The sequence below is a fragment of the Billgrantia endophytica genome (genome assembly GCF_002879615.1).
GTDB classification, from domain to species: Bacteria; Pseudomonadota; Gammaproteobacteria; order Pseudomonadales; family Halomonadaceae; genus Halomonas; species Halomonas endophytica.
In genome coordinates, this window is the sequence record NZ_PNRF01000027.1 from 1 (window position 1) to 56,780 (window position 56,780).

General features: G+C 61.8%; 55 protein-coding genes and 1 pseudogene (1 of these 56 running past the window's edge). 26 read left to right on the forward strand and 30 right to left on the reverse strand.

Annotation, left to right across the window (positions count from 1 at the left end):
* Window positions 1-62: 62 nt before the first annotated feature.
* The 10 genes from cdd to hemN form a co-directional block, all read right to left on the reverse strand.
* Complete coding sequence (gene cdd, locus C1H69_RS12040) at window positions 63-479, reverse strand: cytidine deaminase (RefSeq protein WP_102653656.1); 417 nt, start codon at window positions 477-479, stop codon at window positions 63-65.
* Entirely contained in the window at window positions 476-1,204 is a 729-nt protein-coding gene (gene deoD / locus C1H69_RS12045) for a purine-nucleoside phosphorylase (RefSeq protein ID WP_102653657.1), read from the reverse strand. The genes cdd and deoD overlap by 4 nt, the downstream gene beginning before the upstream one ends.
* A gap of 168 nt (window positions 1,205-1,372) precedes the next feature.
* Entirely contained in the window at window positions 1,373-2,713 is a 1,341-nt protein-coding gene (deoA, locus tag C1H69_RS12050) for a thymidine phosphorylase (RefSeq protein ID WP_102653658.1), read from the reverse strand.
* On the reverse strand, window positions 2,713-3,486 hold the full coding sequence (deoC, locus tag C1H69_RS12055) for a deoxyribose-phosphate aldolase (protein ID WP_102653659.1): 774 nt from the start codon (window positions 3,484-3,486) through the stop codon (window positions 2,713-2,715). Before deoC ends, deoA begins: the two co-directional genes overlap by 1 nt.
* A 49-nt stretch (window positions 3,487-3,535) precedes the next feature.
* Complete coding sequence (locus C1H69_RS12060; protein WP_102653660.1) at window positions 3,536-4,810, reverse strand: NupC/NupG family nucleoside CNT transporter; 1,275 nt, start codon at window positions 4,808-4,810, stop codon at window positions 3,536-3,538.
* A 219-nt stretch (window positions 4,811-5,029) separates the two neighbouring features.
* On the reverse strand, window positions 5,030-5,776 hold the full coding sequence (locus C1H69_RS12065) for a ribonucleoside-diphosphate reductase (protein ID WP_102653661.1): 747 nt from the start codon (window positions 5,774-5,776) through the stop codon (window positions 5,030-5,032).
* Window positions 5,777-5,950: 174 nt separating this feature from the next.
* Window positions 5,951-8,062, reverse strand: a complete 2,112-nt coding sequence (locus tag C1H69_RS12070; protein ID WP_102653662.1) for an adenosylcobalamin-dependent ribonucleoside-diphosphate reductase — start codon at window positions 8,060-8,062, stop codon at window positions 5,951-5,953.
* A gap of 56 nt (window positions 8,063-8,118) precedes the next feature.
* Entirely contained in the window at window positions 8,119-8,598 is a 480-nt protein-coding gene (ubiT, locus tag C1H69_RS12075) for a ubiquinone anaerobic biosynthesis accessory factor UbiT (protein ID WP_102653663.1), read from the reverse strand.
* Window positions 8,599-8,812: 214 nt separating this feature from the next.
* Complete coding sequence (locus C1H69_RS12080; RefSeq protein ID WP_102653664.1) at window positions 8,813-9,154, reverse strand: helix-turn-helix domain-containing protein; 342 nt, start codon at window positions 9,152-9,154, stop codon at window positions 8,813-8,815.
* Window positions 9,155-9,177: 23 nt separating this feature from the next.
* The gene (hemN, locus tag C1H69_RS12085) at window positions 9,178-10,563 is read right to left on the reverse strand and encodes an oxygen-independent coproporphyrinogen III oxidase (RefSeq protein WP_102653665.1); all 1,386 of its coding nucleotides are present in this window, start codon (window positions 10,561-10,563) and stop codon (window positions 9,178-9,180) included.
* 332 nt (window positions 10,564-10,895) lie between these two features.
* On the opposite strand from hemN, the gene C1H69_RS12090 reads away from it, so the two are divergent.
* The 11 genes from C1H69_RS12090 to C1H69_RS12140 all read left to right on the forward strand — a co-directional run bounded on the left by C1H69_RS12090 (window position 10,896) and on the right by C1H69_RS12140 (window position 21,564).
* A complete protein-coding gene (locus tag C1H69_RS12090) occupies window positions 10,896-11,303 on the forward strand; it encodes a YbaN family protein (protein ID WP_102653666.1) in 408 nt (135 codons plus the stop codon).
* A 63-nt stretch (window positions 11,304-11,366) separates the two neighbouring features.
* Window positions 11,367-11,813, forward strand: coding sequence for an Rrf2 family transcriptional regulator (locus C1H69_RS12095; protein ID WP_102653667.1), 447 nt, complete (start codon window positions 11,367-11,369; stop codon window positions 11,811-11,813).
* A 104-nt stretch (window positions 11,814-11,917) separates the two neighbouring features.
* Window positions 11,918-12,229, forward strand: a complete 312-nt coding sequence (locus C1H69_RS12100; RefSeq protein WP_102653668.1) for a c-type cytochrome — start codon at window positions 11,918-11,920, stop codon at window positions 12,227-12,229.
* 461 nt (window positions 12,230-12,690) lie between these two features.
* Window positions 12,691-14,841: a transcriptional regulator NosR gene (gene nosR, locus C1H69_RS12105; protein ID WP_102653669.1), complete on the forward strand. Its 2,151-nt coding sequence runs from the start codon at window positions 12,691-12,693 to the stop codon at window positions 14,839-14,841.
* A 3-nt stretch (window positions 14,842-14,844) separates the two neighbouring features.
* The gene (gene nosZ / locus C1H69_RS12110; protein WP_102653670.1) at window positions 14,845-16,737 is read left to right on the forward strand and encodes a TAT-dependent nitrous-oxide reductase; all 1,893 of its coding nucleotides are present in this window, start codon (window positions 14,845-14,847) and stop codon (window positions 16,735-16,737) included.
* A 50-nt stretch (window positions 16,738-16,787) separates the two neighbouring features.
* Complete coding sequence (locus C1H69_RS12115) at window positions 16,788-18,092, forward strand: nitrous oxide reductase family maturation protein NosD (protein ID WP_240609925.1); 1,305 nt, start codon at window positions 16,788-16,790, stop codon at window positions 18,090-18,092.
* Complete coding sequence (locus C1H69_RS12120; RefSeq protein ID WP_102653671.1) at window positions 18,089-19,024, forward strand: ABC transporter ATP-binding protein; 936 nt, start codon at window positions 18,089-18,091, stop codon at window positions 19,022-19,024. Before C1H69_RS12115 ends, C1H69_RS12120 begins: the two co-directional genes overlap by 4 nt.
* Window positions 19,021-19,845, forward strand: coding sequence for an ABC transporter permease (locus C1H69_RS12125; RefSeq protein ID WP_102653672.1), 825 nt, complete (start codon window positions 19,021-19,023; stop codon window positions 19,843-19,845). The genes C1H69_RS12120 and C1H69_RS12125 overlap by 4 nt, the downstream gene beginning before the upstream one ends.
* A 28-nt stretch (window positions 19,846-19,873) precedes the next feature.
* A complete protein-coding gene (locus C1H69_RS12130) occupies window positions 19,874-20,446 on the forward strand; it encodes a nitrous oxide reductase accessory protein NosL (protein WP_102653673.1) in 573 nt (190 codons plus the stop codon).
* 80 nt (window positions 20,447-20,526) lie between these two features.
* Entirely contained in the window at window positions 20,527-21,120 is a 594-nt protein-coding gene (locus C1H69_RS12135) for a hypothetical protein (protein WP_240609926.1), read from the forward strand.
* 60 nt (window positions 21,121-21,180) lie between these two features.
* Entirely contained in the window at window positions 21,181-21,564 is a 384-nt protein-coding gene (locus C1H69_RS12140) for a DUF6164 family protein (protein WP_102653674.1), read from the forward strand.
* A gap of 191 nt (window positions 21,565-21,755) precedes the next feature.
* Here C1H69_RS12140 and C1H69_RS12145 read toward each other — a convergent pair whose 3' ends face one another.
* The 8 genes from C1H69_RS12145 to C1H69_RS12180 form a co-directional block, all read right to left on the reverse strand.
* Complete coding sequence (locus C1H69_RS12145) at window positions 21,756-22,322, reverse strand: hypothetical protein (protein WP_102653675.1); 567 nt, start codon at window positions 22,320-22,322, stop codon at window positions 21,756-21,758.
* Window positions 22,323-22,529: 207 nt separating this feature from the next.
* The gene (locus C1H69_RS12150; protein ID WP_240609927.1) at window positions 22,530-24,212 is read right to left on the reverse strand and encodes a NapC/NirT family cytochrome c; all 1,683 of its coding nucleotides are present in this window, start codon (window positions 24,210-24,212) and stop codon (window positions 22,530-22,532) included.
* Between the two features lie 170 nt (window positions 24,213-24,382).
* Window positions 24,383-25,993, reverse strand: a complete 1,611-nt coding sequence (locus C1H69_RS12155) for a nitrite reductase (protein WP_102653676.1) — start codon at window positions 25,991-25,993, stop codon at window positions 24,383-24,385.
* Window positions 25,994-26,207: 214 nt separating this feature from the next.
* Entirely contained in the window at window positions 26,208-26,978 is a 771-nt protein-coding gene (locus tag C1H69_RS12160) for a Crp/Fnr family transcriptional regulator (RefSeq protein WP_102653677.1), read from the reverse strand.
* A 28-nt stretch (window positions 26,979-27,006) separates the two neighbouring features.
* Window positions 27,007-27,918: a c-type cytochrome biogenesis protein CcmI gene (ccmI, locus tag C1H69_RS12165; RefSeq protein ID WP_102653678.1), complete on the reverse strand. Its 912-nt coding sequence runs from the start codon at window positions 27,916-27,918 to the stop codon at window positions 27,007-27,009.
* Between the two features lie 18 nt (window positions 27,919-27,936).
* Entirely contained in the window at window positions 27,937-28,425 is a 489-nt protein-coding gene (locus C1H69_RS12170) for a cytochrome c-type biogenesis protein (protein WP_102653679.1), read from the reverse strand.
* Entirely contained in the window at window positions 28,422-29,000 is a 579-nt protein-coding gene (locus C1H69_RS12175) for a DsbE family thiol:disulfide interchange protein (protein WP_102653680.1), read from the reverse strand. Before C1H69_RS12175 ends, C1H69_RS12170 begins: the two co-directional genes overlap by 4 nt.
* Entirely contained in the window at window positions 29,000-30,997 is a 1,998-nt protein-coding gene (locus tag C1H69_RS12180; RefSeq protein WP_102653681.1) for a heme lyase CcmF/NrfE family subunit, read from the reverse strand. Before C1H69_RS12180 ends, C1H69_RS12175 begins: the two co-directional genes overlap by 1 nt.
* A 363-nt stretch (window positions 30,998-31,360) precedes the next feature.
* Between C1H69_RS12180 and C1H69_RS12185 the strand changes: the two genes are divergently transcribed.
* A complete protein-coding gene (locus C1H69_RS12185) occupies window positions 31,361-31,933 on the forward strand; it encodes a peptidylprolyl isomerase (protein WP_240609928.1) in 573 nt (190 codons plus the stop codon).
* Between the two features lie 105 nt (window positions 31,934-32,038).
* Here C1H69_RS12185 and C1H69_RS12190 read toward each other — a convergent pair whose 3' ends face one another.
* Window positions 32,039-32,425 (reverse strand): VanZ family protein, encoded by a 387-nt coding sequence (locus tag C1H69_RS12190; RefSeq protein ID WP_102653682.1) that lies wholly within the window; start codon window positions 32,423-32,425, stop codon window positions 32,039-32,041.
* A complete protein-coding gene (gene hemE, locus C1H69_RS12195) occupies window positions 32,418-33,500 on the reverse strand; it encodes a uroporphyrinogen decarboxylase (protein ID WP_102653683.1) in 1,083 nt (360 codons plus the stop codon). The genes C1H69_RS12190 and hemE overlap by 8 nt, the downstream gene beginning before the upstream one ends.
* 172 nt (window positions 33,501-33,672) lie before the next feature.
* On the opposite strand from hemE, the gene ribA reads away from it, so the two are divergent.
* From ribA to C1H69_RS23575, 3 genes are all read left to right on the forward strand, one after another.
* The gene (gene ribA, locus C1H69_RS12200) at window positions 33,673-34,308 is read left to right on the forward strand and encodes a GTP cyclohydrolase II (RefSeq protein ID WP_102653684.1); all 636 of its coding nucleotides are present in this window, start codon (window positions 33,673-33,675) and stop codon (window positions 34,306-34,308) included.
* 46 nt (window positions 34,309-34,354) lie between these two features.
* Complete coding sequence (trhA, locus tag C1H69_RS12205) at window positions 34,355-35,026, forward strand: PAQR family membrane homeostasis protein TrhA (RefSeq protein ID WP_102653685.1); 672 nt, start codon at window positions 34,355-34,357, stop codon at window positions 35,024-35,026.
* A 222-nt stretch (window positions 35,027-35,248) separates the two neighbouring features.
* On the forward strand, window positions 35,249-35,416 hold the full coding sequence (locus tag C1H69_RS23575) for a hypothetical protein (protein WP_165789469.1): 168 nt from the start codon (window positions 35,249-35,251) through the stop codon (window positions 35,414-35,416).
* A 126-nt stretch (window positions 35,417-35,542) separates the two neighbouring features.
* Here C1H69_RS23575 and C1H69_RS24410 read toward each other — a convergent pair whose 3' ends face one another.
* Window positions 35,543-36,268, reverse strand: a complete 726-nt coding sequence (locus C1H69_RS24410; protein ID WP_205738476.1) for a reverse transcriptase domain-containing protein — start codon at window positions 36,266-36,268, stop codon at window positions 35,543-35,545.
* A complete protein-coding gene (locus C1H69_RS24415; RefSeq protein WP_205738477.1) occupies window positions 36,246-36,812 on the reverse strand; it encodes a reverse transcriptase domain-containing protein in 567 nt (188 codons plus the stop codon). Before C1H69_RS24415 ends, C1H69_RS24410 begins: the two co-directional genes overlap by 23 nt.
* Before the next feature lie 876 nt (window positions 36,813-37,688).
* On the opposite strand from C1H69_RS24415, the gene C1H69_RS12215 reads away from it, so the two are divergent.
* From C1H69_RS12215 to C1H69_RS12240, 6 genes are read left to right on the forward strand one after another with little or no spacing between them, the layout of a single operon-like run.
* Window positions 37,689-39,023, forward strand: a complete 1,335-nt coding sequence (locus C1H69_RS12215; RefSeq protein WP_102653686.1) for an FAD/NAD(P)-binding protein — start codon at window positions 37,689-37,691, stop codon at window positions 39,021-39,023.
* Window positions 38,989-39,774, forward strand: coding sequence for an HpcH/HpaI aldolase family protein (locus C1H69_RS12220; RefSeq protein ID WP_165789470.1), 786 nt, complete (start codon window positions 38,989-38,991; stop codon window positions 39,772-39,774). The genes C1H69_RS12215 and C1H69_RS12220 overlap by 35 nt, the downstream gene beginning before the upstream one ends.
* 47 nt (window positions 39,775-39,821) lie before the next feature.
* Window positions 39,822-40,838 carry an aminotransferase class I/II-fold pyridoxal phosphate-dependent enzyme gene (locus tag C1H69_RS12225; RefSeq protein ID WP_102653688.1) on the forward strand — a complete coding sequence of 339 codons (1,017 nt, stop codon included), beginning with the start codon at window positions 39,822-39,824 and terminating at the stop codon, window positions 40,836-40,838.
* Window positions 40,825-41,190: a cupin domain-containing protein gene (locus C1H69_RS12230; protein ID WP_102653689.1), complete on the forward strand. Its 366-nt coding sequence runs from the start codon at window positions 40,825-40,827 to the stop codon at window positions 41,188-41,190. The genes C1H69_RS12225 and C1H69_RS12230 overlap by 14 nt, the downstream gene beginning before the upstream one ends.
* The gene (locus tag C1H69_RS12235; protein WP_102653690.1) at window positions 41,187-42,437 is read left to right on the forward strand and encodes a hypothetical protein; all 1,251 of its coding nucleotides are present in this window, start codon (window positions 41,187-41,189) and stop codon (window positions 42,435-42,437) included. The genes C1H69_RS12230 and C1H69_RS12235 overlap by 4 nt, the downstream gene beginning before the upstream one ends.
* Before the next feature lie 10 nt (window positions 42,438-42,447).
* On the forward strand, window positions 42,448-43,083 hold the full coding sequence (locus C1H69_RS12240; RefSeq protein WP_102653691.1) for a LysE family translocator: 636 nt from the start codon (window positions 42,448-42,450) through the stop codon (window positions 43,081-43,083).
* Window positions 43,084-43,221: 138 nt separating this feature from the next.
* On the opposite strand, the gene C1H69_RS12245 is transcribed toward C1H69_RS12240, so the two are convergent.
* From C1H69_RS12245 to xseB, 5 genes and pseudogenes are all read right to left on the reverse strand, one after another.
* Window positions 43,222-43,980 carry a DNA -binding domain-containing protein gene (locus tag C1H69_RS12245; protein WP_102653692.1) on the reverse strand — a complete coding sequence of 253 codons (759 nt, stop codon included), beginning with the start codon at window positions 43,978-43,980 and terminating at the stop codon, window positions 43,222-43,224.
* A gap of 369 nt (window positions 43,981-44,349) precedes the next feature.
* Window positions 44,350-44,691, reverse strand: a pseudogene (locus C1H69_RS24145) (IS30 family transposase); the annotation flags it as partial.
* Window positions 44,692-45,215: 524 nt separating this feature from the next.
* On the reverse strand, window positions 45,216-47,174 hold the full coding sequence (gene dxs / locus C1H69_RS12255; protein ID WP_102653693.1) for a 1-deoxy-D-xylulose-5-phosphate synthase: 1,959 nt from the start codon (window positions 47,172-47,174) through the stop codon (window positions 45,216-45,218).
* A 57-nt stretch (window positions 47,175-47,231) separates the two neighbouring features.
* Window positions 47,232-48,116, reverse strand: coding sequence for a farnesyl diphosphate synthase (locus C1H69_RS12260; protein WP_240609929.1), 885 nt, complete (start codon window positions 48,114-48,116; stop codon window positions 47,232-47,234).
* Window positions 48,106-48,399 carry an exodeoxyribonuclease VII small subunit gene (gene xseB / locus C1H69_RS12265; protein ID WP_102653695.1) on the reverse strand — a complete coding sequence of 98 codons (294 nt, stop codon included), beginning with the start codon at window positions 48,397-48,399 and terminating at the stop codon, window positions 48,106-48,108. The genes C1H69_RS12260 and xseB overlap by 11 nt, the downstream gene beginning before the upstream one ends.
* A gap of 265 nt (window positions 48,400-48,664) precedes the next feature.
* Between xseB and serA the strand changes: the two genes are divergently transcribed.
* The 5 genes from serA to C1H69_RS12290 all read left to right on the forward strand — a co-directional run bounded on the left by serA (window position 48,665) and on the right by C1H69_RS12290 (window position 54,575).
* On the forward strand, window positions 48,665-49,915 hold the full coding sequence (gene serA, locus C1H69_RS12270; protein ID WP_102653696.1) for a phosphoglycerate dehydrogenase: 1,251 nt from the start codon (window positions 48,665-48,667) through the stop codon (window positions 49,913-49,915).
* A gap of 334 nt (window positions 49,916-50,249) precedes the next feature.
* A complete protein-coding gene (locus C1H69_RS12275; protein WP_102653697.1) occupies window positions 50,250-51,527 on the forward strand; it encodes a Zn-dependent hydrolase in 1,278 nt (425 codons plus the stop codon).
* A gap of 238 nt (window positions 51,528-51,765) precedes the next feature.
* Entirely contained in the window at window positions 51,766-52,686 is a 921-nt protein-coding gene (locus tag C1H69_RS12280; RefSeq protein WP_102653698.1) for a DMT family transporter, read from the forward strand.
* Window positions 52,687-52,772: 86 nt separating this feature from the next.
* Window positions 52,773-53,564 (forward strand): enoyl-CoA hydratase, encoded by a 792-nt coding sequence (locus tag C1H69_RS12285; RefSeq protein ID WP_102653699.1) that lies wholly within the window; start codon window positions 52,773-52,775, stop codon window positions 53,562-53,564.
* 168 nt (window positions 53,565-53,732) lie between these two features.
* The gene (locus C1H69_RS12290) at window positions 53,733-54,575 is read left to right on the forward strand and encodes an IclR family transcriptional regulator (protein WP_102653700.1); all 843 of its coding nucleotides are present in this window, start codon (window positions 53,733-53,735) and stop codon (window positions 54,573-54,575) included.
* A gap of 107 nt (window positions 54,576-54,682) precedes the next feature.
* On the opposite strand, the gene C1H69_RS12295 is transcribed toward C1H69_RS12290, so the two are convergent.
* The 3 genes in view from C1H69_RS12295 to C1H69_RS12305 are tightly spaced (at most 34 nt apart) and all read right to left on the reverse strand, a layout consistent with a single transcriptional unit that may run on beyond the window.
* Complete coding sequence (locus tag C1H69_RS12295; RefSeq protein WP_102653701.1) at window positions 54,683-55,192, reverse strand: MarR family winged helix-turn-helix transcriptional regulator; 510 nt, start codon at window positions 55,190-55,192, stop codon at window positions 54,683-54,685.
* 34 nt (window positions 55,193-55,226) lie between these two features.
* Window positions 55,227-56,522, reverse strand: coding sequence for a TRAP transporter large permease (locus tag C1H69_RS12300; protein ID WP_102653702.1), 1,296 nt, complete (start codon window positions 56,520-56,522; stop codon window positions 55,227-55,229).
* A protein-coding gene (locus C1H69_RS12305; RefSeq protein WP_102653703.1) for a TRAP transporter small permease crosses the window boundary here: on the reverse strand, window positions 56,515-56,780 show its 3' portion. 277 nt of this gene lie beyond the right edge of the window; 266 of the gene's 543 nt are visible here — the last part of the coding sequence; its start codon lies off the right edge, out of view; the stop codon is at window positions 56,515-56,517. Before C1H69_RS12305 ends, C1H69_RS12300 begins: the two co-directional genes overlap by 8 nt.

The following is a 56,780-nucleotide window of genomic DNA, read 5'->3' on the forward strand; positions in this document are numbered from 1 at the left end:
TGAGTACTTTGAGCCGATTTTTAACGCTGTATGGGCGAGCGCAGACAGTTTTCGTACAGAACCTAGTGGCTGAGGTTCTCCGGACCGAAGGCATCCGGCAGCAACTCTTCCATGCTGTAGCGCTTGAGCAGCCGCCCCCGGGCATCGACTACGTGGATGCGGGTCTCGGCGTCGGCAAACTCGCGAATGCGCTGACGACAGTCGCCGCAGGGCGTGCAGGGGTGTTCGCCGGGGCCGATCACGTAGACGTGACGCAGGCGCCGCTCGCCGGCGCTGACCATGGCGGCGATGGCCGAGGCCTCGGCGCACAGGCCCTTGTAGTGGGCCACCTCGACGTTGGCGCCGAAGTAGCGCGCACCGCTGTCGCTCTCCACCATGGCGCCCACCGGATGATTCGAGTAGGGGGAGTAGGCGCGCGCACGCACCGCCACCAGTGCGCTGACGATCTCCGCTGCAACGGTTTCACCCGCGGCGCTCATCGCGCAGCCTCCGCATCGTCACGCAGTACGGTTTCCAGCGAGATCTCCATCATCTCGTCGAAGGTGCGCTCGCGGTCTTTGCTGCCGAGCGAATCCCCCTTGAGGATATGGTCCGACACCGTGCAGATCGTCATGGCCCGGGCGCCGAACTCCGCGGCCACTCCGTAGAGCCCCGCCGCCTCCATCTCGACGCCGACGATGCCATAGCGTTTCATCAGCTCGAACAACTCTCCCTGTGGGTTGTAGAAGAGATCCGCCGAGAAGATATTGCCCACCCTCACCGTCACTCCCTTGCCGTGGGCGGCATCCACCGCGTGGCGGACCAGGTCGAAGTCGGCAATGGCGGCGAAATCATGGCCCATGAAACGGGTGCGGTTGACCCCGGAGTCGGTGCTGGCCCCGAGGCCGATCACCACGTCGCGCACCGCCACGTCGTCGCGCACCGCACCGCAGGAGCCGACGCGGATCAGCCGCTCGACGCCGTAGTCGGTGATCAGCTCCTTGGCGTAGATCGACACCGAGGGAATCCCCATGCCGTGGCCCATCACCGAGACCTCACGGCCCTTGTAGCGGCCGGTGTAACCGAGCATGTTGCGCACGCTGTTCACTTCGCGGGCCCCGTCGAGAAAGGTCTCGGCGATGTATTTCGCCCGCAGCGGGTCGCCGGGCATCAGTACGGTATCGGCGAAGATGCCGCGCTCGCCCTGGATATGGGGGGTCGCCATCAGTGGGCTCCTGTATCGGCAAGGGAGTGGGAAAGGAAACTCGGGCGGGAAGCTGTCCTCCTTATCGAGGAAGTAGCTCCGGTCGATCCGATCAGGCATCTCGACGCCTTACGGCATTCGCGGCGGCACCGGTGCCGAAGGCGTCGAGTACCAGCACGATGGCGCGCGTCATGAAGCCTCCCGACGAATCACATCCTGAATCAGTGTAGGCACAGTCACGCTCTCCATGCCCACGCGTATGGCAGCCAGCAGCCGAGCGGCGGCGCGATCGGCGTCCATCTCGCTCCTGGCGTGAATCCATGCCAGGGGGCGCTCGGCATCTACGCTGTCGCCGATGGCGGCAATCTGCGCGAGCCCCACGGCGGGGTCGATGGCGTCGTCGGGCGTGCGGCGTCCGCCCAGCGTCACCACCGCCAGCCCCAGGGCCCGGGTATCCATGCGCTGCACGCGACCGGCTCTCTCGGGATACACCGCCCGCACCACGGGCGCCTGCGCCAGATGGCGGTCGGGATACTCGAGCAGATCCGCCGGGCCGCCCAGCCCGGCCACCATGCGTGCGAAGCGCTCGGCAGCCGCACCCGAAGCAAGCGTCTCGTCGAGCCTGGCCATGGCCGCTTCACGGGAGTCGGCCAACCGGCCGGCCAGCAGCAGCTCAGCGGCCAGTTCGCGGGTCACCTGGAGCAGCCGGCCGCTCTTCGTCTCTCCGGTCAGCAGGCGCAGGGTCTCGCGAATCTCTATGGCGTTGCCGGCACAGGGGGCCAGCGGCTGGCTCATGTCGGTGAGCAGGGCGGTGGTGCGCGTGCCGGCCCGGCTCGCCACCTTGGCGATGGTGGCGGCGAGCTCGACGGAGGCCTCGTAGGTGGGCATGAAGGCACCGCTGCCGGTCTTCACGTCCATCACCAGGGCATCGAGGCCGCAGGCGAGCTTCTTGCCGAGAATCGAGCTGACGATCAGCGGCAGTGACTCCACCGTGGCGGTGACGTCGCGGATCGCATAGAGCCGCTTGTCGGCCGGCGCCAGGTCGGTGGTCTGGCCGATGATGGCCACGCCCGCCGCCTTCACCAGTTGGCGAAAGCGCGGCCTGGAGGGCGCGATGTCGTAGCCGGGGATCGACTCCAGCTTGTCCAGGGTGCCGCCGGTATGGCCCAGGCCGCGCCCGGAAACCATCGGCACGAAGCCACCGCAGGCGGCGACCCAGGGGCCCAGCACCAGCGAGACCAGATCGCCCACGCCACCGGTGGAGTGCTTGTCGAGGATCGGTCCCGGCAGGTCGAGATCGCGCCAGGCGAGCACCTGGCCGGAGTCGCGGATCGCCTCGGTCAGCGCCACGGTCTCGGCGTCGGTCATGCCGTTTAGGAACACCGCCATGGCGAAGGCGCCGACCTGGGCGTCGCTCAGGCCGCCGTCGCTGATGCCGTCGACCAGCTGGCGGATGGCGGCGACCTCCAGCACCCCGCCATCGCGCTTTTCACGGATCAGCTCCTGGGGAAGGCGCTGCGAGGCAGTCATCAGTAGCCTCCCGCCGGCCCTCCGGCATCGGCACCCAGGGTTTCGAGCAGGGCACCGAGCAGGCCCGAGGCGCCGAAGCGGAAGCGCTCCGGGGTCAGCCACGCCGCGCCCATGATGCCGGTGGCCAGATTCAGGTAGGCGCTGGCGTCCTCGGCGGTTCGCACCCCGCCGGCGGCCTTGAAGCCGAGATCGCCCCGGCCGCTGTCACGGATGGCGGTGAGCATGATCTCTGCTGCCTCGAGGGTGGCGTTGACCTTCACCTTGCCGGTGGACGTCTTGAGGAAGTCGGCGCCGCCCTCGATGGCCAGTTCGCTGGCACGGCGAATGAGAGCCGGGGCGGCCAGCTCACCGGTCTCGAGGATCACCTTGAGCGCGGCGCGACCGCACTCGCGCTTGCAGGCGGCAACCAGCTCGCGTCCGACGTCCTCGTCACCGGCCATCAGCGCACGGTAGGGGAAGACCACGTCGACCTCGTCGGCTCCGGCGGCAATCGCCTCGCGGGTTTCCGCAGCGGCGATTGCCACGTCGGCGTTGCCGTGGGGAAAGTTGGTCACCGTGGCCACCTTCACGCGACCGGCGAGGTTCTGCTCGGCCAGGGCCTGCCGGGCGGTGGCGATGAACGCCGGCAGGACGCACACTGCGGCCGGATGCCCGATTGGCGTGGCCGCACGTTCGCAGAGCGCACGAACACGGGCGTCGGTGTCGTCGTCGTTGAGGCTGGTCAGGTCCATCAATGTCAGGGCCTGGCATGCGGCCTGTTCGAGTTCTGTCATGGCATTACCTGTCGAATCGTGTTCATCGGCAAAGACAAAACGGGCGGCATCAGGTCAGCGCCCCCAGTGAGAGGAAAAAGCCGGCGATGGCGGCCGACATCAGGTTGGAGAGCGTACCGGCCAGCACCGCCTTGAGGCCGAAGCGGGCGATGTCGTGACGACGGCCGGGGGCGATGCTGCCCAGCCCGCCAAGCAGGATGGCGATGGAAGAGAAATTGGCAAAGCCGCACAGGGCGAAGGAGAGCACCGCCATGGTGTAGGGTGTCATCGCCTGTCCGGTGGCGGCTACCACCTGTTCGCCGTCAAGGTAGGGGGCCAGGTTGATATAGGCCACGAACTCGTTGACCACCAGTTTCTGGCCAATGAAGGAGCCGGCAAGGGTGGCTTCCTCCCAGGGCACACCGAGCAGAAAGGCCAGCGGCGCGAACAGCCAGCCGAGGATCATTTCCAGGCTGAGCTGCTCCATACCGAACCAGCCCCCCACGCCACCCAGCATACCGTTTATCAGGGCGATCAGACCGATGAAGGCGAGCAGCATGGCACCGACATTGGCGGCCAGCCTGAGGCCCGAGCTGGCACCGGCGGCGGCGGCGTCGAGCACGTTGGCCGAGCGATCCTCGTCTTCCTTCAGGCGCTCCTCAGCCTCGGATACGCTGTCTTCGGGTTCCTGGGTCTCGGGCATGATCAGCTTGGCGAACAACAGCCCGCCCGGTGCGGCCATGAAGGATGCCGCCACCAGATATTCCATGGGGATGCCCAACGCCGCATAGCCGGCCAGCACGGAGCCGGCCACCGATGCCAGCCCCCCGCACATCACCGCGAACAGCTGCGACGGCGTCATGCGGGCGATGAAGGGGCGCACCACCAGCGGCGCTTCCGTCTGGCCAACGAAGATATTGGCCGTGGCCGACAGCGACTCGGTGCGTGACGTGCCGAGCGTCTTCTGCAGAGCACCACCAAGGATGCGGATCACCCACTGCATGATGCCCAGGTAGTAGAGCACGGCGATCAGCGAGGAGAAGAAGATGATCACCGGCAGTACCTTGATGGCGAATACGAAACCGACATTGTCCGTATCGGCCAGGCCACCGAACAGGAAATCGATCCCGTCGTTGGAATAGAACACCACCTGGCTGACGCCAGCCGAGATCGTATGCAAGACCGTTTGGCCAAAGGGAACGTAGAGCACGAAAGCACCGATACCCGCCTGAATGGCGAAAGCGCCCCCGACGGTTCTCAGGCGGATAGCGCGGCGGTCGGAAGAGAACGCAAGGGCGATCAGAATGAGAGTCGTCATCCCGATCAGGCTCATAAGGAGTGTCATAGGGAATCCTTCGAGTCGGGCTAGCGGAAGCTCACTGACAGAAGGTTGAGCTCGGTGGAGTAGTTCACGGCGGCAAGAGAAGAAGTCTAATAAGGGTTCCTCGTCGTGTCATATGGATTTGGTCTCCGCCGAGGCGCCTGGCAGACTCCCTGCATGACGAAGCCGGGCAATGCCCGGCTTCTTGGGGTCAAGCTCCGTATGGTCGAGCGCAGCCGGCTTTTACCCGCACTTGGACCAGCCGCAGCCTGCATAGCACGTCGGACAGCCGTCCATCATGATCAGTTCACCGCGGCACTCGGGACAATGCCCCACCACGGTTGGGCCGTCTCCCTTGTCGGCGGCGTGGGTCAGCTGCTCGGCCTTCGCCTCCTCTTCGGGAGTCGGCGGCTGCCAGGGGTGGCCGTGAGCCAGGCGATGGGCATAACGGCTGACCAGTTCCTCCACCGGCACCTGATGGCCGTCAGCATCGAGGAAACCGCGGCGGTAGAGAATCTGCTGGATCGACCAGGCGATGGCCGCGACCTCGGAGTCGTGGAACATCGGCTTGCCCCAGCGGTTCATGCCGCAGCGGACCAGGCCCTTGTCCCAGGCCACCTTGCGCAGATCGGCCACCGCCTGGGTGACATAGCCGCCCCGGGCGGCCAGCGACAGGCTGCGCATGGTGGCGGTGATCCACTGATGCTCGCTGGAGAGCTGGCCGGAGGGAAAGAAAAACTCCACCGGCCGCTCGACCACCACCCGCCTGCCGTCGAGCACGCCTTCCACCGGCATGAAGGAGACAAGCAGGTAAACCTTCTTGCGGCCTTCGGCGCCGACATAGGAAATCTTCTCGGATACGGCCTCCAGCGTTCCCTCGGGGCGCGAGGGGATGCGAACCGTCAGCGGATTCTCGTCGGCCAGAGGCACCTCTTGCACCGCCTTCTTGACGCTGTAGGAAACGATCTTGGACTTGATTTCGACGGCCATCACGGGGCTCCTGCGGAAGGTTGTGCGTTGACGCTGGGGTGGCGGCCGCTCACGACCGTCACGAGCGAAGGCGAGGCAAGGCGCAGGATTTCGAGGAAGCGGAGTTTACGAGCCGTAAATGAGCATTCCGAGAAAGACTGCAACGCCGCCTCGGCGAGCGCAGTAGGTCGTGAGTTACCACTTTCCATAGGTGCCTTCCTTCAACGCGTCATACAGGTTTGCCGCGTTGTGTTCCTCGCCGTCGTAGATCACCTTCTCGTCGCCGCGCAGCTCCAGGGTCTCGCCGTCCTCCAGCTCGAAGATATAGGTGGTGTTCTTGAGGTCGTCCTCGCGTACCAGCACACCCTGGAAGGCTTCCGGATTGAAGCGGAAGGTGGTGCAGCCCTTGAGCTTGCTTTCGTAGGCGTCCAGGTAAAGGTCCTGGAAGTCCTCGAAGGCGAAGTCGGTAGGGACGTTGACCGTCTTGGAGATCGCCGAGTCGACCCAGGCCTGGGCCGCCGCCTGAACCGCCACGTGCTGCTTCGGCGATACCGCATCGGCGGTGATGAAGTAGTCGGGCAGGTCGCTTTCCACCGCGTCGGCGGCAATGAAGTGACGGTAGGCGGCCAGTTCGAAGGAGACCACTTCCACCTGCTCCTTGGTCTTCTTGCCCGACTGAATGACGTTACGGAAGTATCGGTGCGAGAACGAGGGCTCGATTCCGTTGGAGGCATTGTTGCCCAACGACAGGCTGATGGTGCCGGTCGGCGCGATGGACGAATGGTGCGTGAAGCGCGCGCCGTGCTCGGCCAGCGCCGCCACCAGCTCCGGCTCCACCTCGGCGATCTTCTGCATGTAGCGGCTGTAGCGGGCGTGGAGGATCCGGCCGGGAACCTTGTCGCCAACCTCATAGCCATCCTTCGCCAGCTCCGGACGTTCGCGCAGCATCTTGGGAGTGATCTCGATGACCTCGGCCAGTATCGGCGCCATGCCCTTCTCTCGGGAAAGCTCCAGGGCCTGCTTCCAACCTTCGAGGGCCAGGCCGCGGCTCACCTCTTCGGTGAAGGCCAGCGATTCCGGTGAGCCATAGGGAATCTTGAGCATGGTCAGCGTCGAGCCCAGCCCCAGGAAACCCATGCCGTGGCGGCGCTTGGCCTCGATCTCGCGGCGCTGGCCTTCCAGCGGCAGGCTGCTGATCTCCACCACGTTATCGAGCATGCGGGTGAAGATCGCCACCACCTTGCGATAGCGCTCCCAGTCGAAGCGCGGCTTCCTGCCGAAGGGGTCGATGACGAAGCGCGTCAGGTTCACCGAGCCCAGCAGGCAGGCACCTTCCGGCGGCAGGGGCTGCTCGCCGCATGGGTTGGTGGCGCGGATCTCCTCGCAGAACCAGTTATTGTTCATGCGGTTGACCTGGTCGATCAGGATGAACCCCGGCTCGGCGAAGTCATAGGTCGACTTCATGATGGTGTCCCACAGCTCGCGGGCCTTGATCACCTCGACGATGCGGCAGGCCACTCGGCCCTCTTCGTCGGTGGTATAGCCATCCTCGACTACCGGCCAGTCGCGGTAGATCAGTTCATCGGGGCCCACGTCGTCCTTCTCGCCGGCGTGCAGCGGAAAGGCCAACGGCCAGTCGGTGTCCTGCTTCACCGCCTCGATGAACTCATCGGTGATCAACAGGCTCAAGTTGAACTGGCGCAGCCTGCCGGCTTCACGCTTTGCCTCGATGAAGCTGCGCACATCCGGATGGCCCACGTCGAAGGTGCCCATCTGGGCGCCGCGGCGGCCTCCAGCGGACGCCACGGTGAAACACATCTTGTCGTAGATATCCATGAACGCCAGGGGGCCGTTGGTGCCGGCACCGGCGCCGAACACGAAGGCGCCCTTGTGGCGCAGGGTGGAGAACTCGTAGCCGATACCGCAGCCCGCCTTGAGCGTCATGCCGGCATCCACGACGCTGTCGAGAATGTCGTGCATGGAGTCGTGGATGGTACGCGACACGGTACAGTTGATCAGGCTCACCGCCGGCTTGTAGTCCTCGGCACCCGCATTGGACATGATCCTGCCGGCCGGAATGGCACCGTTCTCCAGCGCCCAGCGAAACTTGGGCAGCCACTCCTCGGCGCGCTCGCCTTCCACCACGGCAAGTGCCCGGGCCACGCGGTCCCAGGTCTCGGTTACGTCCTTGTCGACCGCCCGTCCATGACGATCCTTGAGGCGATATTTGGAATCCCAGATATCACGGGAGGGCATCTGCAGCGGCACCTCGTTGGATGTCTTGACGGCCTTGGTGGAAGTACTCATGTAAGAAAATCTCCGCAAGCGTCTCGGCTGTTCACGTTACGTTAATAAAAGGAAATTCAATCGTCGCGGCGCGCCATGCGTTCCATGCGCACCAACCACTCGCCCAAGCGGCCCTGGGCGAGCCCCTCTTCGCGGCTATCCAACAGGTTCTTGACCATCAGACCCAGCTCGGTGTCACCCTCGATCAGCAGGCGACGCTGGAAGAACAGGGCGTCGGGGTCCTCGCGGCGCGTCGCCAGGCACAGGAACTCGCGCCAGCCGCCGCGGATGGTGGCCTCACCGGCTTCACGGCACAGCACCAGGCGCTGATTCTCCAGCGTCAGCGTCAGCATCACCCCCAGGTCCTCCACGTACAGGGTGATACGCCGCCCTTCCAGCGCATCGAACTCTCCCTCTGCGAGGGGCTCGGCAAAGGTGCGGTTGAGCACCGGCTCGACCACGTGGCGCTTCAGCGTCAGGGGCACACGAGGATCGACGACGCGAATCAGGCGAGCCGGGGCGGGCAGACGCGGCAGAAATGACAAGGGCAAGGACATTGCTACTCTCCAGTGGGATCGAGCCTGTGGAATCGCAGCGGCCACGACGGCCGACGAACCGTCCATCCTAGGCACGATACCCCACACCTGCACTGATGTGTGTCAAGCTCATGCCATAGCCCTACCAAGGAACCTGTATACCATATATAGACCACTTTTCCAGTTCAATCACCATATCTGGGATTTTTTTAACGGTAGCGATCTGCTTTCGCAACTATTTGACCCCCAGGCGGCTGGCGAGTTTATGCAGGTTGCTGGGGTCGACCGCCAGGCGCCTGGCGGCACTTGCCCAGTTGCCGCCACAGGCGGCCAGGGCTCGCCGAATCGCCCGGCGTTGAATGGCGGCGACCTGGACACGCAGCGGTTCATCGACAGGAGATTCCTCCTGCTCGGCTGACGTTTCCAGAACCGCCAAAATCTGGCCATGGGGCAGATCGAGCCACCCGGGCTTCAGAGTGATGATGTCGTCCCGCCGCGCGCCATGGCCCAGGGCCTTGATCGCCGCGCACCAGAGGCTGCTGGTCGCGACGGGAGTGCCCAAGGGCGCCGCATTCATGGCCCATGCGATGCTCGCACGATCTATACCGTGCGTGAAAACCGCCCTTCGTTCGGCGTGAGATAGGCATCGAAGGCCATGGCCATGTTGCGCATCATCAGTCGCCCCCCCGGCAACACTTCGATTTCATCCTCGTGGATGGCAACCAGGCCGTCTTGCTGCATCTCGCCCAGCTGTGCCAGCGCGTCGGCAAAATAGTCCCGAAAGACGATATCGTGCCTCGCCTCGATGTTGGCGAAACCGATGCGTCCGTGGCACATCAGCGCGTTGATGACGTCACGGCGCAGCCGGTCGTCGTCATTGAGACGATAGCCGCGCATGACCGGCAGCCGGCCGGCCTCGAGCCGGTGCTGGTACCGGGCGGTCTCCTTGACGTTCTGGCTGTAGCTGTCGCCCACCTTGCCGATGGAGGTGATGCCGAGCCCGATCATGTCGCAGTCGGCATGGGTGGAGTAGCCCTGGAAGTTGCGCTGCAGGGTGCCGTTCTCACGTGCCAGGCTCAGTTCGTCGTCGGGCAGGGCGAAGTGGTCCATCCCGATGTAGACGTATCCGGCCCCGGTCAGGCGCCGAATGGTGAGCTCCAGCAACTCCATCTTGCGCTCTGGCGGCGGCATGTCCTCGGGGCGAATCAGCCGCTGGGCCTTGAACAGGTCCGGCAGGTGGGCGTAGCTGTAGGCGGCAATACGATCCGGACGCAGCGCAATGATCTTGTCCAGGGTGGTATCGAAGCTCGCCACAGTCTGCAGCGGCAGGCCGTAGATCAGATCGACGCTGACCGACTCGAAGCCGGCATCGCGGGCCGCCTTGACCAGCGAAACCACCTGCTCCTCGCTCTGCACGCGATTGACGGCTTCCTGTACGTCGGGGTCGAAGTCCTGGACACCGAAGCTCAGGCGGTTGAAGCCCAGATCGTGCAGTTCATGAATCTGCTCTGGCGTGACCGTGCGCGGGTCCACCTCCAGGGAGAACTCCCGCGCTTGGGCTGGAGCGAAGTGAAACGCCTCGTCCAGTGATGCCATCAGTTCACCCAGCTGGGCATTGGTCAGGTAGGTGGGGGTACCACCGCCCAGGTGCAGTTGGGTCATACGCCGCGACTCGTCGAACAGCACCCCCTGCGCCTGGATCTCCTGCTTCAGAAAGGCCAGGTATTCAGCCGCGCGATCGGCATTGTGGGTGATGATCTTGTTGCAGGCACAGTAGTAGCAGAGGCTCTTGCAGAACGGGATATGCACGTAGACCGACAGCGGCTTCGGGGAGGCGACCCGGTTGCTGCGCTCGGCGGCGGCACGATAGTCATCCTCGGCGAAGGCCGCATGGAACTGGGGCGCCGTCGGATAGGAGGTGTAGCGCGGCCCCGGGCGGTCATACTTTTCCACCAGGGGGCGGTTGAACAGCAGGTCGTCTTGCATGATCGAAACAGCCTCTCGACTCTTTATAAGGGGCACGTGACAGGGGGCACGGAACCGGCCATTGCCGCCAGTATGACATTGGCGGCACATGTCGTCTGCGCATGCCCGCTCCTCTCTTGCCCGTGATCAATTTCAGCCGGGATGTCTGGCCGGCAACCGGCTCAGCCAGTGGCATAGGCGCCGCCAGGGGAAAAAGCCAGCGCCAGGCGGGTATCGGAGCGACGGCTGGAGTCATTCGGCTGTTGGCTACCTTGCCAGCGAGCTTTGCATTACCCATAAACATGTATATAAAATGCTCTTTAACAAGCCCACTGCCAATCCGCGAGGTCCCGATGACCAACATGGTGTCACGACTGGCTTGGCGAATCCTGGCCTATGGTTGTATCGGCCTGGGTGCCGCCGGCCTGGTGGTCCCGCTGCTGCCCACCACGCCTTTCCTGCTGGTAGCCGCCTGGGCGGCCCCCAAGGGCTCGCCTCGACTGGCCCGCTGGCTGTGGGGCCATCCTCGTATCGGCCCAATCCTGCATGCCTGGAAGAGTCAGCGTGCCATACCACGCAGGGCGAAGCGGGCAGCAGTGGCGCTATTGGTGATGAGCTGGCTGGTGCTGTGGTTGGGCGGCGCGCTCCCGGCGGTACTGGGGCTGACGGCGCTGATGTTCTGCTGCGTGGCCGCCTTCGTGCTGTCGCGACCCGATGCCGCACCTTCATTTGCCAATAGCACACCCGACAGACAATGCTAGGATAGAGGCATTTTAAGGCATTTCACTTGACTCTTATCAAGAACCCTGCACACGGGATTTATCATGCACCTGACCCGCTACACCGACTATGCGTTGCGCGTACTGACCTATCTCGCCGTGAAGGGCGAAGAGCGCGCCACCATTCATGAGATCGCGGAAAGCTTCCAGATATCGCGCAACCACTTGATGAAGGTGGTCCAGGACCTCAGCAACCGGGGCTACATCACGACGATCCGAGGCAAGAACGGAGGTATTTTGCTGAATCGCCCTCCCGAAGAGGTCACCTTGGGTGGCCTGGTGCGCGATACCGAGCACGAACTCGGCCTGGTGGAGTGCTTCCGTGATTCCAATGAATGCATCATCACTCCCGCCTGCAGGCTCAAGCCGATTCTCAACGAGGCCCTGGAGGCCTTCATGGGCGTACTGGATGGCTACACCCTGGCCGACATGCTGGGACAACGCCAACCGCAGCTGGCCCGCCTGATGCAGATTCCGGCGGAAATACAATAGATTTGCCAGTCCTCCCTTTTGGCATAGTATCGAAGCCAGCCAGGAACAGGGCCCGGCCCATGTAACGGCTGTCTTCACCGTGATCAGCACTATCGGAGAAACCCATGAGACCATTGACTGTCGCCCTGTTGGCCGGCGGCGCCACCCTCGTCTTCACTGTCTCGGCCCAGGCCGAGCCAGACGGCGAGGCCATCTACAACCAGGCCTGCATGGCCTGCCACATGACCGGCGCCGCCGGTGCCCCCATCAAGGGCGACGAAGCCGCCTGGGCCCCGCGCCTGGAACAGGGCATGGATACCCTGTACGCGCACTCCATCGACGGCTTCCAGGCGATGCCGCCGAAAGGCGGCCACATGGGCCTGAGCGATGAGGATGTCAAAGCCGCCGTCGACTTCATGCTCGAGCCGGTGTTGTAACGATCGTCATGTCATATCGCTAAGCCGAGCCAGGCTCGGCTGCCCTTCAGGAAGCGTCGCCGTCGGCGCTGGCCGGCCGGCGATGCTTCCTTGTCTTTGAGACGTTGAGGCAGATCACACTCTTCCGGCATTCCGCTTCGCCTCCCCCATCCCACGCTGAACGGCTCTCTCCATTCCCCCCTTTCCTTTCCTCTCCGCCCGTCTCACCTCGCCAGCTCTGGCAACAGCCAACACGACTGCAGCCTTTCCCTTGGCCTTCGTCACGTTAGGTCATGACCCACGTCAATTCGACCCGGGGGTGCAACTGGCATCATGGTGCCATAGTCGCCCTGGTCAGACGTTGTCACCGGGCTTTTCAAGGACCTAAAAGATTCATTTCATCTACTTGTTGCTGTGCGTTGCCAGACCTCACCGGCCCGGCTGTCGCAGTGCCACAGGTTCCGAGCCTCAAGGACAGCTCCATGTCGATACGGCGCTCCGCTCTCCTGACCTTCGCACATCCCTGGCTACTGGGCCTGATGCTGCTGGCCGTCATGCTGCCTGCCCAGGCGATCGAGCTTGGCCAGGTGACGTCGGTGTTTCCGGAAGCGACGCACCTGGAACGTGCCGAAGGCGAGCACCCGGCCAAAGGCGTTTACGCCGGCGACGAGTTGCTCGGCTACGTCTTCGAGACAGTGGACATCGCCCCGATCCCGGCCTACTCCGGCAAGCCGGTCAACCTGCTGGTCGGCTTCGACCTGGAGGGGCACATCACCCTCTCGACCATCCTGGACCATGAAGAGCCGATCATGCTGGTGGGTATTCCCGAGCAGCGGCTGGAAGACTTTGCCGGTGCCCATATCCCCCATCACGTCAGCGAGCGGCTCAGGGTCGGCGAAGCCCTGGACTCGATCTCCGGCGCCACGGTAACGGTGATCGTGGTCACCGAGACGGTGATGCGTGCCGCCCGCCGCGTCGCCGCCGAGCAGGGGCTGATCCCCGACCCGGCCGCCACGCTGCCGGCCCGCGTGCGCCAGGACGTGTTCGAGCCGGCCGACTGGGAAACCCTGGTAGGCGACGGCACCATCCGGCGCCTGCACCTGTCACATGGCGAGATCGATGAGGCCTTCGTCGGCACGCCGGCCGAGCATGCGCCGGAAGCGGGTCGCAATGCACCCGACGAAACCTTCATCGACCTATACATTACCTACCTCAACGCCCCCACCGCTGGCCGCAACCTGCTCGGGGACCGGGTCTATGAGCAGGTCATGGAGCGGCTCGGCGACAACGAGCATGCCATCGCGGTGATGGGCCGAGGCGACTACTCCTTCAAGGGCTCGGGCTATGTGCGCGGCGGCATCTTCGACCGCATCGATGTCTCCCAGGGCAACACCACCGTCACCTTCCAGGACAGCGATCATAGCCGCATCGTGCGCCTGGGTATCGACGGGGCACCCAGCCTCGCCGAGCGCGATATCTTCGTGATTCGCGAGGACGCCGAATTCGACCCGGGCGAGCCCTGGCAGCTTGGCCTGCTGGTAAGGCGCGCCACCGGGGCGCTGGATACCGAGTTCGTGCGCTTCAATGCCGACTACAGCATTCCGGATGCCTACGTCGAGCGCTTCGAAGCGCCGGTGGAAGAGGCGCTGTGGGTACAGGTATGGCGCGACAAGACGTTCCAGATCGTGGTTCTCGGCCTCGGCCTGGGCGTTCTCACCGCCATCATGCTGTTTCAGGACGTGCTGGTGCGCCACCCCCGGCTCTTCGTCCCGCTGCGCATCGGCTTTCTGATCTACACCCTGGTCTTCATCGGCTGGTACTCCCTGGCCCAGCTCTCGGTGGTCAATATCCTGACCTTCGTACACTCGCTGATGAGCGGCTTCAGTTGGGAGTCGTTCCTGATCGACCCGATGATGTTCATCCTCTGGTCGTTCGTGGCGGTCACGCTCCTGCTCTGGGGTCGCGGCGTCTTCTGCGGCTGGCTGTGCCCCTTCGGTGCGCTCCAGGACCTGGTCAACAAGGCCGCACGCAAGCTGCGCGTACGCCAGTTCGAGGTGCCCTTCGCCCTGCATGAGCGACTGTGGGCGATCAAGTACATCCTCCTGCTGGGGCTCTTTGCCGTCTCGCTGCATTCGCTGGGCACCGCCGAGCGTTACGCCGAGGTGGAACCCTTCAAGTCCGCCATCACCATGCGCTTCCAGCGCGAGTGGGGCTTCCTGCTCTATGCGCTCGCCCTGGTGGCCGTTTCCGCCTTCACCCACAAGGCCTACTGCCGCTATGTCTGCCCGCTGGGCGCCGGCCTGGCGATTCCCGCCCGCCTGCGTCTGTTCGACTGGCTCAAGCGCCATCGCGGCAGCTGCGGCACCCCGTGTCAGATCTGTGCCAACGAGTGCGAGGTCGCCGCGATTCATCCCGACGGCCGTATCAATGCCAACGAGTGCCACTACTGTCTCGATTGCCAGGTGACCTACCACGACGACCAGCGGTGCCCGCCGATGGTCAAGCGCCGCAAGCGCTTCGAAAAGGCCGCCAGGGCCTCTTCGAAAACGGGTGGCATCGAAACGTTCCCGGCCGATGCTGCGCAGGGCAGCCAGGCCAATCTGCAGCGCATTCCCACTCTCGAGGAGAAGTGAACCATGAGTGACAAGAATGAGAACATCAAAGACCTCAGCCGCCGGCACTTCCTGCGCAACAGCGCAGTAACCGGCGTCGCCGGGGCCGGCTTGGCCGGCGGTTTCGGCGCCGGCACCCTGATGGGCAGCCGCCCCGCCGAGGCAGCCGCAGGCAGCGAGCATGACGTCGCGCCAGGTGAACTGGATGAATACTACGGTTTCTGGAGCGGCGGTCACTCCGGCGAAGTGCGTATTCTCGGCATCCCTTCCATGCGTGAGCTGCTGCGCATTCCCGTGTTCAATGTCGACAGCGCCACCGGCTGGGGTATCACCAACGAATCCAAGCGAGTGCTGGGACCGAACGCACCGCTCAACGGCGACACCCACCACCCCAAGGTGAGCTACACCGATGCCCGCTATGATGGCCGTTACTGCTTCATCAACGACAAGGCCAACACCCGGGTCGCACGCATTCGCCTGGACATCATGCGTGCCGACAAGATCATCGACATCCCCAACGTCCAGGCCATCCATGGCCTGACCCTGCAGCGCGTGCCGAAGACCGAAGACGTCTTTGCGGTTGGCGAGATGATCATTCCACAGCCCAACAACGGCCAGAACATGGACAACCCGTCCGAGTACTGGACCATGATGACCTGTATCGACGCCGACACCATGGAGATCAAGTGGCAGGCCCTCGTCGATGGCAACCTCGACAACTGCGACACCGACTATACCGGCCGCTTCGTTGCGGCTTCGTGCTACAACTCGGCCCGCGGCATGACCCTGCCGGAGATGATGGGCCCCGAGCGGGACTGGACGGTGATCTTCGACGTGCCGGCCATCGACCAGGCGGTCGCCAACGGCGACTACACCACCATCGGCGACTCGAATGTCCCAGTGGTCGACGCTCGCGAGCAGGCGCATCAGGGCCGCAACCCCTATGCCCTCTACGTGCCGACTCCCCGCAGCCCGCACGGCGTCAACACCATGCCGCCGGAAGGCAAGTACTGCGTGGTCAGCGGCAAGCTGTCGCCGACCTGTACCGTCATCGAGTGGTCGCGGGTAGGCGAGTGGTTCGACGGTGGCCTGGACGACCCGCGCGATACCGTTGTCGCCGAGCCGGAAGTGGGCCTCGGTCCGCTTCATACCACGTTCGACAACCGTGGCAACGCCTACACCTCGCTGTTCCTCGACAGCCAGGTGGTGAAGTGGAACGTGGAGGACGCCATTCGCGCCTACGACGGCGAGGAGGTGAACTACATCCGCGACCGCATCGACGTGCACTACAACATCGGCCACCTCAAGGCCACCCTGGCCTGTAGCCGCGACGTCGACGGCAAATACCTCACCGCGCTGAGCAAGTTCTCCAAGGACCGCTTCCTGCCGGTGGGACCGATGCACGCCGAGAACGATCAGCTGATCGACATTTCCGGCGAGCGGATGCAGCTCATCCACGATGGCCCGACCTACGCCGAGCCCCACGATGCGCTGATGATCCGCGCCGACCAGCTCAACCCGGCACGCATCTACAGTCGCGACGACCCCTACTTCGCCGAGACCGTGGCCATGGCCCAGGCCGACGGCGTCAACCTGGAAACCGAGAACAAGGTCATTCGCGACGGCAACAAGGTACGCGTCTACATGACCTCCGTGGCGCCGAACTTCGGCATGACCGAGTTCCGGGTCAAGCAGGGTGATGAAGTCACGGTCGTGGTGACCAATCTCGATAACATCGAGGATGTCAGCCATGGCTTTGCCATGGTCAACCACGGGGTCAACTTCGAGGTCCACCCGCAGCAGACCTCCTCGGCGACCTTCATCGCCGACAAGCCTGGCGTGCATTGGTACTACTGCAGCTGGTTCTGCCATGCCCTGCACATGGAAATGTCAGGACGGATGCTGGTCGAGGCATGATGTCCCCGGCCGGCCCTTCGGGGCCGGCCCCTTCAGAGCAAGAGGTTGCCGTGTTGCTACGTATCCTTGTCAGCTGCTGCTTGCTGTTGCTGGCGCCTCTCGCGCACTCGGCACAGCGCATCGAGCCTGATCATGGCTCCCTGCAGTCCCATATCGACGACGCCTCTCCCGGCAGCGAGCTATTGCTCGGTGAAGGGGTTCATCGCGGCAATATCATCATCGACAAACCCTTGACCCTTCGCGGCGACCCCGGCGCCATCCTCGACGCCGAGGGACACGGCGACGTGATTCGGGTCACGGCTGCCGATGTGCGCATCGAAGGCCTGACCTTGCGCAACTCCGGATACAACCTGACCGACATGAACGCCGGTATCCATGGCGAGAGAGGCGCCCATCGCCTGCATGTCGAAGACATCACCATGGACAACGTGGCCTTCGGTATCTGGCTCTGGCATGCGGAGGCACCGACCCTGATCGGCAACCGCATCACCGGCAATACCGAGGTTCGCTCCCAGGATCGCGGCGACGCCATTCGCCTCTACAATATCGACGGTGGCCTGATCGCCGGCAACGACATCCGCGATGCCCGCGACGCCATCTACGTCGATACCAGCCGCGACCTGGAATTCCGCGGCAACCGCCTGCGCGATTCCCGTTTCGGCATTCACTACATGTTCACCCATGGCAGCCTTCTCATCGACAACCACACCAGCGGCACCCGGGCCGGCTATGCGCTGATGATGTCCCGGGACCTCGAAGTGCTGAACAACCGTTCCGAGAACGACCGGAACTACGGCATCCTGATGAACTACGTCAACTACAGCACCATTGCCGGCAACGACATCAGCGGTATCACCGCCTGGCACGGCATGGCCGGTGAAGGAGACGAGCATGGCGTAACGCTCGGTGCCGAGGGCAAGGCGCTATTCATCTACAACTCCCAGGCCAACGAGATCCACAACAACCGGGTGGCCGACAGCGAGCTGGGCATTCACCTCACCGCCGGGTCCGAAAACAATCGCCTGTACCACAACGCCTTCATCAACAATCGCCAGCAGGTCATGTACGTATCCACCCGGACCCAGGAGTGGTCGGTGGACGGCAAGGGCAACTACTGGAGCGACTACCTGGGCTGGGACCTCGCGGGCGATGGTGTCGGCGACACGGCCTACGAACCCAACGATGCCGTGGACCGGCTGCTGTGGCGCTACCCCAGCGCACGGCTGCTGATGCACAGCCCTGCCGTCGTGGCACTACGCTGGGTACAGCGCCAGTTCCCGATCTTCCGCGCCCAGGGCGTCCGCGACAGCGCCCCACTGATGCGTGAACCCCCCATTGGAGGCATCCGCCCATGAATCCGGTGATCGAATGCCGCAATCTCACCCTGCGCCACGGTGCCCTGACCCGACTCGATGCCCTCGATCTCAGCGTATACGAGGGTGAAGTGCTGGCGCTGCTCGGCCATAACGGCGCCGGCAAGACCACCACCATGAAGCTGATCCTCGGGCTGATCTCGCCCAGCGGCGGTGAACTCAAGGTGCTCGGCGGCGCCCCCGACGGCCCCCATGCCGAGACGCTGCGCCGCCGACTGGGCTACCTGCCCGAGAACGTCAGTTTCTATGAACAGCTCAGCGGTCGCGAAGTGCTGAGCTACTTTGCCCGCCTCAAGCGAGTCGACAGGCGGCAGGTGGGTGAGCTGCTCGAGCGTGTCGGCCTGTCCGAGGCCGCCAACCGACGCGTCAAGACCTACTCCAAGGGCATGCGCCAGCGCCTCGGCCTGGCCCAGGCGCTGCTGGGAGACCCACAGCTGCTGCTGCTCGACGAACCCACCACCGGGCTCGACCCCGCCGCCACCCGCGACTTCTACGAGACGGTGAGGGAGCTGCGCGAGCGGGGCTGTACGGTGCTGCTGTCATCCCACGTGCTGCCCGGTGTGGAGCCCTACATCGACCGCGCCCTGATCCTCGGCGCCGGGCGCCGCCTGGCGCTGGGCAGCCTCGACGAGCTGCGCCGCGAAGCGGCCCTGCCGCTGACGGTGCGGGCTCGCGGCAGCTGGCCGGGCACCGACTGGGCAAGCGGTTGGGACGAGACCCGGGTGACACCACGCCATCTCAACGGTCATGTGCTGGAGCTCGGCGTCCACCCTTCGGCCAAGATGGCGGTACTCAGGCGCCTTGCCGATACACCGGGGGTCGAGGACATCGAACTGTTGCCCCCGACCCTCGAGCACCTGTACGCGCACTTTTCCGCACCGCTCCCGACCCGCGACACACGAGGCCTCTCATGAACGCCACTCTGATCGTCGCCCGCAAGGAGTTCCAGGATGGCCTGCGCAACCGCTGGGTGCTGGCCATCGCTCTGATCCTGGCCGCCCTGGCGGTGGGCATCGCCTGGTTCGGTGCTGCCGCCAGCGGTGGCATGGGCTTCACCTCGCTGGCCACCACCGTCGTCAGCCTGTCGACGCTGGCGGTGTTCCTGATTCCCTTGATCGCCCTGCTGTTGGCCTACGACGCCGTGGTCGGCGAACAGGAAGCCGGGACCCTCTTGCTGCTGTTGACCTACCCGCTGAGCCGTACCTCGCTGCTGCTCGGCAAGTTCCTCGGCCACGGCCTGATTCTTGGCGCCGCCACCGCGCTCGGCTTCGGCATCGCCGGGGTGGTGATCGCCTTCGGCGCCGAGGGCGTGGATATCGCCCAGCTCGCCTCCAGCATGGGGCTGTTGATCCTCAGCAGCGTGCTGCTGGGCTGGGTCTTCATTGCCTTCGCCTACCTGATCAGTGTCTGGGTGAGCGAAAAGGCCCGTGCCGCCGGGCTGGCGCTGGGTGTCTGGTTTCTGTTCGTGCTGGTCTTCGATCTGGGCCTGCTGGCGCTGCTGGTCAGCGTTCAAGGGGGTGGCGACTGGCTGCCCTGGCTGCTGCTGCTCAATCCCACCGACGGCTTCCGCCTGATCAATATGGTCGGGTTCGATTCCGCCCAGGCCTATACCGGCGTTACCGCCATCGCCCAGGACAGCGCCTTCCATCTCGGCTGGCTGGTACTGGTGCTGATCGGCTGGATCCTGGCTCCGCTGGGGCTGGCCATTCTGCGCTTCCGTCATCACTCGGCCTGAGGCCCCCCTACGTTCCGGAGACGTCACCATGATTCGCACCGCCTTCACTGCCCTGGTCCTGTCAACGCTGCTGCTGGCCGGCTGCGGTAACGATGCCGGCCCGGCTGCCCTGGCCCCGGCCCAGCCGATCACCGATGGCGACAGCTGCCACGTGTGCGGCATGCTGATCAGCGAGCTGCCCGGCCCCAAGGGCCAGGTCTATCTGAACCGGGACGAGGCGGTGCGAAAGTTCTGCTCCACCACCGACATGTTCGCTTTCCTGCTGCAGCCGGAAAACGAGACCCAACTGAGCCACGCCTGGGTGCATGATGTCGCGGTCACTCCCTGGGAGAGCCCCACCGACGACACCTTCATCCTGGCCAGCGAGGCGTGGTATGTCGTGGAGCATGAGCGACGCGGCGCCATGGGGCATACCCTGGCCTCGTTCCGCGAGCGACACCATGCCGATGCCTTCAAGGAGACGCACGGCGGTCGGGTCCTGGCCTTCGACGACATCGACCTGGAGCTGCTGGCCGAGCTGGGCAGGATGGACGCCGACAGGCACAATGACATGCAGCGCGACGAGGCACATGGCAACGGCATGCACGGCCACCGGCACTAGGCAGCAAACATTCGAGGAGCGGTCGGCGCGAACGGTGGCGAATGCTACCATCGCAGCCCTGTCATCCAGGAAACCGGCTCATGACCAAGACCACCGCCAACCGGGCGCGCCTTTCGTTCACTCCCCCATGGCCACTTGTTCTACTAACGGGCATGCTACTGCTGGGCAGTCCGCTCGCCTCGCCGCCGGCCCAAGCCACCAGCTTCAACACCGGCGATATCGAGCAACACGGCAACTGGCACTCCCTGACCCTGTCGCTGGGTAACGAGCGCCACTTTCGCGCCCTTGAACAGCACAGCTACAGCGATTCCATCCTCAGTCTCAATTACACGCCCGGTGTCTGCGACCTGCCCTGGCTCGAAGTGCGTGTCGAACTCGACGAGAACCAGGCCGAAAGCCGGGTGGCGAACCTGGTTCCCGGTGATCTGCGCGTCGACCACGACACCATTCATAACGGCATGGCGGAGTTCATTACCCAGCGCGGCGACAGCGGTTTTTACGTCAACTTCTATCTGGATGAGCAGGCACTGCTCGTTGATGAGATGCGCAACGGTGAGACGCTGCGGCTACGCTTCGACCGCGGCGAAGAGGACTATTGGTTCATGAGCTTCGACCTGAACGGTGCCGATGAGGCCATCTCCCGGGCAGAGCGGTCCTGCCGAGACGCCGATTGAACGCAGCGCCCCGCTGGGCATGGCATACTCCAGCATCTCTGATTACCGTGGGAGGCGTTGATGTCGGTACTGCTGTTTCGGCTGGGCAATGTGCCCGCAGACGAGGCCGAGGACATCCGCCGCCTGCTCGACGAGCACGGCTTCGACACCTATGAGACCCAGGCCGGATTCTGGCGCCTGGGGGTGGAGGCGATCTGGCTGCGCCACGACGACCAGAAGGACGCCGCCCGAGCGGTGATCGACCGCTACCAGGAGGAAAGGCGCCGGCGCCTCCGGCAGGAGCACGCGGATCTGGCGGAGCGCGGCGAGCTGCCGACCCTGTGGCGACGCCTGCTGCGCCACCCCATACAGGTGCTGCTGGTGGCGCTGGCCGTGCTGGCCATCCTGGCATTGACCCTGCTGCCCTTCCTGGGGCTGATCGAGGCCCTCGGCATCCCATCATGAGCGGCCGAAGGCTCTGCGCATATCGGCGGGCCGACGCTCGCATCGCCCCTTGAGACGCCTCAGAACCGGGTGGTGAGATTGGCCCACAGGGTACGGCCAGGCTCGTTGAGCGCGACGGTGACCTGCTCGGCCTGACCCGGGATACCCTGCTCTACCGCATGAAGAAGCACGCCATCGGCTGAGAGGGCCCCTCAGCGGAAAAGCCGGGTATCGAGATACTCCACCGAGACATGATCCTCGAAGGCCCAGAGACGCACGAAGCGGCCTCGCTCACGCAGCTCGTTACCGCCGCCGCCCCACACCGTCAGGCTGGCCGGTTCTTCCGGCATGCCATCCTTGAGCTGCTCGAACCACCAGTCGGCCATCTCGCCTTCCCAGGGCTGGCCGTAGCGCGCCTCGAGCCGCTCCTTCACGCCGGCGAAGTCGTCCACTTGGGGGTGAAACGCCACGACCAGAGCGAGTTGATCGCGACCGTCCGGGAAAACATAGCGCACATCGGTTTCCGGCTCGCCGTCAACCCGAAGCTCACCGTCGATGATCAGGTCGCCTGCCTCGGTCTCCTCGACCGAGACATTGATCACCGAGTCCGCTTCCAGTCGCGCCAAGACCGCTTCGGATGACATGCCGAATTCGGCGCCGCGATAGCCACTGGGATCCTCCCGGAGGCCTTCCGCCGCCATCGCCGTTCCGGCTGCCGCCAGTACCAGAGAGGTCAACAGTCCGCCGAACCATGCTGTGGGTCGAGTGGTCATCGCCATGCCAACTCCTCTATATGTCTCCACTCAGCGTACAGGCTGCCCGGCCGTTTCGCGTGCTGATTACGTCTCATCATCGGCCCCGTTTTTCTCCACCACCCGATGTTCGTTGGCCTGGGCCACCCCGCCTGTCAGCAGAGTGGCCAGGATGGTGGAACCAAGCGTCGGAAATCGTCTTGCCATGTGAATGTCTCCGCTGGCGTCCGCGCATCACCGAGAGATGCGCGTCGCGTTGATTTCCACCATGTCGTCGTCGAAATCACCGGGGATCTCGGCGTCGAACGCCAGGCCGTACTGCCAGGAGACATGATGGAAGCGTGAGTCGGCATGATCGTCGTGCAGTGCCACGTTGAAGCTGTACTTGCCATCGGTCGAAAGCGGCTTGTCGCCTTCCACCCCGGTGCGCAGGGCGCGGGTCAGGTAGGCGGTCCACATGCCGTCCTGTTCCTCGGCGCTGAAGACAACCGCCTGGCTGTCGGCGAAGTGACGCTCGTCGAGGATATAGCCGGACTCGGTGGAACCATCGCCGCTATTGAAGCGCGACACGTTCAGGTAGACCCCTCCGTCGAGCAGCTCGCGGATCTCCTGTTCGTCCTTCAGCTTGTCCCAGCCGCCGCGAGCGGCACCGCGACGACCGCGAATCTCGATCTCGGTGCGGCTTTCGGTCAGGTACTTGGTGACGCCATTGTCGCTCATCAGGTCGAGACGCTCCGCCAGCTCGCCCGCGGCCAGGGCTTCCGCCTCGGGGGCATCCGGCATGTAGGCGGAGTCGTGGTGACAGCTGGCCCAGCAGCCGGCGCGATCGGCCATGTCGACACGGTCGTCGGAAAAGCTGACGGTAAGCTTCACGGGGTTGTCCGGGTCCATCATGCCGCCATCCACGAAGGGCAGTGGTGCATGCTCACCGGCTTCCCACTGGAAACGCATGAACAGGTAGTCGTCGTCGAAGGAGGCCTGCACGGTCATCGGCACATGGCCACGCTTGCCACCCAGGTCATAGGTCTCGATCTTCTCGGCACTGACGGCGAGCTGGCCGATCTGCTCCTCTTCGTCCTGGTGGCACCAGAGGCAGCGATCGCCAAAGCTGAAGGCACGGCCGCCACCATGGGCGCTGCCATCCTGGATCCATTCAATGGAAGCCTGCCCCGGCAGGAACAGGGTCATGTCCAGCGCTGGAATATCGTCCCAGTCCAGGGTCGAGGCAATGTCTCCCTCGGCGGCCACGGCTTCACCCAGGTCCTCGGCTTCCAGCGGCATCTCGGGCTCGCCACGCTCGGGAAGGTCGGTGACCGGCTCGTCATGCTCGAAGCGGGCCAGCCACACCTCGGACTCATCCCAGTCTTGCGGCAGCTCGTGGGCGATGCCCTGATGGCATTCGATGCAGGTCTGACCCTGCTCGAAGCCACGGGCATGCTCACGTGCGGCACGCGGCGCTTGCTGCTCGAGATCCATGGCCGACCAGTCATGACAGTTGCGGCACTCGCGTGAGTCGGTACGCAGCATGGAATGCCAGACGTTCTCGGCCAATTGCAGCCGCTTGCCCTCGAACTTCTCCTTGGTATCGATGGTACCCAGCATCCAGTGCCACACCTCACGGCTGGCCTCGATCTTGCGGATCATCTTCGGGCCCCAGGCGTCCGGCACGTGGCAGTCCGAACAGGTGGCGCCCACCCCGGTGGCGTTCTGGTAGTGCGGGCGATCCAGATATTCCTCATGCACCCAGCTCATCTCATGGCAGGCCGTGCTGCAGAACCTGAAGCTGTTGGTGGCTTCCATCACGGTATTGAAGCCACCCCAGAACAGGATGCCGGCAACGAAAAATATCACGGCGGCACCAAGCGATGCCCCCATGATGGTGAACTTGCGCCAGTTGCGAAGACGCTCCCTTTTCATGTCAGTCTCCCGAAATTGTCATGGCTCGGTTCTTGCCCTAATTAGCCTTGCCGCCTGGTCGAGGTGGTGTTGTCCGGCCCCTTTCCCAGCCGCTCCGACCCCCGGGGCGGAGTGAAACGGCTGAAGAAGGGGCCGGGGCTCCATGGGAACCCCGGCGGTACGGCCGGCGATCAACCGGTGTGGTTCTTGCGGTTGTAGACGTTGAACTTGCCGGTCGGCGTGTGCAGGCCATCGATGACCGCCTTCACTTCCAGGGTCTTGTCGTCGTAGACCACGATGGCACCATCATCCTGATGCCCACGGCCACGCGCCCAGATGGAGACCCACACTTCGGTGCCGGTCTGGTCGTATTCCATGTGCACGGCAACGGCGTCATGCTCGGCGGGGCGGTCGGCCACATGGATCGGCGTCAACTCGCGGGTCTCCTTGTTCATGACCATGACCCACTGGTTCACATCGGCCTCCGGATGCATGGCCTGATCGATCCAGACGTTGCCGGATTCCGGATGGCTGCGGATGAACAGCCCCGGGCCGTCGGTTTCCACGGAGAAGCAGATTTCCCAGGCCTGGTCCGGATGCCCTTCGGGGTCGTTGCCCCAGACGGTCATGCGGCCTTCACCCAGGTGAGGTGTGCCCGCCACCGGGCCGCACTCCGGGTCGATCCAGTTGGCGCCCGGGCCGGGGTGGGGAATCTGGCCGGTTTCCAGCATGCCCACCCGCTTGCGCTCCACGGTGTCGGTGAACACCATCTTGTTGCTGAAGTTGGCGGCGATCTGGAAATAGCGACCGGTGGGATCGAGGAAGCCGTCGTGCAGGAACTCGGCGCTCTCGATCATGTCCACCCGCAGGTTGTCCAGATCGGAGTAGTCCACCTGCCAGATCTGCCCGGTCTCCTTGACGTTGACCAGGAAGCTGGGCGCATGGGGGGTGTTGTACAGCGCCGCGACACGGGCCTCGTGGACGTAGTTGCCCTCGGTATCGTAGCCGCGGGTGGAGACGACCTTCAGCGGCTCCATGGTTTCGGCATCGGCGATGACGAAGTGCGGCGGCCAGTAGGCACCACCGATGACGTACTTGTCCTTCCACTCGCCATAGTGGGAGACGGCCACGTCACGGGCGTCGATACCGATGAACACCTCGGCGGTTGCCTGGGGCGGATCCATCCACAGGTCGATCTTCGACAGTCGACCGTCACGGCCCTGGACGTACCAGAAGCGACCGTCGGAGCTTTCCTTGGCCACGTGTACGGCGTAGCCGGTCTCGGCCTCGGTGACGAGCTCCTTGGTGTCGCCGTCGATGATGCCCATGGCACCGCGGTCACGCAGAATGGTGACCATGAAGTTTTCCCAGTTGCGGTCGTGCTGGGGCTCGGTGGGCCACTCCTCCTGCGGCACCAGGATCTTCCAGGTGTCGCGAATGTCGGAGAGCGACATCTCGGGCGGTTCTTCCGGCGTCTGCTGAATATATTTGGAGATCAGGGTGATCTCTTCCTCGTCCAGGATGCCGTCGAAATTGTTCATCCCGCCTTCGGTACCGAGCGTGATGATGCTCTCCAGACGGCGTTGGCCCAGCTCCTGGGTGGTTTCGGGCAGCAGATCCGGACCGGTGGCGCCGCCACGCAGGGTGCCGTGACAACCCGCACAGCGCTGGAAGTAGATATCACCGGCGCGATCCATTTCTTCCGCGGACATTTCCGGGGCCGCCGCATGGGCGGTGCCCATCATGGCGGCCAGCGGAAAGCCGAGGGCGAAGATCCCCTTGCTCAATGTTCTCTTGTACATGACGTGCCTCGCTTGGTTTCCCCCTTCGGGTAGTGGCTGGCGGGTGCCCCGGCATGACCTTTCTTTTCTGCACCAAGCGATCATGACCATCAGCCACCCTCCACCTTCGCCAAGTAGTACCAGCTTTCCCCCCGGGCTCACTTGATCACTGTCAATAGATGCATCTAAGAGTTGACTTATGTCACAAGAGGCGCCAACAAAAGGGGTTCGGCACTCAACGACCCGGTCGAATCACGTCGGCAACCGAGGCCGCCATGGCACCCTTCAAGGAGGCGGGAGCCAGGGCGGCAGCGCCGCCACTGGCGTTGGCAAAGCGGCGCAATGCCGACACGTCCTCGACCTCGACGCAGTTGCGCTCGCAGTGCACGCCCACCTCCCTGAGGCGGGCCATTGCCCGTGAGAAACTCTCCGGTTTCATGCCAAGGCGCCCGGCTATCAGCATCTTGTCGCAGGGCAGGCAGACGGTGGCACGCCGGGCGTCGCAGGGGCACAGCGAGACGATGAAGGTCGCCAGGCGCTGGTAGGTAGGCTGGTTGGTGAGCTGATCGAGCTGACGCACCAGGTAGCGCAGCATGCCCGAGAGGTTGGCCAGCAGGTTGAGCGCCAGGCCATGATTCCGTTCGAGCGTGGTCAGGAAATGCTCCGCGGTGAAGATCAGCAGCCGGGCGTCCTCGGCCACCGCGGCATGAACCGGAAAGCCCAGACGGTCGAACATGGCCGCCTCGGCGAACGACTCGCCCCGGGTGAACAGCCCCACCATGCACTCGTTGCCGTCGGGGCTTTCCCGGAACAGCTTCACCCAGCCGCCGAGTACCACATAGAAACGGTCCGCCGGCTCCCCTTCACTGAACAGCAGGGTGCCACGCCGATAACTGCGCTCCAGGGCCCCGCTGGTCAGCAGCGCCAGGGTCTCGTCTTCCAGTCCCGTGAACAGGGGTACCTGCCGGACGGCCTGAAGGGCCTCGCGGCTCAGCGGCGATGTCATGACCACCTCCTCGATTTCGTCTTCACATTCAGCCCTCCGCAGCGGCCTGTTCCACCTGGGACAGGTTGCCTCGAATGACGCCGGCTTCCGGAGAGTCGGCCGGCAACACCCCAAGCAGACGCTCCCAGTGCCGCCGTGCGGCACCCAGATCCGCTTCCTCGAACGCCAGGGAACCGGCCATCCACAGCCCCTGGGCGTGGTCGGGATCAATGGCCAGGGCCCGCTCGATCAGGATCGCCGGCTCGCCGCCCATGCTGCCCTGACGCTCGGCCAGGACATCGGCATAACGGGTCAGCAGATCGGGGGCGCGCTCTCCGCCGTGGGCCATGGCCTCGCGGAAGGCACGCTCTGCCGCGGCCAGGTCATCCAGGAAGACCAGGGTTCGGCCCAGCAATACCCAGTCTTCGAGTTCGCCAGGATTCTGGGCCAGGCGCCCTTGCAGCTGCCGGGAGAGCATTTCGAACTGGCGCCGCATCGACGCCTCGGAGGCCGGTGGTGCCGTGGCGGCCGTCTGGCTCTCCCCCGGTGGCAGCCGGGTCGCGAAGACGTCCTCGGCATGACCCACGCTCAGGTAGATACCCATGGCCATGAACGGCAGCACGGCGACACTGACGAAAACCGCCATTCCGGCCACTCGCTGCGGGCCACGGCCCCGTTCGGGCCGGGTCGGGCTGGCAACGGCTTCATCCGGCTCGATGGCGCCGCTGTCGAGCAGCTCCCGTTCGAGATCGGCCAGGGCGGAGTCGTACTGCGACTGGGTCAGGGTGCCCGTCGCCAGGTCCTGGTCGAGCTCGCGAACCCGGTCGCGATGGACCGCCAGGTTGATTGCCCGGCGGAAGTGGACCCGCTGCTGGCGAGGTTCGCGCAGCAGCGGGTAAACCACGAAGGCCAGTGCCGCCACACACAGCGTCAGGGCCAACATCAGGAACATTCCGTTCATCTCATGGCCTCCAGGTAATCACTCGCCACTGCGCAGCCGCTGCAGCGTCTCGCGCTCCCGCTCGGTGAACTCGGGACGCTGAACCATGCGCTTGCGTCCGCAAATGACTCGCCACCAGACGCCCACGCCAACCAGCATCAGCAGAAAGGGGCTGGCCCACAGCAGGGCGGTATTGGCCTGCAGTGGCGGCCGGTAGCGCACGTAGTCGCCGTAACGTTGCACCATGAAACCGATGATCGAATCGGCATCGTGGCCGGCCAGGGTCATGTCATGGACCCGGCGACGCATGTCGGCGGCAAGCTCGGCGTTGGATTCGTGGATGGTTTCGCTCTGGCAGACCGTGCAGCGCAGCTCGCGCACCAGGGTCTCGTACTGGTGCCGCTGGGCCTGGGTCTCGAACTCGATCGGCTCGCCGATGGCCAGCGCCACGGCAAGTCCCGCTGGCAACAGCCAGGCGGTCAGCCAGAGCGGTATACCAATGAAGGCATGGAAGAGTCGCCGTTTCATGACCGTGCGACCCTCCTGCCGTCGGCTCCGTGCCGCTCGGTTCGGAGCTGCTCCGCTCTGAGCTTGTCGACCAGCGGAAGCACCTCGTCGAGCAGCAACTGACGCGTCAGCAGTCCGATACGCTTGTAGCGGATCACCCCTTCGGCATCGAGGACATAGGTCTCGGGCGTGGCATAGACACCCCAATCCATCCCGGCGTCGCCCCGCGGATCATAGGCAATGGTCTGGTAGGGGTTGTCGCTGAGCGCAAGGTAGCGCAGCGCCGATTCGCGCTCGTCGCGGTAGTTGAAGGCGTGGATGGGAATACCGCCGCGGGCCAGCTCCATGAGCAGCGGCTTCTCGGAGCGGCAGGTGCTGCACCAGGTGGCCCAGACGTTGACCAGGGCCACCTCGCCGATGAAATCCTGCTCGGTAAGGATGCGGCTGGCGTCTTCCAGCGACTCCAGCTCGAAGGCCGGGGCCGGCTTGCCCACCAGCGGCGAGGGCAGGTCGCGGGAGTTCAACCCCAGACCAAGGAACAGCAGCCCGAGCAGTGCCGCCACCGCCACCAGCGGAATCAGGATACGCAGGTTCATCAGGTGGTCACCCCGCGAGACGGGCTCTGTACGGCCTGATGCTGGACGTCGGTGGCCCGGTTGCGAACCAGCCGGTAGCGCCTGTCGGACGCGGCCAGCAGCCCACCGAGGGAAAGCAGGATGGCCCCGGTCCACATCCAGAACATGTAGGGCTTGTAATAGAGGCGGAAGCTCCAGGCATCGCCCACCAGGCGCTCGCCCAGGGAGACGTAGACGTCGCGGGTCGCCCCGCGGTGCAGCGAAGCCTGGTTCATGGGGTTCCGGGGCTGGGTATCGTAGTAGCGCCGCTGGGGCAGCAGGGTGGCGACTGGCCGGCCGTCACGGGTCACTTCGACAACGGCCTGATCGGCATTCCAGTTGGGGCCCCGCGCACTCTCCATGCGATGAAGGGTGAAATCGTAACCGGCAGCGGAGGCGGTCTGGCCGGGCGCCATGCGCACGTCGCGCTCGACCTCGTAGGTATTCACCATGGCGATGGCCACCACGATCATCGCCAGCCCCACATGGGCCAGGTGCATCCCCATGAAGCTCGGCCGCAGGACCTTGCGCAGCCTTGCGGACAGCGGCTGGCGGCTGGAACCCAGGCGCTTGTGGATATCCAGCAGCGCGGTGAGGACGATCCAGATGGCCAGCATCAGCGACAGCGCGGTCAGCGGCCGCCAGACGCCCGCCGTCAGTGGCCAGAGCCCGCCGGCGATGGCGCTGACCAGCAGTGCCCAGCGCAGCTGGCGAAAGGTGTCGCTCGGACTGGCCTGCTTCCACATCACCACGGGGCCCAGGCCGATCAGGAACAGCAGCGGCAGCATCAACGGCGCGAAGACCGCATCGAAGTAGGGAGGGCCCACGGAAATCTTGCCCAGCCCGAAGGCGTCCAGCGCCAGCGGATAGAGGGTACCGATGAACACCGCGGCACAGGCCACCGCCAGCAGCGCGTTGTTGGCCATCAGCAGCGACTCCCGGGAATACCAGGCGAAGGAGCCGCCCAGCCCCACCTTGGGCGCTCGCCAGGCATAGAGCGTCAGCGACCCCAGCAGCGTGAGGCTCAGCATGCCGAGGATGAAGACGCCGCGCTCCGGGTCGGTGGCGAAGGCGTGAACCGAGGTGATGACGCCCGATCGCACGATGAAGGCACCGAGCACGGTCAGGGCGAAGGTGATGATCGCCAGCATCAGGGTCCAGACCTTGAAGCCGCCGCGCTTTTCCGTCACCGCCAGGGAGTGGATCAGCGCGGTGGCGGTCAGCCAGGGCAGGAAGGAGGCGTTCTCCACCGGATCCCAGAACCACCAGCCGCCCCAGCCCAGCTCATAGTAGGCCCACCAGGAGCCAACGGCGATGCCCAGGGTGAGGAACACCCAGGCCACGGTGGTCCAGGGGCGCGACCAGCGGGCCCAGGCGGCATCCAGCCGCCCCCCGATCAGCGCGGCAATGGCAAAGGCAAAGACCACGGCGGTACCCACATAGCCCATGTAGAGCAGCGGCGGATGCAGGATCATGCCGGGGTCCTGCAGCAGCGGATTCATGCCGCGGCCATCCAGGGGCCCTGGAACGATGCGATCGAAGGGGTTCGAGGTAAAGACCGTGAAGGCAATGAAGCCCACAGAGACCATGCCCAGCACGGCCAGGACCCGGGCCAGCATTTCCCGGGGCAGCGACTGGCTGAAGATCGCGACCGCAACGCCCCAGGCCCCCAACAGCAGTACCCACAGCAGCAGCGACCCCTCATGGCCTCCCCACACCGCGGTGACCTTGTAGATCATCGGCTGGCCGAGGCTGGAGTGGCTGGCCACATAGCGAACCGAGAAGTCGCCGACCGCGAAGGCCCAGACCAGCAACGCAAAGGAGAGCGCCAGAAAGACGAACTGGCCGGTGGCCAGGAAACGCGCCGTGCGTATCAACCGTGGATTACCGAGCCATACGCCCACCAGCGGTAGTACGCTCTGGAGAGCTGCCAGGCACAGCGCCAGGATCAGTGCAACGTTGCCGAGTTCCGCCACCATGGGTTGGCTACCTCCTGCCTGTCCCCGGCTCGGAAAGGATCCTCTGTCAGCCGGTCACGATCTGGGCCTCATGGCCGAGTCCCACATCGGGCTCCGTAGAGCGATAAAGAGGCCTCGACCTGCATGAATCGAATGGTCCGGCGAACGGCGGATAAAAGCCATACTGAATGCATCTTTACTCCCGGCGCATGTGACCCACGTCAAACAATCCGCCGCGGTCGGATGTCGCGCCATCGCCGGAAGCGTCAAAAGCCTGACAACGCGGGTCTCTGGCCGTAAGCTAGGCGCACCATGCCGATCCCTGGTCATATCGATCCTGCGCATCCGTCATTCATCTCTTTCGTTCATAAACAGGAGCCACTCGTGCTGAAGCGAACCCTGATGACCCTTCTCGTTGCCGGCACCCTGCCACTGGCCGCCCAGGCCAATGCCCATGACGCCGATGTCATCCTGCACACCAGCCATGGCGAGATCGCCATCGAGCTGTTCCAGGAGCAGGCCCCCGAGAGCGTCGACAACTTCCTGGCCTACGTTCAGGACGGCCACTACGACGGCACCGTCTTCCACCGGGTGATCGACGGCTTCATGATCCAGGGCGGCGGCTTCGACGAGGACTTCCGCCAGAAGCCCACCCGCGATCCGATCACCAACGAAGCCGACAATCGCCTGAAAAACGAACGTGGCACCCTGGCCATGGCGCGCACCGGCGCTCCACACTCTGCCACCGCCCAGTTCTTCATCAACGTGGCCGACAACGCGTCTCTCGACCACCAGGGCACCCACTCCGGTCAGGCATGGGGCTATGCGGTGTTCGGTCGAGTGGTGGACGGCATGGACGTGGTGGACACCATTCGTGCGGTACCCACCACCACCCGGGGCCCGTTCCAGGACGTGCCCGCCGAACCGGTGATCATCGAGCGCGCCGAACTGCGCTAGGCTCGCTGCGAGCGCTCGGCTGGAAACGACGGCGCCCCGTCACCATGCGGTGACGGGGCGCCGTGACATGACGATCTGTCAGGCGGTTGACCAACCGGCCAGCCACTAAGGTGAGGGTTGTAAAACGCTCCGGCGCAAAGCGTGCAGCACCAGCAGCCCCGTCGCCGCACCCAGCGTATTGGCGAGTATGTCCCCCCAATCGCCACCGCTGCGGTCGGGTACCGGGATCTGGGCATATTCGATGACGATACCGTAGAGCACCACCGCCACGAAGGCCCGCCTCAATCTCACTCCGGCGAGACCCACCAGCCACGCCAGGCCGCCATAGCCGACGAAGTGGTTGAACTTGTCCCAGGGCAGCGTGTCGGGCATCTCGCTGCCCGGGGTCAGGCTGCCGATGGCGATGACCACGGCACCCAGAACGGCCAACACCGCCCAGAGGCGGTGTCGATCATGCCAACGCTGCAGCCAGTGTCCTTGACGATCAGGCATTCTGGTGCTGGATGGCACGGTGATACTGCGGGCTCAGCTCATTCAACGCCTCCATGAAGGCGGTGACATTGTCCGGATTGGTGAACTGGCTGATGCCGTGGCCCAGATTGAAGACATGGCCAGGGCCGGAGCCATAGCTGTCGAGGATCCGCCCCACTTCGGCGCGAATGGCCGCCGGACGGGCGAACAGCACGTTGGGGTCCAGGTTACCCTGCAACGCCACCTTGTGGCCGACTCGGGCGCGGGCATCGGAAAGCTCCGTCGTCCAGTCGATGCCCAGGGCATCGGGTCCGGCCAGCGCCAGGTCCTCGAGCCACTGCCCTCCGTTCTTGGTGAACAGGATCACCGGCACGCGGCGACCGTCGTGCTCGCGGATCAGACCGGCAACGATCTGCTCCATGTAGCGCAGCGAGAACTCCAGATAGGCCGGCGTCGAGAGCACGCCGCCCCAGGTATCGAAGATCTGCACCGCCTGGGCACCGGCACGGATCTGGGCGTTCAGGTAGTCGGTAACGGTGTGAGCCAGGGTGTCGAGCAGTTGATGCATCGCATCCGGATTGTCGTAGAGCATGGTCTTCACGTGGCGGAAGTCCTTGCTCGAGCTGCCTTCGACCATATACGTGGCCAGCGTCCAGGGGCTGCCGGAGAAACCGATCAGCGGCACGCGGCCGTTGAGTTCGCGACGAATGGTCGAGACGGCCCGCATCACGTAGTCCAGGTCGCGCTCGGCATCCGGCGCCTTGAGCGCCTCCACGTCGGCCACGGTACGCACCGGCTTGCGGAACTTCGGCCCCTCGCCGGTCTCGAAGTAGAGCCCCAACCCCATGGCATCGGGAATGGTGAGGATATCCGAGAACAGGATGGCGGCATCCAGCGGATAGCGCTCCAGCGGCTGCAGCGTCACTTCACAGGCCAGGTCGTGGTTGCGGCACAGGTCCATGAAATCGCCGGCTTCGGCGCGGGTGGCGCGGTACTCCGGCAGGTAACGGCCGGCCTGGCGCATCATCCATACCGGCGTACGGTCTACCGGCTGACGCGACAGGGCGCGCAGAAAACGATCGTTCTTGAGATCCATGCAGGCAGTCATCCCCAGGAAATGTCGCCCCATTGTAGCGCATCAAAACGGCTCAGGCTTGACCGAGGCCAAGGTCCGGGGCCGGCTCCGGTCGTGAGCGCCGCCCGCGTTCCTGCTAGAATGCGAGCTTCATCTCCTACGGCACCACCGTGGTCTTTCACCGAGGTACTCCGTGACGATTCGATTCATCGCCGCCTCCCGGCTGCCCACTCCCTGGGCCACCTTCACCATGCATGGCTTCGAGGACGACGCCACCGGCAAGGATCACATCGCCTTGACGCTGGGCGACGTGGCCGATGGCGAGCCGGTGCTGGGGCGGGTGCACTCCGAGTGCCTGACCGGGGATGCCCTGTTCTCGATGCGCTGCGACTGCGGCTACCAGCTGCAGGAAGCGCTCAAGCGTATCGCCGACGAAGGGCGCGGCGTGCTGTTCTACCTGCGCCAGGAAGGGCGCGGCATCGGCCTGCTCAACAAGATCCGCGCCTACCATCTGCAGGACCAGGGTGCCGACACCGTGGAAGCCAACGAACAGTTGGGCTTCGGCGCCGACATGCGCCGCTATGACCTTTGCGTGCCAATGCTCGATCATCTGGGCGTCACGGGCCTGCGATTGATGACCAATAACCCGCGCAAGGTCGACGCCCTGTCCCAGGCCGGCGTCATCGTGACGGAACGAGTTCCGCTCACCACCGGTCTCAATCCTCATAACGAACACTATCTCTCCACCAAGGCCGGCAAGCTCGGCCACATGATGGCGCTGGGCGACTTCACCCAGGCCAGCGACGTGGATATCGAACGCAAGCCCTGAGCCAATACCGGTGTCGGGGAAACTCCGCGAAAGAAAGGAGCCCCCGATGACGCGAATCTCAGCCGATGGCGAACACCTCTTCAGTGCCGCCGAGGAGCTACTGCACAGCATCAGCCATGGCGTCGGCGCCGTCTTCAGCCTGGCCGGTGTCACGGTACTGATCGTGCTGGCCAGCCTGGCCGCCGATATCGACCCGTGGAAAATCACCGGGATCAGCCTCTATGGCGTCACCCTGGTGCTGCTCTATACGGCATCCACTCTCTACCATGGCGTCAACCATCCCCGCCTGAAGCGACGCCTCCAACACGTCGACCACTGCGCCATCTACCTGCTGATCGCCGGCACCTATACACCCTTCCTGCTGGTCAACATGCGTGGCCCTACCGGCTGGACCCTGTTCGCCGCCGTCTGGTCCCTGGCGCTGGCCGGCATCGCCTGCAAGGTGCTGTGGCCCCACCGTTTCGCCGTGTTGCGCGTCGCCATCTATCTGGTCATGGGCTGGATGATCGTGCTGGCCAGCGGCGAGATGGCAGCGAGCCTTTCGACCAGCGGCATCGCCCTGCTGGCCGCGGGTGGCATCACCTACACCCTGGGCGTCATCTTCTATGCCATCCGCGCGATTCCGTACAACCACGCCATCTGGCACCTGTTCGTCATCGGCGGCAGCGTCTGCCACTACTTTGCGGTGTACGCCACCGTGCTGCCGCACGGGGCTTGAGTGGTCTGAGGAGCCGAACGTGACCAGGCTCGGGACTCAGCGCTTCTCGGCTGCGGCTTTTTCGCGCTCAATGGCCCATGGTCGACATGATGATAGTCATACTCGAGCCCGAGCTCCTCCAGGGTCTAGGCGACCCGTAGAGAACGGGACGGGGAAAAACCGTACAGCGTAATCATCGAGTCACTCCAGGAACCGAGCGTCATGGCCGGTTGAAACCACGCGTTGTTCACTGATCCGCCACTCGGTGAGAAGTTCCGCAGGCTTGCCATGCTCGACAAAACGGTCGAGCAGGCCCAGATTGAGCATCTCGACCTGCACGCCTTCGGCGACCAGCAGGTCGTGCTCGGCTCACCGACCAAGGTGAAGCAGAGCATGGGATACCAACGTTGACCCTCCTGCCTCTACCGCGTGGTTCAAAGGTCGGGTAGACCAGGCGATTGCTCCCCCGGCCCCCACAGATCCGGACGTGCGCAATTAACGCATCCGGCTCCTCAATCAACAGCTTTGCTGAAGGGTTCAACATCGGTGGATAATCCTCGCCCATGGCAACGGTAGCGCCTTACGCAGTACGTCCACCCGATCCCAAACGTTGCGCGCCTTCTGGGACCGTTGTCCCAACCATTTAATCCAGCAGCGCTCCACTCGATATCGGAATGCCTGCAATGCTTTCATATTTCCACGAATGCCATAGTAGGCATTGTGCCCCTGAACTTTCCTGCAAAGTTGGCGGTGCTGGTCACGGAGAGGCGAATGTCGGTTGGCACGACACCATACCGCAATCCGCTTAAGGCCACGCCGAAACCGGTCTTTAGCGGTCTTCCGCTTGATGACCCAACAACCCCGCCAGGATTTCCCCCAGTAGTGGGTGAAGCCCAGAAAGTCGAAGGTCTCGGTACGCTGCTCGCGATGCGGACGGAACCGCACCAAGCGGGTCTTGGTCGGGTGCAGGGTGAGACCGAAACGCGCGAAGCGCTTGGTTAGTACCGCCATCACCTTGCGGGCATCGGCCTCGTTGCTGAACGCCAAGATGGCGTCGTCGGCAAACCTCACCTCGAACGCACGCCCCTGAAGGCGTGGTTTGACGTCACTCTCAAACCACTCGTCCAGAACATAGTGGAGATAAACATTCGCCAACAATGGGGAAATCACACCCCCCTGGGGGCTGCCTATCTCTCCCTTTTGCCATAGCCCGTTTTCAAGTACCCCGGCCTTGAGCCACTTACCGATCAGGCGAGAGATCATCCCGTCCTTCACTCGTCGCTGCAGAAACGCGCAGATGTTGGTGGTCGATCGTGTCGAAGAAGGCTCGGATGTCCAGGTCGATGACCCAGCCGCCTCCCATCGACGAGAGTCCATCCCACACCGCCTTGATGGCCTGGTGCGCAGAGCGCCTTGGGCGGAAGCCATATGAGCAGTTCAGGAAGTCGTGCTCATAGAGGGGTTCCAGCAGGGCGACCACTGCACGTTGCAGGACCTTGTCTTCGAAGGTGGGGATACCAATCGGCCGTGTGGTACGTCCATCCCCTTTGGGAATGTGGACGCGCCGCACCGGCGGTACCCGGTAGCGACCGCTCTTGGCCTCTTCCAGCAGACGCTGGATGTTGGCCTCGAAGTCACGCACGAAGTCGTCCGCCGACTGACCATCAATCCCGACGGCACCATCCCGGCGCGTCATCAGGTAGGCCGTTTTCAGCCACTGGGCGTCGATGTGGTGCGCCAGTGACGTGAAGGCACGCTGCGGGAAGCGCTCTACCAGCGCTGCTATCCGCATTTGTGATGTGTACATGGACACAGGTTCCTGTGCACCTGCCATGTTTCCCTCATGCGGTTCTGATGATTGATCGCCCCTTCCCTCCAGCGGGTCCCGTCGAGCCGGTTCCCCACCTTCCCTAGTACTATGAGCGACTCCGACTCCCGCCTTTCCGTCCGGCTGGCTCCTTGTGATCGCCTGGCCGTACCCCCTAAGTGCCTGCACTTCGCTCCCAGCACCATCAGGCACGACAACACTGGACCTGGAGCTTTCGAGACAAGCAGTCCCCGCCTGTTCTCTTATCTTCGGGGGAGAAAGACGGGCCTCCCAGGTTCCTGGGAAACCTTTGTGCGAACATGTCCTGCTCTCCGACACCGGTGACCTTTCCCCGCAAAGCCAGTTGAGCGGGTCAATGTTGCCTTCCAGGGCAGCAAGACTGTCGGCGGTCACATAAACAATAATTTCGGTGCTCAATCACACGGCCCATTCGCTCGCTGTCTACGCTTCGCAGCGGCGGTTGCCCGACGCCACGCAAGACTCGCTACCGGCTGGTGGCTAACTTTGACCGGGTGGGACTCTCACCCACTGGGTTTCGATTCACCCTTTCCACCACGATTGAGCAGTAGGTTTCCCGGGTGACCAGGCTTCGCCTGGCGCACTGCTGCAGTTATTCTATGAGCCCAGATACGAAATCCTGGGCGGTTTACTTCGTCCATCGTCATGCTCATCGCGAGGTTACCTCGCAGTATGATATGAGCGAGCTTTGATTGAGTTTTTCACTGGCTTTCGTTGGCAACGATTTTTCGCACAGACTCAAAGGGAACAGGGAGAAATTTGGTTTCAGAAGTTCCTCCCTACCGCACTGAAAGTTAGTAACTATTCTGGACTTATTCAATCGACAGGGAAGCCCAGATGAAAAAGATTCGTAGGGTAGCAATTATTGGTGGCGGCGTCGGGATGATGTCCATTCTCTACAAAATGGCTAAAATCGATGTCAGAAACTGTGAAATCTGCGTATATAGAAAAAACACAGCAGGCATTGGAGAGGCCTATAAGCTCAGCCCTGACTACCTAATAATGAACACGCGAAATGATGCAATATCGTTCTTTGATGAATGTATTAATTATGGCAAGTGGTTGTCGAAAAACCATCCTGCTTTAAGCAAGAAGGAAGAATTTGTTCCGCGACGTGTTTTTGGACAATATCTCCTGGACGTAAACAAGAGCCTACGATCAAGACTTAATCGACAGAACTGCATCATTCACTACGACAATTCCGCTGCAAGAATTACAGAGAACAACCAGATAGTGACAGAGAGGGGAGAGACATCACACAAGCATGATGTGATATTTATTTCTATCGGTTTTGGCTGTGAGTCAAACACTGCCGAAGTAGAATCCGTGCTTGACAGAGTTCCCTATAAGGGTGTTTTAAATATTGTAGGCAGTGGGCTAGGTGCCATTGATGCCGTAATAAGCAGTCATAACTATCGCCCCGATATTCATATATCCTGTTTCTCACGGGAGGGGATGTTTCCAGCAGTAAGGGGAGACTTTGGCATTTCAGAATTATCTATTTTTGAGCGAAATGAGCGGTTACTGAAGACCCCGTCTTTAACCTTAATGTTTGCAACATTAAGGAAAGAGTGCAGACGAATATGTGGTGATGAGAGTGACTACCAGATGCTGGTTAACCCGAGAGGGGATTTGTTGTCAGAGTATCGCAAAGTGCTAAATAGAACGCCTGCATGGCAGAGCATGCTTTATTCCGGCACTAATCAGTATTCAATTTTCTTTTCTCAACTCAGCGGCCCGGAGAAACACTGGCTAATGTCCCATAGACCGAAATTTATTAATCGCCGCGGAATGTTTCCTCAAAGGAATGCGCGATGGCTGCTTAGTCTTATGGATAATAATTCTCTCTCTATAAAATCCAGGAACATATCTCTACCGGAGACATTAAAGGGACATTGGCTGAGCTGCATAAACTCAAACAAGGGGATAAAAAAATTTCTTCATTTAAGTAAAATCAAGACTGATGCCTACGGAGGTGCGCTTATTGATAAAAACGGACGAGCAAAAGATCACAGAAATATATACGTTATCGGCCCTGCCACGAATAGCTCCCGGTACTTCACGGAGGCATCATCGCTAACCGTTACTCACTGTGAGCAAGCAGTTTCTGATGCATTTAGAGAGAAAGGAAATAAACATGAACACAAAGAACTTCGTAGCCAATTCATTTAAAAGTCAGTTGCAAGGCGGAGAGAAGCTACACGGGATTTGGTTCTCATCCTGTAGCGAAATAATTGCGGATGTGATCCGTGATTCTGGCTTCGACTGGGTGCTGATCGATATGGAGCACTCCATCAATACAACAGAGAAGGTTGCCAGCTTACTTCGTTGCTTCCGTGATTCGGATGCAACACCCATTATTCGACCTCCGGTCAATGAACCCGTTGAGATCAAGCGGCTCCTAGATATTGGGGTGAAGAATTTTCTGATCCCCATAGTTGAAAACGCAAGTGACGCGGAGCGCGCTGTTCAGTCAACGAAATACAAGGGGGTAGGAGGTCTTCGAGGTGTGTCACTAGGGCAAAGTGCAAACCGCTTCGGAAGGATTAAAAACTACTTCGAGCAGGCCAACGATGATATCACTGTGATTGTCCAGGTGGAGAGCCGGAATGCCATTAGCAATATAAAGAATATTGCAAGTGTTCCTGGTGTCGACGGTATCTTTGTTGGTCCAGCAGACCTGTCCGATGACATGGGACTGACTGGGAATACATTCGATGATGCCGTTCAGGGCCAGATATCTCTTATGATCGACCTCTGTAAGCGAGTCGGTAAGCCCGCAGGGACACTGATTTTCAATGAAGACTATGCCAAGCGCTATTACGCGGACGGATTCAGCTTCATTGCGTGTTCATCAGATCTTTCGTTACTTCGTAACGCAGCAGATGCTCAAGCAAGCGCCTTCGGCCTTGTCAATAAGTAAAGTAATTAGGCGCGCCTTCTGATAGGCGTGCCTTTTAGGAGAAAAAAATGGGAGTCGATTTGTCTTTAGGTGTGCCAGAATGGCCGACCTCTAGTGCTATTATAAGGTTCCAAGAGAACTTTAAATTAAACCTAAACGATATTTATTCGTACCCAACCGCCATAAGCGATGAAGAATCTATACCGGTATTAAGCGTGTTGGGTGACTACTTTTCTGTTGACTTCATCAGTGACTTTTCTCTCTCGGTCCACAATGGCGGACGGGCAGCACTTCACGACATCCTGAAATACGCCTTTTCGTCAATGAAAGTCAAGGAAATATTTCTACAGCAACCATGTTGGTTTGGTTACAATGAGATATTGAGTATGGCTCCGTGGGTGCCGCGCACTATATCTCAGTATAAGAAAAGTGACACTCGGAAACTAATTATCATCTGCCTTCCAAATAATCCTGATGGGCAAATAAATCTTGACTTTGAAATTGATGAGCCCACGACGCTAGTGATTGATTTAGTCTATTTTTCATTTCTTGGCGAGAGAGAACGGGAGGAGGTTTCCAAGTTTATAAAGCGATATTCTAGCCAGACACTATTGGTCCTCAGTACGTCTAAGACTTGCTGCGCACCAGGTGTGCGGGTTGCGTACGTGGCGTCTAAGAATTCTGAAATGACAATGCAGCTTAGGACTCTGCAGAAAGAGTCATATAATCTGCCGTCTAATCTTAATAGAAGTATATCAGCAATGCTCTGGAATAACAAAGAGGAAATTTCCAAGGTGCGAGATTTATATATTGATCTCCGAACGGCTGTCGAAAGTGAATTTGTCAAGTCTAACCTAGATTATAGGATATTTGGCATGTTCATTTGGGTGGTGATAAAGGGGGCTGATGCAAAACAGGTTATCAGTGAAGTTCGGGGACGTTGCGGCTACATTGGGGCAAGTGGAGCCCGCTTCGGGGCTCCAGACGGAACACGATGGACTCTCAGGACAGGGGTTAATTACAAAGTCCTAGTAGAGGCGCTTGTCAAAATCAAGGACCAGGAGAGGCAGTATGATAAAGCTTAATCTTCATGATGCGGAAAATGCAGAATTAGCCTGGGAAGACTTTACAGAGAATGGCCGGAAGCACGTCAAGCACCTCCCCCTGTTTGACGCAACGGATAACTGTGTCCCCGGAAGCCGCTGCTCTTTGCTGAAATATCTACCAGGCGCAGTAACTCTGCCACACGTTCACACTGGCTATGAATTGATTTTCGTATTGTCTGGAGTTCTCTATGATGATTTCGGGGAGTATTTAAAGGGGGATTTGATAGTCTACCATCCAGAGTCAAAGCATGGTCTACGATCTCCAGATGGATGTGTTTTTTTAGTCATTTGGGAAAAGCCCGTGACACTGGCCGTTGAGGTTAAACGATGACAATAGACAAGGACATAAGAGCAATTTATTCTCTTGTGAATGATCAGTCTGTCGTTGATATAATTGCCTTTGGCAGTTGTCAGGTTCCTGACTATTTGATTTACCTTATAAGTGAGGCCATTATTGCCAAGCCTTTCAAGAGCAAGTTGGGCGTAATAGGGGCCTCGCTAGCAGGTGGTGGTTGGCACGGCGGCCTTAACACCTTAGCACTTCGAGATCAGATTGATTGGGTCGTCGGTGGCTACTATGGAGCGGCAAGGGTAGTAGCCGCTCAGATCAGCAGGAACAAGGTTACAGGTTATTCACTTCCGCAAGGCATTATAGCACATGCGGTAACAACAAAAGATAGGTCCATTGGTATAAGCATAGGCAATGGGACATTTATTCAGCCAGAAAACCGCGGTGGAAAATTAGGCGGCATTCAGTGCCTTGCTTCGTTAGTAGAGAGAGCTGATGAGAACACTTTGAAGTATAAGCTGCCCGACTCTGATATTGTTCTTATCCGAGGAAAGGGTCTAACCAAGAGTGGCAATGTTATTCTTGAAGAGGACCCTATTGATCTGGATTTGCACGACGTTGTCGCTAGCGCTATGGCACGTAAGGCGCATATCCTAGTACAAATTCCTGAGAACGCAGTCTTCGATTCTCTGGGCGGCTACTCGCAGGACATTTTTTCTCACGTCGCATATGCGCCTCGTGCTATGCATGCTCCGACCTACCGTACCGACTACTTATCTGTGGAGGATCCACGGCGTTTAAGTAGGACTATTGACAGCCAATTTATATCGGAGGCGTTCATTCCCAGATTAAGCGACAAAGAATCGACAATCATTGGTATTGGCTTGCCTGTCGCGTGCATCAACAACTTACCTCCTCATAATATGATTGATATCTGCATTGAGTCTGGACATATCGGAGGGGTTCCCATTGATGGGGTTGGATTTGGAATTTCAGTAGGGGTAAAGCGAAAAACATCCCAGAAAGCGATGTTTGAAAGAATATGGAACTCTGACATCGACCATGCTATTCTCGGAGTAGGCCAATGTGTCGACGGCGTTAGTATAAATATTGCCCGACTGGGCGGTGCCGTCTTTGGGGTTGGTGGGTTCATCGACATTGTGCAGTCGGTACGGAAGATCACCTTCTGCAATCGCAGCGGAAAACCAGCATCGCCTCCTGGCGAAGTTGCCGAGTGGTTGTGCTATAGTTTTGATCCGGAGCAGGATGTGAAGATTTTGAACATATAGGGGTTTCTGAATGTTTTCTTACGCAGAGTGGGTGACGTTCTTAACTTTAGCAGTCGCGGCAACCCTGTCGCCAGGGCCAGCTGTTTTGCTCGCGGTTCGCAATGGTGCACAAATAGGTTTCAAGCGCTCCTTAAGTGGGATCACTGGGAACGTCTGCGCAATGCTTACTTATGCGTTATTGGCTACTATTGGGGTGGCCGTGGTATTTAGCGCTTTCCCCATGTTCGCATTCTGGGCACAAGTTCTAGGTGGTGGGTATCTTATCTTTCTTGGATTAAAACTTCTACTTAGCAGGAGAGAGGTCAATGCACAGGCCTCGGACTTAGCAGCAAATGCAACCAAGCGTGGCCGACTATTCGCCGAGGCTTATTTAGTTGGACTTTCAAACCCCAAGGCATTACTTTTCTATTCCGCACTTTTCCCACAGTTCGTAAAGCCTGGGGAACTAATATTAATTCAATCTACTTCGCTTGCATTAACATTTGCCTTTTGTTCTTTTACAGCGCTCTGCATTTATTCTTGGCTTGCAAGTCGAGTTGCCACTCGGCTTTCTTCGGGCCGCGCCTGGAGTTTTGCCAATCAGTGCAGTGGCATAATCTTTATGGGTTTAGGCGGCGGCCTCATTTTCAACTCTACATTTCGCTAGAGCGCTATAAGCTAGCCCTAGCTCAGTTTCTACTGAGAGATTGCGAGAGGGCACTGCCCTATCAGCAGCTCATACCAGAGCGCTGATGGGCATCTTTTTATTTGTCACGCATTGCTTCGTTTCCACAAGGACATCATCTTAAATAAGTTTCCGGTATCCGCCTTGTATTAAACCTTTTGTTTTTTTGATACTGTATCGAGTTCTAGCTCTCATCCAACCGTCTGGTGTCCAATTTTTATTTACTGATTCCGCCCCAAACAACCTCGTGGCTATTTCCTTATGCGATGCCCCCTCCTCTATAGACCTTGCGATCAACAAGCTTTCTTTGGCGGAAGGGTTTTCGTTTATTATTTTATTGTTTTTATCCTTCAATATTTGCCAAAGCGACTGCGCAACATTAATTTTTGTTAAAACCCCTTCCGCCATAGGGAGGCATAATTGAATTGTTTTGCTGTGGTCGATTTCCTCAAGGCGGGCTAGGACTAGCTGATAAAACTTAAACCCATATATAATCTTTATCATGCATTTTCCACTGCGCTCGAATATAGCTCCCGTAATATTTACATGGGGTAGACAAGATATATCTGACAAGCTTAGCCCTGAGCAGTTGCATGTTTTTGCCTCTATAGATTTAGTGGATAGGGATGGGTCCCAAAATACATTGTGTCCGGTGAGATCTTGGCTGCTCGGTGTGTTAAGCACCCCCCATTTCCCTCTTAACACCTCATCTTCTTTTTTGTACTTTGTAAATCTCACCCCTCCTAGTGTTATATGGCTATTATGAGCCTTCTCTATTTTTTCACATGCCTCATTAACATCCATTCTAAATTCATTGTTTGCTCTCAACAAAAGCCACGCCAAGTCCAATCCATCATTTTTTTTCCCTTTGTCGCGCATATCTAGCGATCCTTATAGGTTTAAGTGAAAACCATTTTCGATGATGCGCTGATATAGCGCCGCAAGAGGGCGTGTCCTTTACTTAGTCTTTATAGGGCGTTCTCAATGAACAAGTACTCATATGGTCTCCTCCCGGCTTGCAAGACCTCAGTCTGAGGAAAGGAACAGGTTGGCTTTCATATATCAGGCCTGTTGTTGAAGCCTGAGGATTCTGGCCTTGATGAGACATCCGCACATACTGTCTTTATCAACACTTCGGCATTGTCTACCTCAACAGCTCGTTGGCGTTGAGGGGGCCGCCATCCGCTTGGAACCTCGCTGCCATGGCCTATGGGGGTCAGCGAAGTAGATCGCTGTACTGGTCTTCTAAGTGATCTCGGCATGTTTCACCATCTCTCTACCTGGGTCATAGGTCATGGACAGGCGCAGGAAGCGCGAGGTTCGCTCCACGTGAGCGTACCGACGGCAGAGCAATTGTTGGCGCCAATGATGAGGCCCCCTCCCAGTGGCCATCACGCGATCTTCTATCTCAGGCGGCCGCATATGGATGCTGACCAGTCTGGGAATCTGCTGGCGTTGCCCCTTGCCACGATGTCGTGGCCGGCGCTTGTCATTGCCCTGCCATAGACAAGCGATAAGTTCCTTCTTGAGGCTGCCGCGAGGCATTACATAGAGCGCGTTGCCGTAGAGGCGCGAGCGTAGCAGCATCGCCAAAAAACACTAGGGGTGGGGTAAGCCTCCATCAGCAACGAAAGAAAAGGGAAGAAATAGCAATATTCGAATAAATGCACGCAGATTGCCTACGTAAGATGTCACGATATCAACACAACCCCGCATTATGAACTTCGACTAACGTTAGTGCTTTGCGCGTTTTGTCATAGATATCTTGCAAGCTTTGCCATATATCTCTACAAAGCACTGTCCTATATTTCCTACAAGCATCCCGACAAGGACGCCCGCTCCCGCAATGCAAACGATGGGATAATATCCCTCCAAGGAGTACAAAGACTCTTCTGGAAACAATCATAAGGAATCCCTTTTATTTATGAAAACCCATGCTGCCGGATACAGAACAGAACATCATTGATGCGGCCGCAAGCGGAACGAGCCGACACAGGGGACATGAGAGAGGTACCGGTAAGACTAGGCCACGAACACATCGCCCCGGTCGGTAACCGGGGAGATGTGTCGGGGATATGCTTGCGGGTCTGCACTGGAGGCAGACAGAAGCGCCGTCAGGCGTTCAGGCGCCGCCGGATACTCGCCAAAATGCTGGCAGCATCCAGCCCGCATTCGGCGAGCAGCTCCGAGGGCTTGCCGTGTTCGACGAAGGCGTCGGGCAGACCGAGATTGAGCACCGGCGCCAGAACGCCTGCGGCGGCCAGCAGCTCATTGACGGCACTACCGGCACCGCCCGCCACCACGTTCTCCTCGAGGGTGACCAGCAGGTCGTGCTCGGCGGCGGCGGCCAGGATGGCTTCCCGATCCAGCGGCTTGATCGAGCGCATGTCGAGATGGGTGGCATCGAGGCGTTCGGCTACTTCGGCAGCGGCGGTATTGAGGCTGCCGAAGGCCAGCAGGGCGACCCGCGAGGCGTCGGCTCCACTCTTGCGACGCAGCTCGGCCTTGCCGATCTCCAGTGGCTCCAGATGAGCGGGTATGTCCACGCCCGGTCCGGTACCACGGGGATAGCGCACCGCCGCCGGGCCGGGATAGTGATAGGCGGCGCTGAGCATGCCGCGGCATTCGGCTTCGTCGGCCGGCGCCAGGATCACCATGCCGGGCACACAGCGCAGGAAGGAAAGATCCATGCTGCCGTGATGCGTGGGGCCATCCTCGCCGACCAGGCCGGCCCGGTCGATGGCGAAGGTGACGTCGAGCCCCTGCACCGCCACGTCGTGGATCAGCTGGTCGTAGCCGCGCTGCAGGAAGGTGGAGTAGATCGCCACCACCGGCTTCATGCCCTCGCAGGCCATGCCGGCGGCCAGCGTCACCGCGTGCTGCTCGGCGATCGCCACATCGAAATAGCGCCCGGGATACTCCTTCGAGAAGCGGATCAGGTCGGAGCCTTCACGCATGGCCGGGGTGATACCGATCAACCGCTCGTCGGCCGCCGCCATGTCGCACAGCCAGTCGCCGAAGACGTTGCAATACTTGCGCGGCTTCGGGCGCAATAGATCGTTGCGCGGCTTCGGGCGCAATGGATCGCTGGCCGTCTTGGCCGGTGCGTTGGGCTTGAGCGGCGGCGCGTCACCGTTCTTTTCCAGCTTGGTGATGGCGTGATAGCCGATGGGGTCGGCCTCGGCGGGCAGGAAGCCGCGCCCCTTGCAGGTTTTCACATGCAGGAACTGGGGGCCGTCCAGGTCACGGATGTTGCGCAGGGTCTGGACCAGGGTGGGCAGGTCGTGACCATCGAGCGGGCCGATGTAGTTGAAGCCCATCTCCTCGAACAGCGTGGCCGGGCTGACCATCCCTTTCATGTGCTCCTCGGTGCGCCGTGCCAGCTCCAACGCACCCGGAAGATGCGACAACACCTTCTTGCCCTCTTCGCGAATGGCGAGGTAGGGCTTGCTGGACAGGATGCTCGCCAGGTAGCTCGCGATACCGCCAACGTTCTCGGAAATCGACATCTCGTTGTCGTTGAGTATCACCAGCAGGTTGGCTTCCACATGGCCGGCATGGGCCAGGGCCTCGAAGGCCATGCCGGCGGTCAGGGCTCCATCGCCGATCACCGCACAGACACGGCGCTTCTCGCCCCGGGCCCGGGCCGCCAGGGCCATGCCCAGCGCCGCCGAGATCGAGGTGCTGGAATGTCCCACCCCGAAGGTGTCGTATGGGGATTCGGCACGCCGCGGAAAGGCCGCGAGCCCGCCATACTGGCGGATTGAGGTCATCGCCTCGCGTCGGCCAGTCAGTATCTTGTGCGGGTAGGCCTGATGGCCCACGTCCCAGACCAGACGATCGAAGGGAGTCTCCAGGGCATGATGCAGCGCCACTGTGAGCTCCACCACCCCCAGGCCGGCACCGAAGTGACCGCCGGAGACGCCCACGCTATAGAGCAGGTAGGCGCGCAGTTCATCGGCCACCTGGGCCAGTTGGGCAGAATTCATCGCCCGCAGCGCTGCCGGTGTGTCCAGCGTGTCGAGTAGCGTTGTCACCGGGCGCTCGCCAGGCATTTCATCGTAGAGCTTCATGTAGGCTTCTGTCTGTCAGGGAAACGTGAGCCAATGACCGCTATGGATCGCGCTTCCTCAGTGGTCTCGCTCGATCATGTAGCGTGCCAGTTCGGCCAGCGGTGCACTCGCATCGCCCAGCGGCGAGAGTGCCGCCAGCGCCTCCTCGGTCAGTTCGAGGGCTCGCGCCCGAGCACCATCCAGCCCCAGCAAGGAGGGGTAGGTGGGCTTGTCACGGGCCGCATCGGCGCCAGAGGCCTTGCCCAGCACCCGGGTGTCGCCGGTCACGTCGAGAATGTCATCATGGATCTGGAAGGCCAGCCCAAGCGCCTGCGCATAGGTATCCAGCGCCGCTACCCTGGGGTCGCTCTCGTCGACCGCCGTCAGCGCGCCCATGCGAACCGCCGCGCGTATCAGCGCCCCGGTCTTGTGCGCATGCATGGTGGCCAGGGCCTTGACATCAGGGTGGCCGCCAACCGCCGCCAGGTCCAGCGCCTGTCCTCCCACCATGCCGTCACGGCCGGCAGCCCGGGCCAGCGTCAGCATCAATACCGGCAGGCGCGGATGCGCAGCGCGTGCCAGCACCTCGAAAGCCAGGGTCTGCAGGGCATCGCCGGCAAGGATCGCCGTGGCTTCGTCATAGGCGCGATGTACCGTCGGCTGGCCGCGGCGCAGGTCGTCGTCGTCCATGGCCGGCAGGTCGTCATGCACCAGCGAATAGGCGTGGATCAGCTCCACGGCTCCGGCCGGGGGGTCCAGGTCGGCATCGGTGGCCTCCAGGGCCCGACCGGCCAGGTAGACCAGTACCGGCCGCAACCGCTTGCCACCCACCAGAAGGCCATGGCGCATGGCGGCTTCGAGCCTTGGCGCAGGCGCCTGGCGCGCGTCGAAGGCACGAGACAGGAAGGCGTCCACCCGGACGCGATCGGCGGCCAGGCGAGCCGCGAAGGAGTCAGCGCTCACCCTCGCCCTCCGTAGGCGCACTGAAAGGGTCCAGGTCGGCGCCGCCATCGGGGCGTTCGATCAGGGTTCGCACGCGCAATTCGGCTTCGTCCAGGCGACGCTGGGCGTCCCGGGTCAGCCGTACACCCTGCTCGAAGGCGGCCAGGGAGCCTTCCAGGGTCAGCTCACCGGACTCCAGTCGCTCCACCAGCTTTTCCAGCCGTTCGACGGTGGTGGCGAAGTCGACACCGGCGTCTTCGCTGGCCACCGGATCGGCCGTTGATTGCTTGTCACGTTCTGCCATGGAATCTCTAGCCCATCACCGCTATCTATAGGGGCCACAGTATACACGCTCTCCCCTTTGGGTCGTCTGTCTGCGACGCCCAACGTGCAGCCCGCTCATCCTGGCAACGCAGCAAATTCATCTTTGACCAGAGTGGTTGTGCTACCATAAGCGCCCTGTTTCGAGCCTGCCCTAGCCCGCAGCCGTTTCTGACCGGCTGGCCCTCAGGCTCTCCATCGTCACGACACAGCATGCGGCTCGCACCGAAGAAGGGGTTGATTCGACCATGGCCAAAACGTCCCTGGACAAGAGCAAGATCAAAATCCTGCTGCTCGAGGGCGTCCACCAGAGCGCGGTGGACAATTTCCTGAACGCCGGTTACACCAATATCGAGCATGTGCCGACCTCATTGGACGAAGCGACACTGATCGAGAAGGTGCGTGACGTTCACTTCATCGGCATTCGCTCCCGTACCCAGCTCAACGAGCGGGTGTTCGAGGCCGCCGAGCGACTCGCCGCCGTCGGTTGTTTCTGCATCGGCACCAACCAGGTCGACCTGAACTCGGCGCTCATCCGTGGCATTCCGGTCTTCAACGCCCCTTACTCCAATACCCGTTCGGTGGCGGAGCTGGTGCTGGCAGAAGCCATCATGCTGCTGCGCGGTATTCCCGAGAAGAACGCCCGCGCCCACCAGGGCGGCTGGCTGAAGAGCGCCAAGAACTCCCACGAAGCCCGCGGCAAGACGCTGGGCATCGTCGGCTACGGCAACATCGGGGCCCAGCTCTCGGTGTTGGCCGAATCCCTCGGCTTCAATGTCATCTTCTACGACGTGGTGACCAAGCTCGGCATGGGCAACGCCAACCAGGTGGCAAGCCTGGAGGAGCTGCTGGCCCGCGCCGACGTGGTCAGCCTGCATGTGCCGGAACTGCCGTCCACCAAGTGGATGATCGGCAAGGAGCAGCTGGCGCTGATGAAGCACAGCGGCATCCTGATCAATGCCTCTCGGGGCAGTGTCGTGGTGATCGAGGAACTGGCCGAGGCCCTGAAGGCCGGCCGCCTCTATGGCGCCGCCATCGATGTCTTCCCGGTGGAGCCCAAGGGCAACAACGAAGAGTTCGTCAGCCCCCTGCGCGGTCTGGATAACGTCATTCTCACCCCACATGTCGGCGGCTCGACGCTGGAGGCCCAGGAGAATATCGGCATCGAGGTGTCCGAGAAGCTGATCACCTATTCGGACAACGGCACCACCGTGACGTCGGTCAACTTCCCGGAAGTGGCCCTGCCCGCCCACCCGGACAAGCATCGCGTGCTGCACATCCACGACAACGTGCCGGGCGTGCTCTCCGAGATCAACCGGGTGCTGTCCGAGAGCGGTGTCAACATCTCCGGCCAGTACCTGCAGACCAACGAGAAGGTCGGCTACGTGGTCATCGACGTGGACAAGGCCTACGGCCCCCAGGCGCTCGAGGCGCTGCGCAAGGTCGAACACACGCTGCGCGTGCGCGTGCTCTACTCCGAGACCAATTTCGAGGAGTAAGGCCGTCGTCCGATACAATTCACGCTTTGCCATAAGATCCAGGCACCGCAGCGTCCGACGCTGCGGTGCTTTTTTTGGATCAGGAAAAGCTCCTTGACAAAAATCGGGACGATGAGAATACCCTTCCCTCCCATGAAACTTGTCCTTTGCAAGGCCTATCATGGGTAGTGTGTGGCGGTATTCTTCACCGTGGCAGCCATCCTGGTGGAGCGCTTTCCTGAGTTCCAATGCCACATTCAAGGAAGACGCCGAGCGGGCCCGTACCCATCAATTGACTGTCGCCATGCGCTGATTCACTCGGCACTCACTCTCGACAACGACAAAAGGATGCTCCATGACGACTGCTCAAGCACCACATGCCATGACCGACCTGCGCACCGACGGCGACCGTCTTTGGACGGCGCTGATGGATCTTGCCAAGCTCGGCGCCACCCCGAAGGGGGGCGTCAATCGCCAGGCACTGACCGACCTGGACCGACAGGCTCGGGACCTGTTCATCGAATGGTGTCGCGCCGAAGGCTGCAGCGTGCGGATCGACGTCATCGGCAATATCTTCGCCCGCCGCCAGGGGCGAGATCCGGATAGGCCCGCCGTCCTGGCAGGCAGCCATATCGACACCCAGCCCACCGGGGGGAAATATGACGGTTGCTTCGGGGTACTGGCTGGGCTGGAGGTCATTCGTACACTGAATCAGCACGGGGTCGAGACACGGGCCCCCATCGAGGTGGTGGCCTGGACCAACGAGGAGGGCTGTCGTTTCCCCCCCTGCATGATGGGTTCCGGTGTCTTTACCGGCCAGTTGGGCCTGGAGGCGATGCTTGCCCGTACCGACGACGAGGGGGTCACCGTTGGCGATGCGCTCGATGCCATTGGCTACCGGGGGCGCGATGCGATCGCTACCAGTGAGATCGAGGCCTACTTCGAAGCCCACATCGAGCAGGGGCCGATACTCGAGGACACCGGCAATACCATCGGCGTGGTCATCGGCGCCCTGGGACAGAAGTGGTTCGACCTGACCCTGACCGGCGTCGAAGCCCATGCCGGTCCCACCCCCATGGCGCTGCGCAAGGATGCGTTGATGGGCGCTGCGGAAATGGCCCTGGCCGTCAACCGCATCGCCAATGCTCGCCAGCCTCATGGGCGCGGCACGGTCGGGTCCATGAAGCTCCATCCGGGCTCGCGCAATGTCATTCCCGGCCAGGTGACAATGTCCGTCGACCTGCGCCATCTGGAGCCCGAAGCCCTGGACGCCATGGTCGAGGAACTCGATGCCGCTGTCGACGAGATCAGTGCCCGCCATGGCCTGACGGCCGAGCTTACCCCAACCGCCGACTTTGCGCCGGAGCATTTCGACGAGACCTGTGTCAGCGCGGTGCGAGAGGCATCACGCCAACTCGCCTGCTCCTGCATGGATATCGTCAGCGGTGCCGGGCACGATGCGATCTTCGTGGGTCGCGTGGCGCCGTCGGCGATGATCTTCGTGCCCTGTGAAAACGGCATCAGCCACAACGAGAGCGAGAACGCCACGCCCGAGGATCTGCACAGCGGCTGCAACGTGCTGCTACACGCCATGCTGAAGATCGCCGAGATCGCCCACGCCGACGAGGAGTGACGGCATCTGCGCGAGGCCGGCGCCGTCATCATCGGCAAGACCACCTCGCCTGAAGCCGGGACCTGGGCTATATCGACATGCCACCGGACATTGCGACACGGGTGCAGACTGGACGACCGGGAGGAGACGCATCACCGTCAGGCTTCGCCGCTACGCCGTGTGACGTAGCGGTGTTTTTTGTGCTAATTGTTAGTGCCCAAATAAAATCCTGCCTGCGGGCAAGAACAGAGACGCTTGCATGCCTACCGGAGTCGCCTACCTGATCGTGGTGCTGGTATGGGCCACCACCCCACTGACCATAAAATGGAGCGCCGAAGCCGGGGCACCGGTAGGCAGCGTGGTGCTGCGCATGCTGATCGCCTTTCTGGCAGGAATGGCCATCACCCTGGTGCTGCACCGTCGGTGGTTCCGTCTCGATCTCACTGCCATGAAGAGCTACGGTGCCGCAGTGCCCGGGGTATTCGGCGCCATGGCGTTGAGTTACCACGCGTCCATGACGCTGCCGTCGGGATTGATGTCGGTGATGTTCGGCATGGCGCCATTGATCTCGGGACTGATCATGCAGATGCTGCCAGGGGCGACGAAACTCAGGCGCTGGCACTGGATCGGCTGCGGGCTTGGCGTAGTGGGACTTGCCGTGGTGTTCGCCGATAGCCTGATGCTGGGTACCGACCAACTCACGGCACTGGCCATGATGCTGGCGGGCGTGACGCTGTTCAGCGGCAGCGGGATCGCCGTTCAGCGGGTTGCCGCCGGGCTCGAGCCACTGGAGCAGACACTGGGCGCGCTGGCGCTCAGCCTGCCCTGCTTCTTCATACTGTGGCTTGCCAGCGGCGAATCCTACGCCGTGCCATTGACCACCCGCGGCCTTTGGGCGGTGCTCTATCTCGCCCTGTTCGGCTCGCTGCTGGGTTTCCTCTGTTACTACCTGATTCTCTCGCGCCTGCCCGCCGCCACCGTTGCGCTGGTGACCCTGATCACCCCGGTGCTGGCGCTCGGCCTGGGCATGGTCCTGAACCAGGAGCAGCCCTCGGCCTCGATGCTGCTGGGTGCTTTCCTGATTCTGGTGGCGCTGGGTGCCTACCTGTTCGGTGATCGCCTCGCACGGCTCAAGGCGGTGCGCGAAACTTCGGATATTGGAAGCCACGACAGCCTCTAAAACCATCTTTGGTCGCAGGCCCCACGAAATCCGCCCATGACGGGCTAGTCTGGTGACGGCAAATTTTCCTGCAAGGAATCGATCCAATGCACACTTCCGATGATGAACGCCCGCTGGTTCGCCACGACGACGATGGCGTCGCCACGCTGACCATGAGTCGCCCTCGCCAGTTCAACGCACTCTCGGAAGAGATGCTCGATGCATTGAATGGCGAGCTCGCCCGGCTAACGGCGGACGAGTCGGTACGCTGCGTGGTGATCGCCGCCGAGGGTCGCGCCTTCTGTGCCGGCCATGACCTCAAGCAAATGCATGCCAAGGCCGATAAAGCCTACTACCAGACGCTGTTCGCCCGCTGCGGCGAGGTGATGCAGCAGATCGTCGCCCTGCCGGTACCGGTAATCGCCAGGGTGCAGGGCCTGGCTACGGCCGCCGGCTGTCAGTTGGTGGCGAGCTGCGACCTGGCCGTGGCGGCGCGCTCGGCCCGTTTTGCCGTATCGGGCATCAACGTGGGGCTGTTCTGTTCCACCCCGGCAGTCGCCTTGAGCCGCAACGTGGGGCGCAAGCGTGCTCTCGAAATGCTCTTTACCGGGGAGTTCATCGATGCCGAGCAGGCACTGGACTGGGGTCTGGTCAACCGGGTCGCCGATGACGATCAGCTCGACCAGGCCTTGGGCGTCCTCACCGCCAGTCTTTGTGCCAAGAGCGGCGCAGCGGTGCGGGCCGGCAAGGCCATGTTCCAGCGCCAACTGCAGATGCCGCTGGACGAAGCCTATGCCTTTGCCGGCGACGCCATGGCCTGCAACATGATGGCCGAGGACGTGGCCGAGGGCATCGAAGCCTTCCTCGAGAAGCGCGACCCGAACTGGCGGCATCGCTGAGGGGCAGCCAGAAAGCGGGAGCGAACAGGCAAATGGAAGGCATTTCCGCCCCCGCGACAAGGTAAAACGAAGCGGGTATCCTGATGGCTGCTCTCGTGCCAGAGACAGACCGGGCCCTGGCTGATACTCGCCAAACAAAGGCCCACCACAGGATTGGAGAAAACGCAGGTGAGTGAAGTGAAACGCAGAACGGCGGGACGGCCGCCAGGCCCCGGCAAGAGTACGAGTGGCCACAGCCAGTCGCTGGTGCGAGGGCTCACTCTGCTCGAACGGCTGGCGGCAACACCGGGCGGCCTGGCCCTGTCCGAACTGGCCGAGATGGTAGAGCTGGCCCCCTCCACCACCCATCGCCTGCTGCAGGCGCTGCAGAGCCAGGGCTTCATCACCCAGGATACCGAACTTGCCGTGTGGAAGGTCGACGTCAAGACCTTCCGTATCGGCAACAGCTTCCTGGAAGCCCGGGACTTCGTGGCCACCAGTCGCCCTTTCCTGCGCCGCCTGACCGCCCAGACCGGCGAGACCGCCAACCTGGGCATCCGCGACGGTGCAACGGCCGTGTTCCTGGCCCAGAGCGAATCACCGCAGATGATGCGCATGATCACCCGCCTCGGCTCCCGGGCGCCCCTGCACGCCTCGGGCGTCGGCAAGGCGCTGATGGCCTGGCTCCCCGATGACGAATTCGAACGCGTGCTGGCCGAGCGAGGCCTGGCCCGCGTGACCGAAAATACCCTGCACACGCCCGAGTCCCTGCGCGCCGGTCTGGCCGAAATACGCCGGCAGGGCTACGCCTGCGACCGCGAGGAGCATGCCATCGGGCTGCACTGCGTTGCCGCCTGCGTGCACAACGAGTACGGTACGCCGCTGGCGGCCATTTCGGTTTCCGGCCCGGTGGCCCGCATTCCCGAATCCCGCCTGGTGGCTCTTGGCGAACTGGTACGCGAAACCGCCGCGGAGATCACCGCCCGCATCGGCGGCCAGGTACCGGTGGTCGATAGGAAGACGGAAGCCTGATGCACACTCGCCAGGGCGTGCTTGCCGCTCTGGTACCGCCAGCAGCGAATCCAGGGTTCCCGGCTCAGGGTGCGAGTCTAGACGTGGCGTAGAGATGGCAAGACGGATCAGCCAATTCGCTCCAGTTGCCGCTCGAGCTTGCGCATCACGTTGAGCAGATCCCGGTATTCGCCAGCGGTCAGAGTCGCGACCAGCTCCGCCTCCCAGGCCTGCGCCTCGGGAATCAGCTCGGCGAGCATCGCCTGGCCGGCGGCGGTCAGATGCAGGTCATGCAGCCGCTGGTCTCGTGGCGACGGTGTCCGGGTGATCAGGCCACGCTCCTCCAACGCCTGGATCGCCCGCGAGACGCGGGCCTTGTCCATGTTGGTGTAGGTACAGACCTTCTTGGCGGTCAACTCGTCGCAATGACTGAGCCAGGCCAGTACCCTCCACTGGGCGATGTTGAGCTGATAGCGCTCCTCATAGAGCTGCGCCAAGGCCTGACTGATACGGTCCGCCAGGCTGTTGAGCCGATAGGGAAGGAACTGATCGAGGTCCAGCTCGGGTTTCGTCGACAGCTCGCCCGGGCTTGCAGTGCCATCCCTGGCTGAATCAGCTTGGGTATCTTCCCTGTTCATCACAGCCCTCCTCACCCACGCTTGGTATGAAAAATCAGTAAAGCAGCCGTGGCAGGAACAGCACGATACCCGGAAGCACCAGCACCAGCAACGCACGGGCCATGCCGGCAAACCAGAATGGCGTCACACCGCGGAAGATCGACCCCGTGCTCACGTCCGGCAACACTGCTCGCAATACGAACACGTTCATCCCCACCGGCGGCGTGATCAGGCTGATCTCGATCATGATCACCACCAGGATCCCGAACCACACCAGATCGTAACCGAGACCCGCCACCACCGGAAAGAACACCGGCACCGTCAACAGCATCATCGACATGCTCTCGAACACGCAGCCCAGCAACATGTAGATCGCCAGGATCACGAGAATCACCATGAAGGGTGAGATGTCCATACTGTTGACGAACATCAGCAGGTCGTTGGGCAGGCCGGCCCGGTTGATGAAGTTGGCGAAGATGAGTGCCGTGAGCACCACGGCGAACAGCATGGCGGTGGTGCGCACGGTATCCATCAGCACGTTCATCAGTACCTGCGGCGTCAGGGCCCGGCGCCACAGGGCGATGACGAAGGCACCCATGGCGCCGATGCCCGCCGCTTCGGTAGGTGTGAACACGCCCAGGTAGATACCGCCGATCACCAGTACGAACAGCGCCAGGGTGCTACTCACGCTCTTCAGCGCGACCATCCGCTCGGGCCAGGGCACCCTCGCGCCGGCGGGACCCGCATCCGGGTCGCGCCATATCACCCACTTCACCGCTCCCAGGTAGAGCACGATGCCCAGCATGCCGGGAATGAAGCCCGCGGCGAACAGCTCGCGGATGCTGGTCTCGGTGAGGATGCCGTAGATCACCAGCATCACACTGGGCGGGATCAGTATGCCCAGGGTGCCACCGGCGGCGATCGACGCCGAGGCCAGCGAATCCTTGTAGCCGTACTTGCGCATCTGTGGCATGGCGACCCGACCCATGGTGGCGCAAGTGGCCAGGCTCGAACCGCAAATGGCGCTGAAGCCGCCGCAGGCAACGATGGTGGCCATCGCCTGGCCTCCCTTGCGATGGCCAAGGAAACCGTTCGAGGCCCGGAACAGCGCGTCCGACAGCCCGGCGTGGGAGACCAGGTTGCCCATCAGGATGAACAGCGGGATCACCGACAGGCCGTAGTCCATGGCGGTATCCACCACGCGTCGTGCCGCCATGGCTTCGGCCGCATTCCAGTTGCCGGTGAGGTAGTAGAAGCCGACAAAGCCGACGATCCCCATGGCGAAGGCCAGGGGCACCCGCAGAAACGCCAGGAACAGCAGGGCGGCGAAGCCGTAGAGCGCTTCAGTCATTGTCGCCTCCCTTGCTCAGCGGACCACCACGCTTGACCACCTTGATGCCCTCCAGAAAGTAGAGCACGGCTCGGCCCAGGGTCAGCAGCGCCGACACGGCCAGCATGATGGACATCAGGAAAACCAGGTAACCATTGGGGATGCGTAGAAATTCGGTCACGTCGCCCCACTCCATGGCCCGTTCGCCCAGTGCCCAGACCCGACGGGCCATGACCCACAGCGCCCCGGTGACGATCAGGTTGACGATCACCTGGCGGA

Bases quoted from the DNA above. Each gene is read 5' to 3' on its own strand.
- cdd (WP_102653656.1), bottom strand. From the start codon at position 479: ATGAGCGCCGCGGGTGAAACCGTTGCAGCGGAGATCGTCAGCGCACTG.
- deoD (WP_102653657.1), bottom strand. From the start codon at position 1,204: ATGGCGACCCCCCATATCCAGGGCGAGCGCGGCATCTTCGCCGATACC.
- deoA (WP_102653658.1), bottom strand. From the start codon at position 2,713: ATGACTGCCTCGCAGCGCCTTCCCCAGGAGCTGATCCGTGAAAAGCGC.
- deoC (WP_102653659.1), bottom strand. From the start codon at position 3,486: ATGACAGAACTCGAACAGGCCGCATGCCAGGCCCTGACATTGATGGAC.
- C1H69_RS12060 (WP_102653660.1), bottom strand. From the start codon at position 4,810: ATGACACTCCTTATGAGCCTGATCGGGATGACGACTCTCATTCTGATC.
- C1H69_RS12065 (WP_102653661.1), bottom strand. From the start codon at position 5,776: ATGGCCGTCGAAATCAAGTCCAAGATCGTTTCCTACAGCGTCAAGAAG.
- C1H69_RS12070 (WP_102653662.1), bottom strand. From the start codon at position 8,062: ATGAGTACTTCCACCAAGGCCGTCAAGACATCCAACGAGGTGCCGCTG.
- ubiT (WP_102653663.1), bottom strand. From the start codon at position 8,598: ATGTCCTTGCCCTTGTCATTTCTGCCGCGTCTGCCCGCCCCGGCTCGC.
- C1H69_RS12080 (WP_102653664.1), bottom strand. From the start codon at position 9,154: ATGAATGCGGCGCCCTTGGGCACTCCCGTCGCGACCAGCAGCCTCTGG.
- hemN (WP_102653665.1), bottom strand. From the start codon at position 10,563: ATGCAAGACGACCTGCTGTTCAACCGCCCCCTGGTGGAAAAGTATGAC.
- C1H69_RS12090 (WP_102653666.1), top strand. From the start codon at position 10,896: ATGACCAACATGGTGTCACGACTGGCTTGGCGAATCCTGGCCTATGGT.
- C1H69_RS12095 (WP_102653667.1), top strand. From the start codon at position 11,367: ATGCACCTGACCCGCTACACCGACTATGCGTTGCGCGTACTGACCTAT.
- C1H69_RS12100 (WP_102653668.1), top strand. From the start codon at position 11,918: ATGAGACCATTGACTGTCGCCCTGTTGGCCGGCGGCGCCACCCTCGTC.
- nosR (WP_102653669.1), top strand. From the start codon at position 12,691: ATGTCGATACGGCGCTCCGCTCTCCTGACCTTCGCACATCCCTGGCTA.
- nosZ (WP_102653670.1), top strand. From the start codon at position 14,845: ATGAGTGACAAGAATGAGAACATCAAAGACCTCAGCCGCCGGCACTTC.
- C1H69_RS12120 (WP_102653671.1), top strand. From the start codon at position 18,089: ATGAATCCGGTGATCGAATGCCGCAATCTCACCCTGCGCCACGGTGCC.
- C1H69_RS12125 (WP_102653672.1), top strand. From the start codon at position 19,021: ATGAACGCCACTCTGATCGTCGCCCGCAAGGAGTTCCAGGATGGCCTG.
- C1H69_RS12130 (WP_102653673.1), top strand. From the start codon at position 19,874: ATGATTCGCACCGCCTTCACTGCCCTGGTCCTGTCAACGCTGCTGCTG.
- C1H69_RS12135 (WP_240609926.1), top strand. From the start codon at position 20,527: ATGACCAAGACCACCGCCAACCGGGCGCGCCTTTCGTTCACTCCCCCA.
- C1H69_RS12140 (WP_102653674.1), top strand. From the start codon at position 21,181: ATGTCGGTACTGCTGTTTCGGCTGGGCAATGTGCCCGCAGACGAGGCC.
- C1H69_RS12145 (WP_102653675.1), bottom strand. From the start codon at position 22,322: ATGGCGATGACCACTCGACCCACAGCATGGTTCGGCGGACTGTTGACC.
- C1H69_RS12150 (WP_240609927.1), bottom strand. From the start codon at position 24,212: ATGAAAAGGGAGCGTCTTCGCAACTGGCGCAAGTTCACCATCATGGGG.
- C1H69_RS12155 (WP_102653676.1), bottom strand. From the start codon at position 25,993: ATGTACAAGAGAACATTGAGCAAGGGGATCTTCGCCCTCGGCTTTCCG.
- C1H69_RS12160 (WP_102653677.1), bottom strand. From the start codon at position 26,978: ATGACATCGCCGCTGAGCCGCGAGGCCCTTCAGGCCGTCCGGCAGGTA.
- ccmI (WP_102653678.1), bottom strand. From the start codon at position 27,918: ATGAACGGAATGTTCCTGATGTTGGCCCTGACGCTGTGTGTGGCGGCA.
- C1H69_RS12170 (WP_102653679.1), bottom strand. From the start codon at position 28,425: ATGAAACGGCGACTCTTCCATGCCTTCATTGGTATACCGCTCTGGCTG.
- C1H69_RS12175 (WP_102653680.1), bottom strand. From the start codon at position 29,000: ATGAACCTGCGTATCCTGATTCCGCTGGTGGCGGTGGCGGCACTGCTC.
- C1H69_RS12180 (WP_102653681.1), bottom strand. From the start codon at position 30,997: ATGGTGGCGGAACTCGGCAACGTTGCACTGATCCTGGCGCTGTGCCTG.
- C1H69_RS12190 (WP_102653682.1), bottom strand. From the start codon at position 32,425: ATGCCTGATCGTCAAGGACACTGGCTGCAGCGTTGGCATGATCGACAC.
- hemE (WP_102653683.1), bottom strand. From the start codon at position 33,500: ATGGATCTCAAGAACGATCGTTTTCTGCGCGCCCTGTCGCGTCAGCCG.
- trhA (WP_102653685.1), top strand. From the start codon at position 34,355: ATGACGCGAATCTCAGCCGATGGCGAACACCTCTTCAGTGCCGCCGAG.
- C1H69_RS24410 (WP_205738476.1), bottom strand. From the start codon at position 36,268: ATGATCTCTCGCCTGATCGGTAAGTGGCTCAAGGCCGGGGTACTTGAA.
- C1H69_RS24415 (WP_205738477.1), bottom strand. From the start codon at position 36,812: ATGTACACATCACAAATGCGGATAGCAGCGCTGGTAGAGCGCTTCCCG.
- C1H69_RS12215 (WP_102653686.1), top strand. From the start codon at position 37,689: ATGAAAAAGATTCGTAGGGTAGCAATTATTGGTGGCGGCGTCGGGATG.
- C1H69_RS12220 (WP_165789470.1), top strand. From the start codon at position 38,989: ATGAACACAAAGAACTTCGTAGCCAATTCATTTAAAAGTCAGTTGCAA.
- C1H69_RS12225 (WP_102653688.1), top strand. From the start codon at position 39,822: ATGGGAGTCGATTTGTCTTTAGGTGTGCCAGAATGGCCGACCTCTAGT.
- C1H69_RS12230 (WP_102653689.1), top strand. From the start codon at position 40,825: ATGATAAAGCTTAATCTTCATGATGCGGAAAATGCAGAATTAGCCTGG.
- C1H69_RS12235 (WP_102653690.1), top strand. From the start codon at position 41,187: ATGACAATAGACAAGGACATAAGAGCAATTTATTCTCTTGTGAATGAT.
- C1H69_RS12240 (WP_102653691.1), top strand. From the start codon at position 42,448: ATGTTTTCTTACGCAGAGTGGGTGACGTTCTTAACTTTAGCAGTCGCG.
- C1H69_RS12245 (WP_102653692.1), bottom strand. From the start codon at position 43,980: ATGCGCGACAAAGGGAAAAAAAATGATGGATTGGACTTGGCGTGGCTT.
- dxs (WP_102653693.1), bottom strand. From the start codon at position 47,174: ATGAAGCTCTACGATGAAATGCCTGGCGAGCGCCCGGTGACAACGCTA.
- xseB (WP_102653695.1), bottom strand. From the start codon at position 48,399: ATGGCAGAACGTGACAAGCAATCAACGGCCGATCCGGTGGCCAGCGAA.
- serA (WP_102653696.1), top strand. From the start codon at position 48,665: ATGGCCAAAACGTCCCTGGACAAGAGCAAGATCAAAATCCTGCTGCTC.
- C1H69_RS12275 (WP_102653697.1), top strand. From the start codon at position 50,250: ATGACGACTGCTCAAGCACCACATGCCATGACCGACCTGCGCACCGAC.
- C1H69_RS12280 (WP_102653698.1), top strand. From the start codon at position 51,766: ATGCCTACCGGAGTCGCCTACCTGATCGTGGTGCTGGTATGGGCCACC.
- C1H69_RS12285 (WP_102653699.1), top strand. From the start codon at position 52,773: ATGCACACTTCCGATGATGAACGCCCGCTGGTTCGCCACGACGACGAT.
- C1H69_RS12295 (WP_102653701.1), bottom strand. From the start codon at position 55,192: ATGAACAGGGAAGATACCCAAGCTGATTCAGCCAGGGATGGCACTGCA.
- C1H69_RS12300 (WP_102653702.1), bottom strand. From the start codon at position 56,522: ATGACTGAAGCGCTCTACGGCTTCGCCGCCCTGCTGTTCCTGGCGTTT.